Genomic DNA, 57671 nt, shown 5'->3' with positions numbered 1-57671 from the left:
ACCAAGAGCTAGAAAAATCACCGCACTCTCGATCAGATATTTGCTAAGTATGGGAAGAAATTGTCTTTGAGCTAAGACCTCGGAATGTTGATTCTTAAGCACGTGAAAATCACTCACGGAAGAGCCAAGTGTGTTTCCGGCATAGCGCTCGGAAAAGCCAGAAATTGAATCGTGGATTGCTAAATACGACTTCAAACTCAGGGCGGCATCTTTTGTTCCTATTGCCTTAGCTCTTCTGCCAGTCAAGCGATTTAAGAAATATCCAAGGCCGCCGAATGTGAACAAAATAGTTACTCCCAAGCCGAAATCAGCAAATAAGATTCCAGCAAGAAGTATGCCCAGAAGAATCAGGTCAGAAACTATTGTTGAAGCAGTTGCCAAAGTACCTATTGTTAAATTTGTGATTCCCTCACCAAATAAATAGTTGTATTCCTGAGTGGTGCGACGCCTTAGACCAGTGAGATTTTGGTTGAGCACCTTCGCAAACAGTTCGTTCGCGAGAGAGGCTCCTTTCCGGCTGAAAAAAAACATAATTCTTTTGTTTACATATATAGAGGAAATAGTTCGTACTATGAATGCAACACCGGCCACAATTCCTAGAATTGCCACTTGCAGTTGGAACTCGAGGTTATTCAAATTTAAAAATTCCATTAATTGGTTGATCCTGGGGCTTGGCGTAGAAGCACCGAACCCAATCACTGCTAGCGCGCCCACCAAACCAACAGCGGCAACTCCAAGCAAGTCTAGAAAACCTAGGACAATGTTAAGTCCAACAACAATAGCTATTTTCTGTTTATCTCTTCGGGTCAGGATCGTTGAGGCTCGTCTAAGGTCATTGGTCATGAAGTTCATAAGTTACCTCAGTCATCATTTCTTTGGCCTAATGGGATTCTCTCCCAGGAGCTCGGTATCAGATTTCTTGGTGTAATCATAGTTGCATACCAATTAGCTGGAACGCAGACTAGAGAATGGGGGGTCTGTGTCATGTAAGCACCCCACCACCCAAAAGTTGAATTTGAAATTATGTAGCCAGTACCTAATTTGAGTAATTCCAGAATTTGAGCGGATGTAAAGCCTTTTGGGTTAATCTCTTTGAATTCATCCGAGTAAGCCTCGCCCAAATAATCACGTGCTTTTTCAAAGTCGTTTGAAAAAATCCATACTTTAGAATTTGGAGAGCGTGATCGAGCGAGAGTTAAAGAATTAGCAAAATAATCGCGGGTTATAACGTTCAATTCTTCGATATCAAGGAAATCACCAAATCTCATTTGGACAACTAGGGGCCTTTCAATCCTTGAAGCTAATCTAAATGCTTCTATTCCCTCTAAACCTATCTGCAAACTCAATTCACCTCTAAACTGCGAAGGATTTTTTTCAAACCAGCTATAAGAATGAAAGTTCCCAATTAATAAATGAGATTTATGCCTGCTGATCGAAATCTCTGAATAGCCAATTCCTCTCGGAGCTAGAATTTTTGAACCTTTAAAGAATAGATGCCCCACAAGGAGACAGAAGTAAGGAAAAATCTTGATTAAAGCCCGCCGTCTAACTGAATGGTCAGCCCGTATTGAGCTACCTTTTAAAATCAATTCCGCTAATTTTCTTTGTAGCAGGGACCTCTTCGGGCATTCCCAGGTCACATTCTTGGAAAGCATCAGGTCAGCAATCTCGGGTAAACCATTCTTTAACAACCTTGGATTTAGTAGCGAATAATCTAGAATTATTTGAGATTGATCAAATATGACTCTTCCAGCAACATACTGAAAAATTTGATTCCCAAGCCCACCAGAAAGAATGACTCTATTTTCCATGGATTACAACCACAACACTCGGTCGATTGGTCAAGAAGAAGTGCAATATTTGAAATGCTTTTGAGGGATACCTCAGGTTGTAAATCGCTACCTTAAATATGACCATAATTCCCTGGAGGGAAACTTCTCCCCTCAAGGCTTTCCTTATTAATGACATCCACAATTTGTCCACGAAAGCGAGATTGAATCTTTTATCTCTTTCCCCAGCTAACTGCAGAAATATTGCCATCTTCGAGAGGAGGAGAATGTATGGGGCATCGCCTACATGTCTTTTCGTTGCCTGGCTCGCATCACCCACTTGATAGCGGTATACAACTTCATTTATTAATGTAATTCTTCTCAAAAAAAGATTTGCCGATAAAAGAAACATTAGATCTTCGCCCAAATGTATTTCTGGAAATGGATCTTCGCCCAAAATCGACTTCTTAAAGCTCATTCTTGTAAACGCTGGGAAATTTGAGATTTGCAAGTCCAGAGTCTGGTCATTAATTAGAGGAGGGGATTCCACCTCAATAGCGTTCCACTCGGAAGACCTCACAGAAATTTTCCCAATCGCTACTTCGGAATTTTCATATTCGGCAGTTTGTACCATCGTCAGAAATTGTTTGACATAGACAGTATCGTCGGAATCCCAGAAAGCAACCCAAGTGCTCTTGCACTGCTTTAGCCCCGCATTTCTTGCTGCAGCCGCACTTCCATATTTATCTTCTAAATAAATAGAATTAACTGGGCCATAGTCGTGTAATAATGATTTGAGCTCAGGTCCCGTCTTGGAATCGCGCATGTCATGCACAACCACAAGCCCTACTCCTAACTCTTTGCATTGAGAGACGGTGGACTTAAAATCATCTAGCTTGCCGCTCATTTTTGTAACCGGCATTACCGCAGTTAATAACGGGATCAAAGACATTTATTCATCTCTTTTCTCGCGTTCTAGGTTGTAAGGAATCAGTCCGCCGGTGCTAGAGTTTTAACGTGTTGAGAGCGATTCTAGACAATCAATGGAAGAAATGGCAGATAATTCTTGGCTCAGTTTTGATCTTCTTTCATTTAACAGTCTTTGCAATGAGCGCACGGCCCGTACAGGATGACTACTCCCTACTCGCTGATATTTCTGAAAAAGGATTCTTTGGCTACTTAAACCTAGTCTGGGAGACGCATGGTGGGAATTTAACTCCTATGATTTTGAATGCGGGAGCCATATCCTCCGCACTGAATTCATTTAATTTCTTCTCGATTGCTATCTTTTCGGTTTTCACTTTTCTTTTGGTCGGAGTAAGTGCTTGGATTGCTGTGTCTCAAATTCGAATTGACGGATTCGGCTTGCCTGGAACCATCTCGCTATTCTTAATTCTTGGCACTCTGTTCGCTTTTGAAGGAATTTTTAGTCCTGGTTTAATTGGGGCATATTTTTTTTCTAGCGCAAGTGCAGTTCACGTGTGGCCAATAATCTTTGCACTATTCGGAGTTTATCTCACCTCAAAGAAGTCCTCCAATGTGTTTGTGATATTTGTGCTGGGGTTTTTTGCAGGTAACTCCAATATTGCTGAGTCGCTCGCAATCGCAATCGCAACATTCCTGCTGATGGTCTTTCCTAGTAAATTCTCACACGACTACTCATTACTTAAACTCAGATTGCTATTATCTGGAGTGCTAATTGGCGCAATAACAATCATTGCTTCGCCTGGTTTCTGGACCCGGGCAACACAGAATACCGATGATGGGATTCCAAGTTCGTTTCCAGAATTTGTAATTCGATTTTCTAAGTCAGTTTCAATTTTTACCGTGGATCTACTTACACACCCGGCACTCTATATTTTTTTAGCTCTCGGATACCTAGTCAAGAATAAACTCAAATCAGAGGGCCCCATTCTTGTAAAGTGGAACTACGTTGAGATGCTTTTCTTCGCGCTGTTTTTTTCATTAATTTTGGGTGCGACTTTCGCTTATCCTGCCTGGCATCAGTCTTTAGGGCTCTTGATACTTCTTCCATGCGCCTCATTTACTATTGGGTTACGGCTAGGAAACCGAACTAACTTTTTTAAACCTAGTTACGCCTCAAGAATTGTCCAAGTTTCGGTTGTGCTAATGATTGTCTTGATTGCGCGTGCCGACTTTTCAGTTTTGCAGTCCGGTAGAAATTGGTCCAGTTCGAATTTAGCAAATATTTGTGCGCTCAGGGAAGATGCTGATGCTAAATTGAGCAACCCAGAAATACACTATCCCTTCTTTAATCTGGGAGTTGAAGATGTGCAAACCTGGCCCTGGATCCGAGCAACGTACGTGCGTTGGGTCTCTAATGTCAACGCCTCTGACCTAATTGACTGTGAATTGGTAAGTTAGGAGGGTGGGTATTAAAGGAGAGTCAAGCAGTAAATTGCCATCTGTCTCTGTAATAGTTCCATTTTTCAATGAGGAAGATGTTGCATTAAGTTCTTTGCGTAGGATTGATGATGTTTTGTCAAACCTAAAGCACCGATCGGAAATTATCGCTGTGGATGATGGGTCGCGAGATAGCACTTTATCTGTTCTTCTTGATGCAAAATCGGAGATTGGAAAATTAAGAGTTCTTAGTTTTAAGAGAAATTGGGGACACATGGCTGCCCTCTCCTTAGGTTTGAAAAATTCCAAAGGTGATTTAGTTATTTCAATAGATGGTGATCTTCAGGATCCTCCAGAGTACATACCTGAGTTAATCAGAACTTATTTAGAGGCAAATTCCTTTAAGAATGAAATTGATGTTATTCAGACGGTGAGGGCTGATAGATCTTCTGACACTATTTTCAAAAGAAACTCTGCTGCTGTGTATTACTGGGTAATTAGAAAGTTAACTGGTGTAAACGTAACAGCTCACGCGGCTGATTATCGATTGATGAATCGATCATCAGTAGACCTCATAAACTCGATGAATTCTTCAATGAAGGTATTCCGTGTACTCATCCCTTATTTGGGTTTGAAAGTAAAGCTGCTAGAAATTCGTAGAGATTCCAGATATGCGGGGGAATCTAAATATCGATTGAAAGATATGTTTCGCCTTGCAATCGACTCTTTTTTGAGTTTCTCCTCTAAACCATTAAGACTTATATCGGGGGCGGCACTACTGCTTTCGATGCTTCTCACCATTTTGGCGCTACTTTTCTTTTTCTTATGGTTTTCGGGCTCTACCATTCCGGGATGGACTTCCATTGTCCTTTTGGTAACCGCTTTAAATTGTTTCTTAGTCGCAACATTAGGATTGTTGGGAGAGTTTGTAGGACGAATCTACGAACTCGCCCAAGATAGAACTGCCGCTCAGGTTTACAAGGAGTTCTAAGGCCTATGTTTGTGTACTTAAGCCGAAAAACTCTCGAGTGCAGATATCAATCTCTTTGTTGTGTACTTTGATTGGAAGTTTGTTCTAGAAAGTCCAATTCCTTTTTGGCGAAAAATCTCGAAGGAGTTTGGGTACTGGCTCTCTTCCATTTCCATTTTCGTGCTCCACTGGGGGTTATTCATCCATTTCGTCCAATCCCCTGTTTTAAAGAGTGAAAGCGTAGAAATGGGCTCAAAATTGGCATGAAAAGCTGTAATTTTACAGTCCGCTAGGTGCTGGAGTAATTCCGCCTTACTTTTTTCAGAGAAGCCATTTAACTTTAGTACAACCTGTGAAAAGGATGGATCACTCAAACTCGTTGAATTTCCTAAATTGATTTCCATGTTAAGTCCGTTTTCCTTAAGAAATTTATCAAAAACTGCGACATTCTCACGAATGGTATTCAGAATCGATGGGAAATTTCGGACTTGTTCGATCGCAACAGCCGCCGAAAACTCCGAAATTCGGCCGTTCCACGACAGTTCGTTCACATCTCTTATTCCAAATTCTTTGGTCCGCTCACCCCAGTTCCTCATTGCTCTGAGTTCTCGAGCAAGATCTAGGTCATCTGTAACAATAATCCCTCCCTCACCTGCTTGAACAGGCTTGGTTGAGCCAAATGAAAATATTCCGACTTTACCTGTGGTGCCAACTTTCTTTCCGCCAAACTCAGTCCCTAGCGCCAAACAGCAATCCTCAATTAGAACGACTTCAGAATTTCCTCCTAGGTTGGAGAGCGTTTTCAAATCATCTGAATTGCCCCACAAATGGGATGCGATGACCGCTTGTGTGTTCTGTCCAATTTTAGACTTTACCGAGTCTGGGTTTGATAAAAACGTATCCATGTCTGCATCGAAGAATCTAGGGATTACCTGTGAATTTAATGCCGCCATTGGCACAGCTGAGCACGTATCAATTTGCATCAGCACTTCGGATTCTCGCCCCAACCCTAGTGCTCGAATAGACATTTGAATCCCTACTCCACCACCTGATACCGCCACGGCCTCAGAGGAACCTATATATTCCGCAAATTCCTTTTCAAGCTTGAGATGGGCTGGCGTCGGACCATAGGACATATTCCAACTTCCACTACTCAAGACTTCATTAAGTCTCTTTCGTTCTTTTCCTAAAGAAACAGGGAATAACCCCAGTGCAAATTTCAATCGGGCTGGAAGTGTGCGCACAATGACTTTTCGTAGAATGTCAGAGTTTGAAATCAGTTTCCTAATGCTCATTTGCTTTGATATCCATTCTCTTTGCGAACTCCATTACTAAGCTATCTCCCACGTTCATCCAGTCATATCGTAAGATTTTCTGATTATTCCTACCCCGATTGTTCAATTCTCTCTCAAAATCTTTGGTGAGCTTGCGGATAAGTAGCGACAACTCATCTGAATCTGTGGGCTCAAAGAGTTCAAGATCTAAGTGCTCCGCCATCTCGAGATGTGCAGGTATGGAGGACGCGATGCCAATACACCCCGCCGCTATTCCCTCTAAAATCGGTAGACTGCTTGATTCGTAAAGTGAGCATGAAATCACGGCAAAGCTTTCCTTGTATAAATCTGTGAGCTCCTGCTCGGAAACCACACCTTTAAAGACAATTCGATTTGACGGATTTGGAAAGATTTTCTTGAAATCCTGCTGGGCTGCCCCAGTTACAATAATGTTTGGCATATCGTCAACACCAACGCCCTTCATGGCCTTGAATAAAGTCAGATGGTTTTTGTGAGGCCAGGATCTAGCCGGAAAAATTATTTGCCTTTTCTTTTTGCAGTCGTGGTCTTTATACCTTGAAATCTCTACACCTTCAGGAATCACGCAGAAAAGTTCTTGATGATATAGAGAGGGGTAACTCCTTGAAATAGTACTTTCGATAAAACTAGAGCTAACATGAATACTAGAGGCATACTTCAGTGTGATTCGGTTTCTGAAATCTCGATACTTCCGAATCCGACGTGAAAAATTCTCCGGAAAATCCTTTTCCTGAATGTCATGGATGGTCACTACGCTTGGAGTTCTCCCATAATCATAATTAAGGAAAGTTGTAGGCGTATAGACGATGTCTGTCGAGTTCTGATTTAGGACACTTCTTACCCGCATGGATTTGAGGGAAATATGAATATTAGAAAGTCCAAGTCTTTCCAAGATTGCCAATGTTACTTTCAGAAGAAAGTTTGCATTCTTGATAACATAAAAAGATTCACTGGGGATGAGTTTTGCGATTTCTTGGAAAATTTCTCTTGATTGTTCATTTATAAGGACGGAGACATCAGCCTTAGGGTTTTGTGCAAGGGCCTTTGTAACATTCAGAGTGTACGAACGAACCCCTCCTGGATTAGCTGGGTTTAGTTCAGAACAATCAACTAATACTTTTAACACTTGACTCAATGGCCAATAGCCAGTTGAAGGGCATTGACGATCTTTTTTATGTCTCTCTGCCGTAGCTTCGGATATGTAGGGAGACTAATAATTGATTTACTCAACTCGTTAGAGTGAATTAGACTTCCTGAAATTCGGATTTTGTCCACAAGGTACGCAGTGCTTGCGATAGGCGTGAATCCAGGTCTAGATTCAACTCCATCTTTTTTGAGAAGTTCTATTACCTTTGTAATACTCACATTTGAGTTTTCTACTAAAATAGTGAAAAGCCAAGGGGTCGAATCATTACGAAAACTGGTGTCCCATTTTATTGATGAAGCACTAAGGGCTGCGAAATACCACTGAAATATCTTTTGCCTCCTCTTAAGGAGTCTCTCACGCTTACGCCATTGCACGTTAAATACAGCTGCCTGCATATTGGTTATTCTGTAATTAAAGCCTAATTCTGAATGACTAAACTTCTGTTTTGGGTTCTGCGCTTGGTTTTTTAGAATCTTGATGCGTTCAATGGCTTCAGGGTTTCCAATTACGGCGCCACCTTCGCCTGCTGTAAGTACTTTATTTGCGTAGCAGGAAAGCGTGACGAGGTCTGCTCCACCTATCCCATTTTTTGTTACTTGAGCAGGAAAAGATTCAGCACAATCATGAATAATCGCAATATTTCTTGGTAGAGTTTTTCTGAAAACTTCTGAGTTGATTCGCACTCCATAGTTGTCGACAAGTACAACAGCCTTCGTCTTTTGCGTTATAGAGGAGAGTAAACCATTTAAGTCGATATTCCATGAATCTCTTGAAACGTCGACAACGACTGGCTTGGCCCCACAGTACAGAACCGCATTAGCGACTGCAATGTAACTTAAATTCGGAATAACTACTTCGTCTCCAGGGGAAACTCCCAGTGCAAGAAGTGCCAGATGGAGTGCAGTAGTTCCGTTTGAAGTGCTGGTTGTTTGAATCTGCCTGTCTGAGTTCCCAGAGTAGAAATCATTAATATTTTTTTCCATTTGGTGAACCTCGCCACCAAATTGAGTCAGCCACCCTGATCGGACTGCTTTGAAAGCTGCCAAAGCCTCAAAGAAACCGACACTTGGTAGTGAGAGAGGAATTGGTTTAGTCATAAAGCTAATTTATCAGGCGCAGTGCACTTAATCTTGATTATCCAATTATTCTCTGAAACCACCGCTTAATTCTCCTCAGCAGATGGCGCTTGGGAATGAATCCCGAGTAGGCGTTGACTACTTTTTCGTAGTTTCCAGCATCCATCATTACCTTAGTTGGATAAGTCCATGAATTTCTGGTGGATAACATTGGTAAATTTTGAGGAACTAATTCGCTGTGGGTTGCGCCATTGCCGAATCCTTCATTAAGGACCAGATTAAACGGAGGGTAGAGACTCATTTTGCCTTGCAAAAACATGCTTGCTTGCCAGAGAATTGCCCATGAATCGATTTCTTTTCTTGAGTTCAATTCAAGCAACCGCATAAAGTTATAAGTATTTTCAAAATTGAATGCCTTCGTTTTTCCTGATTTTTTGATTTGGGTTATAAGGGCATCAGAATCCCAGCAAATACTTTCCCACCTATCTCGCCAGGTGGCCCAACCCCAGCAATCAGCTCCTTGAATAAAATAGCTTTGATCAGACGTTTGATTAATTAAAGAGAAGCCTTGAACACTTGCTACCAATTTCTCAGATGAGTACTTCTCGAGGCCTATAACCATGAAATCTAAAAACTTGGAATGCAGAACTAGGTCATCTTCAATTACAATCACTGAATCATGGAGTTTGAAAATTGAATCCAGTCCTGCTCTTATTGAATTTGAAAGCCCCAAATTCCTATTATTAAACTTTACTTCGACACTCTTAAATCCCCACACTCCTGATGCAACAGCACAAGACTTCTTTAGGGGCTCTAGATCGGATTCTGTTCGTGGGCCATCGATAAATATGTAAACTGGAAACTCACTTGCTCCCTCATTATTCTCAAGAGAAGATAAACAATTAGACAGCTCTTCGTGTCTTATAAAACCAAACACGGCGATGGGTGGTCTTCCCGTTTTTGTCATATCAGAAAAGTTACTTTCTCTCGGTTTTCAGCAGCGCTTTCTTTAAAGAGTACCTCTGGAATCAACAGAGAGATGGGTGGTGACATTAGGACAATTTATCAGCCTATTTCATTTTAGATGTCTTACTTGAGAATCCCTCGTTTAGTCTTTCTTGGAGGTTGTGAGTCTGGCAAGATTCGGTCCTTACTTTGATCCAATCCTTTGGCAGGCCCAGAATTCTTCCCTTCCTTGTTTAGGGGATTAATCATAAGACTTGAAGTGAAATTGACGATCTGCCATTTTGGAATTGTTTGGACCCCCGAGGGTAAAATTCCCTCAAAACAAAACTAGCGGACAAGTTTTGAAAATTCCTTCTGAGCTTTTATTTGCCAGCCTCGAGGTTCAGAAATTCTCAATTTATCGAACTCAAATGAAGGTGACGGGCGTAGAGCGTCAAGAGCGTCACTTAACAAATTCTTTTCCAATAAAGTTGCCCTGTTTCGAAGAATCGCCCTTGCTACATACTCGCATCGATAGTTTTCCTCTCCTGCTTGCAAGCATTCTCGGATTTCTGAATTCACCCTCTGAATTATCCGTTCAGCTCCGCCTAGTGCGAGGAATACGCTCAATGAATCCTCCTTACTGGAGATTTTCTTGCCCCAAATTGTGTAGACACCTTTCTCGGGGCATTGAAGCTGTTGCGGAACATTAAACTCGTTAGATACTTGGCCCCTCCATCGCAATCCCCAGTTAGTCTTGAATTTTTCACTATTCAAAACGGGCTCATAAATGCAAGACCAGAATCCGTGAACTTCGAAAATATCTGGGGATGTGTAGTCAACTATGTAAGTTTCAACCAATTCTGGGGTGCTTCTTGCGATTCTTGCCAGTAGTGGCTCTCCTATTAAACCCAAGTCCAAATTTACATATTCTTTTGTAAATGACACTTTCCCAATATCGGGATTAGCAACAATGACTTTCGGTTTGGCCTCTCCGACATTAGGGAAATAATCATTGGCCACTGAGCGGATTTTAGAGTCACTGGGATAGATGGAGCAACATAAGTTGCGGGTGTAATCAATCTTGCTCAACAAGATTGCAGAAATTGCCAATACGATAAAGAAGAGTAAAACAAATATTCTTGAGTAACTCCTGGAATACTGTTGAGTTATTAGGATTATTCCCGATAGGACTATCGGGATTAGAAAAATTACAACGATCCTAAAGGCGCTGAGTCGCGCCGGCCCGAATAAAACGTAGTGATTCAAAGGCATCAAGATCATCAACCAGGCGAGCAGGTGATGAAAAATAAAAGTACGGGACTTGCTCAACAGAAGTAAGTTTATCCCCGCGGCAAAGATGAGAGAACCCAGGAATACTAATTTATAAATTCCTGCGTAATCAACCTCTTGTGCTTTTGAGCCGCAAACTAGCAAGAAAAAGAAAGCCAATAGAAATTTTAAGTATCTGGTACGATTCCTAAGACCTTCTGGTTTAATGGAAATAGTCAAAACAATTAGATTTTGAATTAATAGGTAAAGACCCGAAGAAATTGTGAGGGTTTTTCCTAGCGCTGTTGCGGTGTTTGGCAGAAAATGTCCAAAATAAATGAAGCGCCCGATGTGGGTCATAGCCCAGATCGCTAAAATTACTGAAAGGAATTTAAGCCGATTTTTCTTTTCAGTAATTTGGTTGAGGGCAATTAATACTATTACCGGCATTAAGAGCACAAAGAATTCAATTCTGGCAATTCCGAGAAGCCCAATTACTATAGCGGTACTGTATTTCGAGTCAGGTCCCGTAGCAGTGGTACCAATTAATGCAACCAATAACACTGCGCAGAGAATGTTTTCCATCCCTGAGATCAGCCAGCCAAAAGTAGTCCAGGAACTTGCCGCTAAGCTATAGGTTGCTAAATTGATTAAAATTATCTTGGCTCCATCTAGTCTTGAACCAACAAAGAATCGTCTAAGCGTCCAGGTCATAACTAGTGCTAACAAGAATAGGGTAAATGGAATGAACAAATCTAAATATTCTTTGAAATCCAAATGTGGATTTAATTTAAAAACCAGGATTGGAAGAGCAATATTGAGGGGGCTGGAGAACGCTTCCACGCGGCTTCCGTAAGAAAGCCCAATTGTTCCCGAAAGAGCAAAGTTCTTAGCTCCACTTAAATTAATGATCGAATCATCCCGGTACTGCCACCAATTTTGATCTATATTTGAAAGAAGATAACTGGACAATCCCACCCAGATCAAAATGCTTACTAGATATTGGGTATACCTGCCAAGCACTTGACTGCTTTTTCCCATGTTCACCCACGTATTGTATTCAAACCCATTCAACATTCTGAGCAGGAATCACAATATTGATCTGTTCCATGGCCCAAGTTGCCGAATCTATTGGGATTCTGGATGGAAAATCTGGAAATCTATTTTCTGTGTCGACTTTAGTTACTTTTTATCTTCCTTGCTGAAGAGAACATCTTCCTGGAAAGCTTTAATGCTGAACAAATTCCGGTGTTCCAACTGGACTGACCATGCTTTCTCTCTTGCATCGCGACCGGAATTCTTCTGATCTTATAGCCATTCTTTTTTGCAACCAAATAAACAAAAAGGTCAAAAGTAAAATCGTCTGGTGCGAATTCTAATCTCTGCAACAAACTACTTGAAAAAATCGTAGGTTGGCCATTGATATCATTCAAGGGTTTATGGAACATAAATGACATGACGGACGACATGCCAATTGTAAAGATAAGTTGAGAAAATTTGCGGCCGGTTCTCTTTCCTTTATAGAAAAAATCACCAGTAAATCCCTCTTTGAATAACTCGTGCAGAAATCCATCCAAGTTAATTTGCATATCTGCGTGTAGCCAACCAATGTATGGAGCGGTAGCTATCAACAATCCTTGCTTAACGCCATTTCCGTAACCCAAATTTGTTTTAATAGAAAGTGTCCGTATCCGAGTTGAATCAATTTTTTGAAAAAAGATTTCACTTTCGTCAGTCGATCCATTATTGACCAGAATGAATGCAACCGGAAAAGTTTGAGTCGCAAAAGTGCAGATTTCGAGAAGTCCGTTCAATCCCGATGCTTCGTTATAGCAAGGAATAATAAGTTCCAGAATAGGGGCGATTTTTTCGTTATTCAATGTTAGTTTTCCTGACTATATCTTCTTAAATCATCTGGGGTTCCGAAATTTGCGAATTCAGCTTTAAGAGTTAAAAACCTGGCTCCCTCTTCAATCATTTGGTTTATTACCGATGAGATGTAAATCTCTGATTCTCTTCCTACATCGTAGAGTTCAATTCTTTGTTTGGCGCTTTCAAAAAAATTTAAAGCAGTTGAGATGAAGTATGCTCCAATAACTGCATGATTTGAGATCACTTTTTTTTCGATTATTCTCACACATATGGAATCATGATCTCTTTCTAGGTAGCTATACGAAGGAATTTGTGATTCGAAGTAAAGTAAAACACCGTCAAAATCATGAAAAGCTCCTGTATTGACCATCGATTCAAGCTCATCGCAATTGAAGGCGATGTCACAGTCAAGGATTAATAATGGGTCATCCATCTCTAAACGAGGACTTGCCGCCAGGATTGTTTCCGCTGCTCCTCGTGTTCGAGAATCTAGAATCGTTAACTCTAAGTTTGGGTATAGACGATTTAGTTTCTTGTCTAGCTCGTGTAGTTCTTGGTGTTCTTTCAAAATTACAGCGTGTAGTTTTGTGCTATTAAATTTTGCTGTTGATTCGAATGCGTGCACGAACATTGGGATGTTTTTCACAGGGATTAGAGGTTTGAGTGTCTTAATTCCCTCATTTTGAAACCGCAATCCTAAGCCGGCCATCGGCATAACGATTTGGATAGGACTTTGTGATTTGATCAAAACTACCTCATTTCCAAATTAACATGCCATCTATTTAAGAACTCAACCGCCTTTAGATAGTAAATCAAAGTTCTTTCGGGATTTATCCTGATTTGATGAGGGAGCATTCGCAAATAGAGTAATCCAATGTGTAAATCCAAATTTTCATTCTCAGACTCTGTTAGATAGCTCTTGGCCAAATCCCTCACGCTTTCAGCCAACTGTTCATACCTATGTGTTCGTTGGTCAACAAATGTTATTGTAGGCGTGTCGCTTAGCTCGTATCTTGGTTTCTCGTTGGAATGGTTTAGAAATTCATAACCTCCTTCTAAAGATTGAAGTAAGCGCGCAAAATCAAGAACAGGCCCGCGCAATGTATTATCGTCCGAAGGGTCAATTAGAAGAAATTTGTTACTGACTGGATCAATTAAAATGTTGTCAACCGTGAGATCTCCGTGGATATTTTCAGATCTCGTGAAATTTCTCATTGCTCTCTCGATATGTTCCCGGTTTTGCTTGAGAATCACATTCGCGTTGATACGCAATTCTCCATTTATCACAATTTCGGTTTTGTCCCACAATAAAGAGAATTGCCTGTCGCTTGACTTAGCATTTTGAACAGCATCGATGATCCGCTTCTCGAAATAAGTCGCGTAAACACTCTCGTCTGAGTTTTGCACTAGCTCAACGTAGATATGGTCTCTTAAAAAAACATGAATATTTCTCAGTATTTCTTCGCTTTTGGAGAGTGCCTCTAAGTGAATAAAATCGTAAAATGGCACAAAATCATCAGCTAGTTGCATCGAATACCCGTAAACATGTGAATTTCTCAGTTCTTTATACACGGAAACTATCTCTGGGTGTGACTTGAATTTGACTAACCAAAGATATTGCATTTTGAGTTTTTCTTCGTTCAATGAAGAAGTCGATTTCAATACTTCTAGTACGCCACCTTCTTGCTTAACGACACAAGTTAGGGCTTGGCTTCCACCCTTGTATATTTTTAATATTTGAAAATTCTCTTTGAATTCCAACTCGTGCAATTTTCTTAATGTTGGATCCGAGCTAATGTAGTAGTCAACAATGTTTCTTGAGTCAGAGTCGAACATCGAGAATTTCGAAAGCAGTGAGTCTGTTTCATTTTTTACTCTCGTAATTCGTTTGAACCAAATGAGTGATGTAAGGGCAATAACTAGAATTGGTAAATTTAGCACTACCCACGCCACTAAACTCAGTTCGGTGATGTTCTCACTACTTAGGTTCAATCCAATGTTCAAGAAATGACGTTCAAAATTGTGGATGGATTGCTTGGCAAGCGTTAGGTAATCGGTAAATGGAGCAACGATTTGACTAATCTCAAATTGATTATTGAGAATACTTCTGAAACTTATCCAGACACCACCAAAATAAAATGTCCATGAAACTAACGTATATCCCATGTACAGCAAAATACTCCGTGGCGAAGAAACGAACTTCTTGAATCCATACATGGCCACCCAGAGCGAATGTTTAGTTTTCCATTGTAAATCCTCGCTCAAATTTGAAGTGATTGAGGAGATCATTCTCAGGAGTGGCCTCACCATGAGGGAGATTAAGATAAACAGAATAACCGAGAAGCATCCGATTATTAGTGCGATAAAATGTTTTTGGGATTCTGAAGTATTTAGCATTAAAAGGCTTACTAGGGTAATCAGGATCAAATCAATTGTTCTCTCGATAACAACGACTAGCGCAATGTAATAACCTGAAACTTTTGTGACTCGTCTTAGGTAGAGAATTCGCATAACCTCCCCCAATCTGAAGGGGGTAATCATATTTATCGCTGACGAGATGACGTACGCAAAAATATTCAAACTTAACTTAGTCTCGGCGGCTGTCATTAACATTTCTCGAGTTCTTAACCCCCTAAAAATTGTTCCTAAGAAAACTAGACATAAAGCGATTGAGAACATAAATAGACTTTCAACTGTCTCGAAAGACTTTGAATTGTGGAGTGTGAGGCTCTGTGAATTACTTACTATGGCCACTGTCGGTAAAAAGAATGCAGCGGAATATCTGAAGGATTTAGATTTGAATAATTGCAGCATTTGAATCTAGATACCCTCCTGTCATCAATCTCGAAGTTTCCGACCCTAGGATTTCGCTAATTCGCAAGAGTACGCCAGGTCGCGGAATTTGAGACCTTAAAATCTTTGGTTTCGCTAGCAAAAATTCACCCATTTAATTTCATAATTTAGCAAAAGCGTCGATTAAGGTTTCAAATTTAAAATACGAGCATAGGGCAGACCCTTGGAGCAGCAGGAAGGATTCCTTGAACTAAATTTCTCCCTGAACGTTAACCCGAGTAAAGCTTGATTGACCGGCGGTAAAGATTGCTTCAATTGGAATCTGGGTTTCGAACTTAGGATCAATGGAAACCATTCTTTTGTCACAAAAGCTAAATACTCGAACCTGAACATTGTTTTGTCGAGTTTGACCCTGAGAAGTCTGAAGGTACTTTTCATGTGAAAAAGTGGGCTGGAATGAATTTTCATGGAACTTCCAACCTAAAAAATTATTTCTGTTTGAATCTTCACGTAATCAACCAAATAGGAATTGTGGATATTAGTGAAGCACTTTTCATCTCAATGATCATGCAGTTACGCCTTGTAAATTCTTGGGTAGAGGTATCCCCTCAGATAATTTTTCTAGATTCAGCTTCGGGAATAGAATAACAAGCGGTACTCAGTTTATATTCATCCCAGAGGGTTCTGTGTCATTCTGCGGTATACTTAGTGGCGTCCTTTAATAGTTGGGAGTTGAGAGTTGCTGCAAAATCTATACCAGCATAATTATTTGAAGCATGATGCTTTCAGATTCACTGAGCCTGCTTTAACGCTCAACCCGATACTGTTGGATAAATTCAATTCCACTCTAGGGAGCTCTCGGGAGAAAATAACAAGTGCTCGATTTCGTGAATCTAAGAATCTCCTTAAGGAGATTGTTCACGAGTTGTCATCTCAATGCCCTGAAGATGAGTTTTTAGCTCTCTTTCTTTTTGAGTTGTTTGACCAAGTTGAAACTTATCTTGATGATGAATTTTCCTTTAGAGCTCGAGTGGTGGGAAGTCAATTTAGCGATGAGTTAGGAGCAGCATTGGGGAGTGAGGCTTATTACTACGGTCGTCTTGACGAGAGAACCCTTAGCCAGCTTTCCAATCTGATACTGCATGATGTAGAGATATTCAGAAATCGTGCTGCAGCGGGCCAAATGAAGAGAAGTGATTTGAGTGTTAATGACGGTGAAACGGTTTCCAAGATTTCATCTATTCTAAATAGTGAGTTTAAGAAAAACGGAACTTTTCATCGAATTTCGAATTATGTTGGAATAAGGTATTCGTACGTCGGAGTTTCTTTGGAGTTGAGCGTCTCTGGATCTACTTGGTGGAAGAACGCTATCGAAGGGGTTGCTACTCCAAAAACCATGTATGCCCATCTCGACGAATCAATCTTTGCGCCTAAAGCAATTGTTTATCTCTCGGATGTTACAGAAGGTAACGGTCCGACTTGCAGTTACCCTCATATTTATGATCAGCTTGAGAACAATACGTTACAAGATATCATCGGGAGAGTTATAGGATCTGTTGGGAATAATCCGACTTCAAAACTTCATGATTATTACTCAAAAAGTTATCATCAATCTATGAGCTCAAGAAACTTCAGGAAACATTTCATGAAACTTCCAGAAACTCTTAGATTTAATTCGCATTTCGGATGGGATATTCTTGCGGGAAGCGAGTTCGAATCTCAAATTGCCGAAAGGGAAGAAGTACTCCTTGGGCCAGCGGGTACTTTCGTGGTCTTTGATGGCTCCAGATTGCTTCACCGGGGAGGTTTGATTGAGGCCGGCGAGAGGATAGTCCTCCAAGTTGTTTTTTGGCCTAAACCTACATTCATTGAGAAGATAGAGAGGATTTTGAAAAGGGTCAACAGGCTTGTTCAAAGGAGTACAAATTAACAGAATCCGCTCAATGGGCTCTAGGTTTTATTCGCTCATAATCTTCAGAAACCCTAGATTAATAAGGTTTTGGAAATCTGTTAATCCCCGTGGATTATTTGTTGATATCGGGGCATCTTATTTTTATAATCAGAATTGGATTCTTGCAACACGAATAGCAGGCAGCACACTTTACCTAATTGATCCAAACGAAAAAAACCTTGAATATGCGGAAGGGGACAAGGTGGCTGCAGAAGTAGTCGTCTATCCCACGGCCTTAAGCGCAACTGGTGGCGTGAAGGACCTATTCATTACAAACGTTGATAGTGGTTCAACTATGTTTGAGCCCTTCGTCTCCCCAAATCTTGCTCCCCGAATTTCTGAGGATGTTTATGACTATTTCTTCCCATTTACAAAAGTAAGAATTGAGACTAACCGCCTCGGTGATTTGATTCGGGAAGAAGATTTTGACCGGCCTATCGTACTCAAGATTGATGCCCAGGGCGCAGAACATGAAATCCTTCTTGGCGCATCTGACTTGCTTGCAAAGAAAAAAATTGTAGCGATTGAGCTCGAAGCCTCACTTTTAAGCTATCCGTTCTCCGCTGGTGGAACAAAGCTATCGGCCGTACAGCAGTACTTGGAAAGTTTTGGGTATGAACTTGTTGCACTCAAACCTATTTACTCGCATGGACCTAAAAGACCTAGGAGAATTGAAAACTTTGGATATCTAAATGAATGCGATGCCCTCTTCGTGCTTAACCACAAGGATCTTCACTCTTGCGACTTTGAGTTTCAAAAGGTTGCCTTTTTTGTATTGTGCATGTATGGACAATTTGGAGATGCGCTGGCACTGCTGCGATTCAACAACTCGGCAATCACTAAACGTCTGAAGTTAAAGCCAGGCTTCTTGCGTATTTTAAAACTTCATAAAAATTATTTCTGAGCTCATGCATCGACTATCTCGAAGAGTCGAAGAATTCCTTTCCAATCCGAATAGGTGATTGTTCTGGACAGTTGAAGTCGTAGATAAAAAACGGGAAATAGGCGTGAGAGGATTCCAGAAATTTTCGACTTAGTCAGTAGGGTTCCAACTACCTTCTCGTCCAACAGGGATGATCCAATTCGAATACTTTTCTTGAAGTTTGAAAAGCAGTACCAGCTTGTGGCATTTCTTGTGTGGGCATCGTTCAAATCTGAATTACCAGAAAGTGCAGTTCTTAAATTCGTGAAATACTCATCCACACTATCTCCTGAGTAATGAGTCTGAGCCGGGTATCCAGTCAAGTTGCAATCATATGTAACAGTTGGCTTTCCTCGGATCTGCCAATCTAATCCTACGGAAGACCATCCAGTGGTCAGGACACTGACTGATTTGAAATGATTTTCTAATGGAAACTTTAATGCAGGTGCATCAACTACAACATTGCGTGGCAAGTTTTGAAGGATTTTAACTCGACGCTCAGAGGTCAACGCCGTAACACTTTCCCTCTTATTGGGATATTCTCTCGGGTGGGGTCGCACTATCAGATAGGTATCTTCCATCTTTGAGACTTCTTCAATTAATCTCTCTATCCAATCCTCTTGTGTTTGAAAGACCTTACTGTTAGCCATGCTTTCAGGTATGAGGTTTGAGACCTTCGCTGCAAACACCTCATCAGTACTATTCATTACAGCTAGGATAATTTTGCACCCAGGTGGTATCAAGAATGTATCTTCTGTCGTCAACTTAGACGCCGGCTGTGAATAAGTCCACGGCGACTGACCTGTTCGAATGAATCTTTGTTCTCTCTTTAAACGCCTTAAATCCTTCCGTGTTGGAAAATAACTACCCTCGGACCATTCCTTTCGAAAAGGGCTCACAAGTTTATTGTCGTTCCAACTCCAACTCCTTACGAATTGTCTCATTTCTCCCAAAACTCCAGTGAAAGAAACAGAATAGACCGGGATTCCCATAAGTTCGGCAGCCTTTGCAAAACTTGCCGGTACCCCATACTGCGGATTAAACAGAATTACTTTGTCAGGGCGGTGGCATTCGAAAAAATTAAGGGCAGCGAGAAAAGTTTTTAAGGAATTGCGTGTGTAACTCTGCACTTTTGCTTGCTGTGCTGTTGTAAATTGCAGATCGATTTTCTTAAACTCGAGGACTAGTTCATACAAAGATATACGACCAAGAGGAACTCTCAGATACTCAAAATCTATTGGGTTTGAGTTGACCAAATCTCGGGCTTTTTCGTATTCAATTATTGATTCTTTGGTAAAAAATTCACCTAAACTATAGTTATCAAAATCCTCAACACCCCCTCGTTGAACCGCCCGATGACATGCAATGCAACTTTTTGATGTTGAGTTTAACTCATTAGAATTATCGCCTAGATAACTTGAAGATGTACAGGAATTTTCAAAAAAACTGTCACATGTGATTAGTTGAACGTCATGATTCGTTTTTGTCTGAATAATGTCAGCAATTCTCAATTCAGCAAAAAAATGTGGAAGGATCGCACTGTTTGGCATAAAGAGACATATTTTCATTTGGTCTCCTTTGTTCCGATTGGATTGATAAACTTTTATTTTCGAGGGTGTCATATTCTACGCATTTTTACCAAGCATGCGCGATAAAAATATGGGGTAAACTAGTAATTGAATTAAAGTCCGTAATGGGTGATTTGCTTCATCCCAAATAGTTTCCAAGCTTCTTCGTAGCCCACGTCAAGTTGGCTCAGTTCCCTGAAGCTCAATGAAATTACAGTTTAATGGGAGGATTGCTTGGCCGCCCTGCCAATTTCCCACCTTACCGAGGTAATAGCTCCTGGCATCGTGATAAGAATCTTAAAGATCTTGAGTTCTTGACTTGAAATTCTTTTCGTTAAACCTTTCGGGAAATCTTCGAATTCCCCGTAACTATGACTGGGCGATATCTTGCAAGAAATTCAAGAACTGCGTTTCACTGGGATAGGGGCCTTTGCGAGACCACGTCAAATGGCTTCCAATCTCTGCTTGATTAAAGTGATATTGCGTGAATCCCTGATACCCAGCCTTTCTGATGAGAAGGCGCTTCAGGAGCCTTGAATCCAACTGGATTGTCGAGTGATTCTCGTACTGAGGACTTTCCGATAACGTGCTTTGGCCTAGACCAAAATTGATTGTTTTGCTAACACCTTCTGTCATTATAGTGATAGAGGAAATAGACCCTGATCCTCCCTCCTCTACGTAAGCATCAAACTCATTCTTCACTCTTTGAAGCGCCCGATTGAGTGAAACTTTTGCCCCTGGCCAATCTTCCTCAAACTTTTGGTATGGAAACAATACTTTCTTAATTTTCTCTAAATACGCTTCTTGAATTGATGCAGGTGGTTCTCGCCACTCTTCACTTAGTGAGCTTTGGGTTAGATTGAATTCACCAAAAGGAAGCATTGAGACAGGTGTTGTCACACCCGAATCAGCAATACAGCTTAAAACTTGACTTAGCGGTATGACAGACCTGTACTCGTTGAGTTCTGTCAAACTTCCACCCAAAACATATTGCCCCGCATACGGCATCGTAAATTTCGCATTCAGACGTCCGGCTGTTTCAATAAGTCGACCGACAAATGTCTGCCCCATTTCCCTTGCATTTTCCAGTTTTTCCAATTTGTTCAAGTCCGCAAAACACTGTGGAAACGGTCCTGCCCCGCCGAAATGTCCCAATAGAAGATCAACTTCCCCGACAACGGGCCATAGTCTTTGGGCACTTTGCACAGCTAGAGCGTCGTTTGCATTAAGGATTCTTTGCCCATCGGCTTCAAACAGTGCCACCGAATCATTAGCACTCTGCTTCCTTGGTGATGAGACGCATGAAATTGAGGCTCCACACATCTGTGGGTTGCAGTAATCGGCAACAAACATCCTAATGCTGAAATCTTTAAACTGTACAGATTTGTTATTAGGGATTTCGATTAAGTTATTGGGGGTTACTCCGCAATTTAGTACGGCTCTTCTTAACCACTTATTTGAATACTCCGGGATCAGTACTTTGACAACTGCGTTATTGCGAATAATTGCAGCTAGTAACTTCCTGTCAAAGTGATCAGCATGAAAGTGTGAGATATAAATTGCATCCCAATTTTTCGAGACCAAGAAGTCAAATTCAAATCCTTCAAGCGGGGGCCAATGGTACCAAGAGCCAATAAAAGCGCCATCTGTCATCCAGGGATCACACAGTATGCTGTTTCCAGAATCGGAAAAAATTCCTACGGTTGCACTTCGGTACCACTGTATTTTCACCACACGATTGTGCATGACTAGCCCGTGGATTGCAATTAATGAATTCTGCGTCTCTTTTTGAATGACCAGAGTTGCTGTAATCAGGCCAAATCAAGTGGGGCATGGACCAAAGTTTCCTATTTGGGGGAAAGAGACTATTTCTTGGATGCCTTAAAAAGAAGCTCGGCGCATTTCCAATCTTCTTCGGTATCAATATCTTGGCAGCGCCATCGTGGGACGGTAAATGCCTTCGAATTGAAAAGCAGTTTATCTTGCCGTAGCCAAGTATCTGATTTTCCCCAATACCACTGCCCTGCATCATGGTAAGTTTCTTCAAGGTCCTGACTTCTTGTTAATGCATTTTGGGGATTAATCATATTAACCCAGCCGTCCGTCACCGTTACTGCTCGTTGAATTGGATATGGATAGGAACATACTGCATTTACATATGAAACTTGCGGATTCGCGCGAAGAATTTCAAGCCCGCTTTTTAGGTCAGAGATCTCCAGAAATGGATTGATTGGATAAATACAACACACTTCCAGCAAATTGGTATTGTGGTCCTTCAAATAACTCTCAACAGCGTGAGCCACTACTGGAACAGTAGGGGTAATGTCATCAGCTAAATTACTTGGTCTTTTGATTACGATCGTCGCACCAAACTCTCGTGAGATGCCTTCAATCTCTTCATTATCAGTGGTGACTATAACTTCGGAAAATATTTGAGATTCTCTGGCCGCAGTAATTGCATACGAAATCGCTGGTAGCCCAGAGAAATCACGAATATTTTTTCTTGGGATTCTCTTGCTCCCCCCGCGCGCAGGTATTACTGCAATTGGTAAATTCATACGGCCTCACTTGCTAAAAATTGATTCTTAATTTCATTCCTCATCTTAAGGGATTCATTTAACCAATTTCCATGTCTGTACACATAACGCCTCGCATTTCTTTGAATTTTACGGATTGTTCTTTTTCTTAATCCTAGAATATTCAATAAGCCCTCGTAAATGTCTTCACTTTTGTCTTTTTCAAAGGTAAAACCATTAACTCCCACCTTAATAACTTGTAAGTTAGCTGGGTGATTAGACACCAATACTATTTTCTGGCATGCCATTGCTTCCAATAGAGATACAGAAGTTCCATCGCTCTTAGTTCCAGACACATAAATATCTACTGAGTTAAGTTTTCTTACCATCTCAGTAGGGCTCAGAAAATTCATAAACTCAATTTTTCCCGAGGTTAAGAGTTCATCAAATTCTCTGAGCGTCTCAAGTTGATCATCTGGAGGTTGCAAGAAATAGCCATGAAAGGCTATTCCATCTTGGTGTAGTGCGTTAAGTGCCTTCAGTACTAATTGGTTTTGATGAATTGCCGTCCAATTTCGGTTACATAAAATCCGAGGCGGGCTTTGAATTTTCTGAGCTCTGCCATGAAACACTGATAAGTCACTTCCATACTTGAAATTAGTAATGTTGCATGAAACTTCATACTTCCTATTCATTTCACTTTGTACATAATCATTGTCAACATTGACCAAGGTGGAATTCTTAATATTTGACTGAATTACAGCGAATTCTTCTGAATGGGGTCCGACTTCGTTAATCTCTACGGCCATACACAATCCGTATGCGAATTTATAGTTGATTTCACTCCAAGGGATTTTTAGATCGAGTGAGGAGAAAACCAAAAAATCGTAATCCGTCTCGGAATAAGACTTGGCGATTCTTCTACTAGAGTTGAAGTCTAGGAGAGTATCAACAGTGAAATCTTCAGTTAGTGCCTTAACAATGCGTAGATCGTGTGGATTACTCGTCCCTGAAAGATACAAAATTTTAATCATCTATTTTGTCAAAAGTTATTAGTTCGTCCGCTTTAACTTGCTCTCGAATTTTTTTCCCTAAAACCAAACTTGCATCCATCGGACTAATCCCGGTTTCCGGGATTGGCCGTAGGGCAATCAAATCCCCTTGCGAGATAACATGGCCCCGTGGTAGGTCGCTAACGAATCTAAGAGCCCTCCGCTGGACTATTTGAGCCTCAAGCTCGTTATCTTCAACCTTTTTTGATCCATCACCAAGTGATTTCTCAAGAATGCGCGTGTTGCCCACCATCGATTTCCAATCATGAGGATCTAGAGAAAATCCATGATCTGGGCCAGGCCTTGATTTATCGTCGGTAAAATGTTTCTCAATAAATCTTGCACCTAGTGTCACTGCGCCTAGGACCGAAATATGCCCAGGGGTGTGATCTGAAAGCCCTAATCCACACGTTGGGAAAATCTCCTTGTACTGTGAAATCACCTCAAGGTTGAGATACTTAAAATTGTCCTCAGAACCTGTGTAGTTTGTATTGCATTGCATAATCACAATCTGAGAAGAATTCTGGGACAAAATTTCTACGGCAAGCTTCACATCTTCAAGAGAACTCGCGCCAGTTGCCAAGAGAACAGGTAATCCTGTCGCAGCGATTTTATTTAGAGACTCGAGGTAAGTGATATCACCTGAACCTATTTTGAACACCGGCATTTTTGTCCTGAAGTAATCAATATAATCAAGATCGTAAGGAGCAGTAAAGTAGTCGATCCCAAACTCCACACAAGTGCTGATTAACTCCTCAGTCCATTCCAAAGGAAGTTCCGCCTCTTTATATACTTCAACTACATCTTTAGTCCACTTGCTTTGGTGGGTAAGTTTCTTTCCAAGCTCCTGGAAACCCTTCGAGGATACAATTGTTTCAGCACGAAAGTTTTGGAATTTAGCAGCGTTTGCTCCTGATTCCGCCGCAAGTTTGATCAGCGCCTTAGCCCTATCTAGTGAACCATCATGGTTAGCCGCAATATCCGCAATAAAATATGTGGCTTTCGGGAAAAGGTCGAAGTTAGAGTTGGTGAATTTCACGTTAATGTAATCCTTCTCTTTTGAATAGTTTCAACTAATTGACTGCTGAGTGGTGGTAAAGATATCCCAAGATTGATCAGCTTCTTGATTGACATACTTAAATCCAAACTTCTAGCTGGGCCCGTGGGCGTTTGGGTGAAAAGACAAGGTTCTACAAGCCCCGAAGTGCCCAAAACTAAGTTCTCAATCATGATTCCAAAATCAAGCTTTGAAATACGTTCAGAGCCGCACACATGATAAATTCCTTGTGCTTCTGCCATGATTAAATCCAAAATCGTGCGGGATAGGGTATTAACGGAGATCGGAGTAAAGAATATGTTTGAGAAACCTATGATTTTCTTTCTATCAATCAGATTATCGTAAAAATAATCAAAAAGTGAGTTGTTTTTGGGACTACTTCCAAAGAAGTTCACACGACATATAAGGCTGCGCCCGTCTAATTCCGATACGTTTACCTCGCCTTGCAGTTTACTTTTACCATATACAGATTTAGGGTTTGGAGAATCATTTTCTTCGACAAAACTCTTACTGCCATCAAAAATCGCATCGGTCGAGATATACACAAACTTGGATTTTGTTCCTTGAATCTTTTGACATAGGAGCTTTGGAATTTCTGAATTCACCCAAAACGCATACTCCGGATCTACTTCGCAATCCTCAAGATTTGCGAGGGCGGCGCAATACACAATTACATCAAACCCATCAAGGTTAAGCGCTTGGATATCAATTTCACTTCGAAACTTTTCTGAGATTCCCGTAACTGATAATTTGTTTGAATCTCCTGCGCTGGCAACGCGCATCAAGTGACTTCCTAGGAAGCCCCTACTTCCTAAAACGAGTAGCTTCATGCCCCAATTTCTTCAATGTACTTTTTTAGATCCACTTCAGACATCCATAGGTTGTTAGTATTCGACGCATAGGCATGTTCATCCTCAATAAAAATACCTGCAGGAATGCTGAAATTATATTCCGTGACGGTTGGGAGAACAACTAAACGTTCGGGGGATACTTGAATAGTCCTCCTAATGTCCTCCTGTGAAATCATTTCCTCATGTAACTTCTCTCCGGGGCGGATTCCAACTTCAACCAATTCACTCTCGCCACTGATGGCCTTGGCTAAATCCACAATTCTAATGCTTGGAATTCGAGGCACGTATAACTCTCCGCCTTGCATAATCCCAAACGAGTCCAAGACAAAATTGGAAGCCATATTTAAACTAATCAGAAATCTGGTCATCCGAAAATCTGTAATCGGTAAAGGTTTTTTCTTGTCAGACAAATCTCGAAAGAGTGGGATTACAGATCCGCGGCTCCCCATTACATTTCCGTATCGAACTACACTAAATGCAGTTCCGTATCCTTGGCTATAATTGTTTGCCGCTATAAACAACTTGTCTGCTGTGAGCTTCGTGGCTCCGTAAAGGTTAATCGGCGAAGAAGCCTTATCTGTTGAGAGCGCTACGACCTTTTTTACTCCGCAATCAATCGCAGCTTCAATCACGTTCTGGCTACCAAGAACGTTCGTCTTAATAAACTCCATAGGGTTGTACTCACCTGTGTCCACTTGCTTGAGTGCTGCCGCGTGAATCACAAAATCAACGCCATGCATTGCACGCTTCATTCGCTCAAGATCTCGAATATCACCTAGAAACCAGCGTAGACGTGGGTTGTCACCAAAAAGTGCTTTTAGTTGAAGTTGCTTTAATTCATCTCTTGAGTAAATCGCGATGCGGCGGGCGCTTGATTCAGTTAATAACTTGGCAATTAGGCTTTTTCCTAGTGAGCCTGTTCCACCCGTAATAAGTATTGAGCTATTATCAAAGTAGTCCATGGTTGCCTCTAATTCATTGGTCTTAGTCCCAATACTACTCCAATTCATGATGGATGAGGTGGGTACCGGATTAAATGGCTTCAAGCAATTAATAGAACTTTGCCAAATTTAAATGGATTTAATCAACTTTTCCTCATGAAGAGATTTGTCCTGCAACTAGGCAATATTGACAGTTTAACTGGAACTTTTAATGGAGATAGCGGTTTGTCAAAAACAATCTCACCCAGAGTTCATTAATCCAGAATAACAACACCGCTTGGAGTTGCAAGATGTACCGAAATTATTCCTGACTGGTCGTCATTTGATGATGGATCAACCCATTCAATATTAACATCTCCGAGTGAAGCAAGAATGTCTTCTTTGAACCAAGAGTCGGCAAGCTGATCTTTATCTGCAATTACAATCTTCTCAATTTCAGCCAACGGTGTTCCATCTTGTGATGGATGATCAGCAGATAGCCATTGAATAAAGAATGGGAATTCGCGAGTATCCGCAATCTCTTTAACGCCAATCTGCTTCCACTTTAAATCTGTTCCATTGGGGCGGGTGCGATGTGCTTCAACTGCGTCGCGGCCGAACTTTGAAGCTATCGGTGCAATGTCCTTTGTACTAAATACCCAGGTGAACCAACCGCCACCTTCGTTGGCTTTCTTTGATACTGCCTTACCCCAAGGAGTTTGTTCTGTTGCTGGGTGATCAAGAGGACATACAACTTCTATGTATTGACCGTTCTTAAGTGAAGCTGTGAAGTTACGCGTACCAAAGCGTGGGTGGATACCACCATCTACAAATGTGCTACCTAGGCGTGAACCTAGTCTTTGCACAGTGTCAGCTAGTTGGTCGTGGGAAGTCACATAAGAAACATGATCTAAGCGCATGGGGGAATTCTGCACCATGGCAGGGGGTGCAAATGACCACTTCCTAGCCAGGTCAGTTGGCATCCACAGGTGTTCCTCTCCTGCTCGTTAGCTGTCAGCAAGAGGAGAAAGACTGAAGCCATGGCCTCAAGTTGTGGTGTGTTGACATTTCTGTACTACAGAAATACACTTTAAGAATGTGCTTATGAAAAAGATAGTGCGCTTCTCCCAATCTGCGCGCAAGCACAAGATTGGTAGAGCTCATGCTCTCTATGTCATAAACCTTTATGACTTTCAGGTCGATCCTGAAGACTTTAATAAGCGAAGCTGGGTGGGGGTTGATTCAAGGGGTCGTGAACTTGAAATCACAGGAATTGACTTAGGAGATTACTTTTTAGTAATTCATGTAATGCCGACTAGAAGGGTGAAGAACTATGGCAAAGAAGGAGAGTAAGAAACTCATTTACACATCGGGCGGTTCTATCAATCTCGATCAAGAAAAGGTTCTTTATAAAGGGAAAAGGCTAACCGAGGCGCGCGCAGCAAAACTGGGTGAAGAGACCGCCAAGAAGTTTAGAGGTCGCCCATCACTTTCAAATAAGAAAGAAGAGTCTCCTATCGTTCAATTCAGGGTTACTAAAGCTAAAAAGATTGCAATTAAGAAGAGAGCAAAAGCTGAGAAGATTTCTGAATCAGAACTCCTCAGGCGCGCAGTTGATTTGGTGCTCGCTACAAAATAAAGGTTAACTGCAAGTCGTGCGTGATGGGGTTTTACTCTCTAAATAGAAATCATCCACCTGTCCATCAACGCACTTATTATCCTGCCCTTGCCCCGTGTGACCCTCCCCTGACAACGAGATAAGAACGGAATTCGTCAGGATCCGGTGCAACCCCTGCGCCCATTCATAAGGCGTGGCTGGGTCACCTGTCGTGCCAATGATGACAATCGGGTTGGCAGTCTTTGTGGGCACAACCTCTGTGGCTTGAGGTGTGTCAAAGTACTGACAGACCAGCCCGCCATAGGCGAGGTAGGGACCAAAGAGTGGTGCTTGCTCTGCAAATACCATTGCATCTTCTTTCATTTGTTTAACACTGCGTGCATCTGTGAAATCTAAACAATCTATAATCGCACCTGAGTCAAATTCATTGGCAGTGTAGTTGCCATCTTGCGTGCGCCCCGTGTATTCATCGGCTAACGCTAAGAATTTATCGCCTTTGCCGTTCATTACATCTCTAATCGCTATGCGCAGTTTTGGCCACCCGGTTGCGCTGTCATAGAGCGCTGCTGCAACGCCCAGCAGAACTAGCGACTCGGAGAGTCTCTTATTTGGTTTTTTGGCCACTTGGCTCAAAATTTTCTTCATCTCATCTATCGCGGCGCTTTTCTCTTTCGGTAACGGACACTTACTCCTTGTGTTGCAATCTGCAGCGAAGGCTGCAAATGCTTTATCAAAAGCAACTGCTTGTGTGAGCCCCTGCCGGAAATTAGAGATAGTGGGATCTACTGCGCCATCTAGCACCATGTGCCCCACGTTCTCTGGAAAGAATTGGGCATAGAGGGTGCCAAGGAAGGTGCCATAGGACTTACCCATGTAGTTCAGTTGTTTATCACCTACTGCTTCTCGCAAGATATCCATATCGCGGGCGGCATTTGCTGTGCTAAATGAGGTCAGGTGCTTGTTTTTCTCTTCGCACTGTTGAATAAACTTCTTTGATTCAATCAAGATTTGTGCGAACTCTTGCTCGTTATCTGGCTTTGAATCAGAGGCGTAGTTGGCATCTAACTCATTATCGCTCAAACAAACGATGGGCTCGCTGCGCCCGACCCCACGCGGGTCAAAGCCCACAATGTCATAGGCATTAAGTATTGTCGGGCTAAAGAGATATTCGGCTGCGTATGCGTAGTCCACACCTGAACCACCTGGGCCGCCGGGATTAACAATCAGGCTGCCAGTCTTTTTCTCACCCGTTGTTGGGTATTTCAGGACCGAGATGTTAAAGGTGCCGGTCCTTAACTCTGTGTAGTCAATGGGTACAAGAAGATCTGCACATTGGTAGTTTTCATAACAACTTTGCCATTGCAGCTGTTGGGCATAGTAGGCAGCAAGATTCGTGGGTATCTCTGGTCTTGATTGAATATAGGAAACTGTTGAAAAGAGTGCGAGGGCAAAAACTGTGATAGCTGCTGTGATTTTTCCTGTGCGAGTTGATAGGGCTTTACCTGGATTTGTGGAGAAAGTCTGCATCTACGCTCTTGCCAGTCGGCACATCAGAGCTTCGCAGGTAACTAATGGGGCGGCATTATGTGCAAGGTTGGTGCGTGCTTCCATGATGGCGGTGATCTTGTTTATGGTTGAGTGTGCTGGTGATTTAGCGGCGTAGCTCTCTACTGCCTCTCGCATATCAGTGTTAATCATTGATTCTGTATTACCTGATTGCACCATCATCACATCGCGATAGAAGGTGGCGATATCAAGAAGTGCGCCATCGATGGAGTCGCGCACCATCCTTGTTGATCTCGACTTCTGTTCCTTCTCCAACTCTTTTACCGCCTTGGCCCCACCTGTTGCCATGCCACGACCAGTTGCACCTTTTCCATAAGCCTCTTGCAGCTTTTCAATCTCTTTCTCATCTCGTTCATCACTAGAAGTGTTTGCCTCTGCTGTTGCTAGGTCGACCAGTGTTTGCGCCGCAGCAAATGCTGCAGCCAATGAACCAAGTTGAAGTGGTAAGGCCATGATGCGAGCGCGGTTACCGCGCACGCTTTCATTGGTTGCTAAATACCGAGCCCGTCCAATATGCCCTTGACTTACCCGTGCCGCGAAATCTGCCATCGCTGGTGCAATCTTGTCTCTTGCGACAAGCACGTTGGTAACAGCTTGGAGTGATGGCGTGCGCAGTTGCAGGTGGCGACAACGAGAGCGGATGGTGGGCAAGAGATCATGCAGAGTAGGAGCACAGAGCAACCAGACTGTTCTCGTGCCAGGCTCTTCAACCGCCTTAAGCAGCGCGTTGGCAGCTGATTCAGTGAGTCTGTCAGCATCTTCCATGACAACTACTCGCCAGCCGCCCATGGAAGGCGCCCAGGCAACGCGGGTAAGAAGCTCGCGCACTTCTTCTACCTTGATCGACAGTCCTTCAGTGCGAATGATTTCAACATCGGGGTGACCGTGGGTCTTTGCTGCATTGCAATCAGAGCAGGTGCCACAACCGTCCTTTGAACAAATCAGTGCTTGCGCAAAAGCAACCGCGGCACTTGATCGACCAGATCCTGGGGGTCCGGTAAAGAGCCAAGCGTGTGTCATCTCTTGTGATTCTTCACCTGTGCGGCTTGCCGCAACTGCTGCTTCTAGAATTTCAATGATGTGTTCTTGACCTACTAGGTCATCAAAGACAGAGCTCACTTACTTCTTTATCCGATGCGTGACAGCATTCGTCGCAAAACGAACTGGGCGCAGTAAACGATTTTGTTGCGGGCCAGCTGCGTTGCGCTTGAGCGCTGGAAGCTCTGCTACTCGTTCAATGATTTGTTTGTGGATCTCCTCCACTGACTGGGTGCCATCAACTACGAAGTAGCGCTCTGGGTCCATCATGGCGATTTGCAAGAACTCTTGGCGCACGCGTTCGTGGAATTCTTTTGGCTCTGCCTCTAACCGATCTAGTGATTGCAGGCGAGCTAGCCCAACTTCTGCAGGCAAGTCGATCAGGATTGTCAGTGTTGGATACAAGCTTTCTGTCGCCCATCTAGAGATGCGCGCTACCTCACCTGGAATAAGAACTCTTCCTGCTCCTTGGTAGGCAGCCGATGAATCAAAGTAGCGATCTGAGATAACAACTTCACCGCGATCAAGTGCTGGGCGAATAACAGAGTAAACATGGTGGGCGCGATCTGCGGCATAGAGCAGCGCCTCTGCTCGTGGGCTGATTGCTCCAGTTTCGTGGCCGAGCAAGATGGTGCGCAGATCTTTTCCGAGTGTGGTGCCACCGGGTTCTCTTGTAAGAAGCACGGTCTCAGCTTCTTGTTCTAACCACTTAGCAAGTAACTTGGATTGGGTTGACTTGCCGGTGCCTTCACCCCCTTCAAAGGCGATGAAGATGCTCTGGGTTTGGGCGCCAGTGATGGCGCCAAGTTCTCCTTGCAACGCTGCGACGATATCGGACCAGAGCGATACTTGTGGGCGGTCTTTCATCTGGCGGTAGGAGATGTAACCAATCAGTGCTGCGATAAGACCTGCGAGCAACATAGTGATCTGGGCGCCGTTGTAGTCAAGGGTGGTGTTCTGGAATTCATACCTGTGTTCACCAATGGTGGCGGCGATGATTGGCGCGGTGGCAAGAACTGCTACCAAGGTAATGCGAATCAGTGATTGCACAAAGGCGAAGGTGCGACCTCGAACATCATCGTGTACTTCCATGCCGAGCATGGTGAAGCCGGTGACCCAGGTGATGCCGCTAAAGGCACCGAGGAAGATCACGATGATGACAGAAAGTGTGAGATTTGAAATCAGTGCCAGCAACACAAGGAAGAAGCCGGCGGTGGAAAGAGAAGCGCCAAATAAGCGACGGCGAGAGAACTGGGCGAATATCTTTGGACCAAATGCAATACCGATGGCAAGGCCAGTGAAAACCGCACCGAAGAGCACACCATATGCGGCATCGCCGCCGCCAAGGTCTCCTACGAATGTACGAGCAAGGCCAATGACGGCGCCTGCTGCTGAGAAGGCGCCAATCATGCCAATGATGAGCCCACGAATAATCTTTGATTGCGAGACAGCCTTCCAACCTTGTAGAAGTGATTGGCCGATGTTCTGCTCGGCATCTTTTTTAGAGGCGGCGCCTTTTGGAATCTCTTTTAGACCACGGATTGTGTAGGCGGCAAAGAGGAAGGAGAGAGCGTTGAAGTAGAGGGCGATATCTACTGAGTTAGTTGGTAGCAGTGGGCTAATCGTTGCAAGGGCACCTGAGACCAAGGTAAGAAGTGTGAAGAGAATTGCAGCAATGGGTGCGGTGCCATAGGCAGCTAGGAGTGAGACCTGATTAGCATTTTCTAACTTATCGCGTGGGACAAGATTAGGTACTGATGCTTCCTTTGCTGGTGACCAGAAGAGCGTTAGACATTCAACCAAGATCATGGCGGCATAGAGCCAGAAGTAGGTGTGCACGATTGGGATAGAGATATAGAGGGCGGCGCGCAGGATGTCGATGACAACCATCAAGCGGCGGCGATCAAAGCGATCTGCAAATACTCCAGCAATGGGACCAAGAAATACTGCGGGTAACAATCGCGCAATAAAGACACCAGCGATAGCAAAGTTTGCGGTGGCATAAGAACCGCCAGAAAGTTGTGCGGCCAGGGCAGTAGTTGCTAGCAGACCAAGCCAATCACCTAAGGAAGAGAAGACCATCGCCTTCCAGAGTTTGCGAAATGCCGGGATAGCAAGGACGCTGCGGGTGGCATCCTGCTTTGGAGCAGCAGGTGTGGGCAGGCTAGCTGGCATGAGGGAAGTCTATCGGGCGCATCAGATAAGGACTTTAGAGCCTAGAACAGACTGCGGATGCTCTCTTCTAGTGAGTACTTAGAACTAAAGCCCATCGCACTTTTTGCTAGCGTTACATCAGCACATAAGAACGCTGGATCTCCTGCTCGGCGCGGACTCTTAATTACTTCAGTCTCAGTCTTATTCGTTGCTTGCAGAACTAAATCAATGATCTCGCGCACAGATGCCCCGCGCCCCGTGCCGATGTTCATCGCTGGTGGCAGTGGGGTTGTGGCATCGGCTGCCGCTAAATGTGCGCGGGCAATATCTCGAACATCGACATAATCGCGAACACAGGTGCCATCGGCGGTGGGGTAGTCGGTGCCGAAGATCTCTGGAGCTTGGCCTTTATTTAATTTGCCTAGAACAATGGGAACTAAGTTCTCGACCGAGTTATCGAGTAGCTCTTGTGCTGCTGTACCCACCACGTTAAAGAAACGCAGTGATGTTCCATGGTTACCGGGTGTATTAATAAAAGCGGTCACCTTTGATTCTGCTTGATACTTTGAATCTCCATAAGGAGAGATGGGTGCCTTCGGGCCATCTTCTTTGCATGGATCCATGGTGTCTGGACTGCCATAGACGGCCGCCGTAGATGAGAAGATAAATTTCTTCACTCCATTGCGCTTTGCTATTTCGATTAATTCATTAGTTGCTTCTAGGTTTACTTGGAAATACTCATCTGGTTTTTCCATTGATTCACCGACAGCTTTTAGGGCCGCGGTGTGAATGATGCCATCGATCTTGTATTCGCGGATTAAGCTTTCAATCTCGTTGTAATCACGGATATCGCACTTGATAAAGGGAATCTCCAGGCTATGTTTTGCCCGCAGGAAGGTGATGCGGGATTCCAGGCCTTGATAGAGCGAATCAATGATGACTACAGATTTATCATTGCAGATGAGTTCATCTGCGATATGGGCGCCAATATAGCCAGCGCCACCTGTGAGCAGCCATCTCTCGGGGGTCATTACGGAAGTGTATCGGCGCAGCTAAAAACTCCTATTAATGGGGGTAAATAGCTGGGGCTGTGGATAATGTAGCACTTTTACTTTTTGTGCTACATTTAGCCATGGCCACATCAGCGAAAAAAAGTGCAACCCGTGCAGTGAAGAAGGCACCTTCAAAAGCTAAAAAATCTTCTCTCTTTGAAGATATGCTCACAAAGAAATTGTCTGTCGGTGTCCGAGAACTCCGTCAAGAAGCCTCAAAAGTACTTGGTCTTGTAAAGAGCGGTGAAATTGTCATCGTTACCGAATGGGGAAAACCAGTTGCAGAGATTCGCGCTATTAAACCGACATCACTTCAAGATCTCATTGATGCCGGGCTCATAACTCCAGCAAAGGCTAAATTTGATCCAAAGGTTTTCGAGCCACTACCAAACCCCGATGGAAGAAGTCTCTTAGCAGAGTTTCTCAAAGAGCGTGAAGAAGCACGCTATTGAGTTGGTATGTTGATAGCTCGGTAATTCTCGCCTCGGTTTTCGAAGAACCAAACAGTATTGAGTTATCTAGTGTGTTAAAGGACCATCCTGTTACCTCTCGACTTTCCAGTGTTGAGGTGCTTCGGGCTGTTACTAAGTTCAACGATTTGCTATTACCTCGTGCTCAGCAGTTGTTAACTCAATTTTCCTTTGTTGATATCAGCAATACAATTCTTAACCGCGCTGAAAGTTATTCCAGTGAGATTACCGTGAAAGCCGCAGATGCAATTCATCTGGCAACAGCTGAAACTATTTCACCATTAATTGACGGAGTGATCACTCTGGATAAGCAAATGGTGACAAATGCGCAGAAATTAAAGTTGACTCTCTATTAATCCACCTCGGATTAATTAACTATTAGCCTTACCGCTCGCCTTCTTAGCCGCCTTCTTCTTTGTTGCAGCTTTCTTCACTGTGTTCTTGGTGAGCGTTGGCGCAGTTGCACCTGGCTTTGCTTTTACTGCTTTCTTCCGTGACTTCTTTGGAGATGGGCCATTTTCTGCCTCCCACGCACGGCGTCCGGCCAGTAGTTCTAGGCCACGCTCAAGTGTCATCGCTTCCAGGGTGTCACCACGACGTAGCGTTGCATTGGTCTCGCCATCGGTGACATACATACCAAAGCGACCATCTTTAATGATGACTTGTTTTTCACTGCCCGGATCAACACCGAGTTCTTTTAGTGGCGGCTTTGCCACACCACGTCGTCGCTCTTTTGGCTTTGAATAAATCTCAAGTGCTTCATCTAGGTTGATTGAAAAGAGTTGATCCTCAGATGTCAGTGTGCGCGAATCGGCGCCAGCTTTGAGATATGGGCCATAGCGACCGTTCTGAACCGTGATTTCATCGCCAGCGCTATTAGTTCCCAGCACGCGCGGCAGTGAAAGTAGTTGCAAGGCATCATCCAGTGTGATGGTGTCTAGATTCATTGTTGATAAAAGCGATGCCGTCTTTGGCTTTGGTGCATCTTTCTTTTTGCGCTTCTTCTTCGGTTCACCTTTGTCGATAAGTTCTACCGGCTCCGCCGGAAAGATTTCAGTGATGTATGGACCGAAGCGACCCGATTTTGCAACTACTTCAAAGTTTGTCTTAGGGTCAACACCTAACTCGCGTTCACCTGATGGAGCGGCAAGTAACTCAATTGCTTTCGCAAGTGTGAGCTCATCTGGTGCTAAACCTTCTGGAATATTGGCCAGCTTGCGATCTTGATCAGGTAGGTTCTCTTGCAGATAAGGGCCAAAGCGCCCCACCCGAATTTCAATAGTGTCAGATAGATTCATGGTGTTTGTCGCTCGGGCGTCAATCACACCGAGATCAAGTGCTAACTCATTAAGTCCTGGCTCACCATTGACGCCGTAGTAGAAATCACGGAGCCAATCAACGCGGCCCGCTTCCCCTGCTGCAATCTTGTCGAGATCTTCTTCCATTGATGCGGTGAAGTCATAATCCACCAGCTTCGTAAAGTGAGCCTCTAATAGGCCTGTGACTGAAAATGCTAAGAAGGTTGGCACAAGTGCGCGCCCACGCTTTGAGACATAGCCGCGGTCTTGAATCGTTTGAATGATGGAGGCAAATGTTGATGGCCGGCCAATACCAAGCTCTTCCAACTTCTTCACAAGAGTTGGCTCGGTATAACGCGCTGGTGGCTTTGTGTCGTGGCCTTCACAAGAGTATTCCTCGACTTTGACCGACTGGCCCACTGTCATTGCAGGCAGGCGGCGATCTTCAGATTCTTCATCTTTACTTTCATCAGTTGCAATATCGTCATAGGCAGCGAGGAATCCAGCAAAGGTAATAACAGAGCCGTTGGCGCGAAAGATGGTTGCCTTCTTATCGGCTGTCGTTGCATCAAAATCAACCCGCATCTGCATCTTCTTAGCATCAGCCATTTGCGATGCCACAGTGCGCTTCCAAATCAAGTCATAGAGTGCGAACTCATCACGTGATAGCTCTGGTGCTAACTCACCTGGTGTCTTAAAGACATCACCTGCCGGTCTAATTGCTTCGTGGGCCTCTTGTGCATTCTTTGTCTTTCCTTGATACACACGAGCAGTCTCGAAAACATGGTCTTTGCCATAAAGCGAAGCAGCTGAGGCGCGGGCAGCTTTGATTGCTTGGTCAGATAAATTGATGGAATCGGTACGCATATAGGTGATGTAGCCGTTTTCATAGAGGCGCTGTGCAATACGCATCGTAATTTGCGCGCCCCACCCAAGACGTGAACCCGCATCTTGTTGCATAGTCGATGTAGTAAATGGCGGCTTAGGACGTTCAGTACGCGGACTCTCTTCCATCGACTTCACAGTCAGTGGTGTGCTCTTAAGGCTCTCGGTGAGTGCAGTTGCCTGTTTTTCATCCAATAACAAAATATCTTTTAGGGACTTTTCTTTTACCGCGCCATCTGCCCCAAAGTCACTGGTGGCAGCTACTTTCTTGCCATCTACCGAAAGTAGCCGCGCGGTAAAGCCAAGATCAGTTTTGGCATTGAGATCCCACCAAGAGGAGGAAATGAATGCCATTCGTTCGCGTTCTTTCTCCACAATCAACTTGGTGGCAACAGATTGCACGCGCCCAGCTGAAATACGTGGCATCACTTTCTTCCAAAGCACTGGTGAAAGCCGATATCCAAAAAGCCTGTCTAGCACGCGCCTTGTTTCTTGGGCATCAATTAAGTTGTAATCAAGATCGCGGGTGTTAACGACGGCAGCCTTAATCGCCTCTTCGGTAATTTCATTAAAGACCATCCGCTTAATCGGAATCTTTGGTTGCAGAACTTCTACTAAGTGCCAAGCAATCGCTTCACCTTCGCGGTCTTCATCCGTTGCCAGCAGGATCTCATCTGCCTCTTTCATCAACTCTTTAAGTTCGGCAACCTTCGCCTTCTTATCAGGGTTGATGACATATAAAGGTGCGAAATCATTTTCAATATCGACGCCCTCTTTCGACCAAGCTAACTTCTTTACTTCTTTAGGAATATCAGCAGCTCGCTGCGGCAAGTCGCGGATATGACCGACGCTAGCCTCGACGATGTAACCATCGCCGAGGTAGCCGCCAATCTTGCGCGCTTTTGCCGGTGATTCAACAATCACCAGCTTCTTAAAGACTTTAGCCATGCGTGTAGGGGAAGTTACTCGCTCTTAGTATTCGATAGTTGTCGATTGACGACGATTACGAATCAGCGCTCCAATAATGATCGCTGTTGCAACGAGTGCAATCACTAGCGACATCGATGATTGCGCCGGAAGTGCGAAGCTGACAATTGCTGGAGTAATTAACAAGCCAACCAGGTTCATCACCTTAATTAGTGGGTTAATAGCAGGACCCGCGGTGTCCTTAAATGGATCTCCCACGGTGTCTCCGACAACAGTTGCAGCATGTGCCTCTGTGCCCTTGCCACCGTAGTGACCATCTTCAACCATCTTCTTTGCGTTATCCCATGCACCACCTGAGTTAGATAGGAAGACTGCCATTAGCGTTCCAGTGCCGATTGCACCAGCTAGGTAGGCACCGAGTGCACCAACGCCAAGACCGAATCCCACTGCGATTGGCGCCATGACTGCTAGCAGACCTGGTGTTACCAATTCACGAAGTGAGTCGCGAGTACAGATATCAACCACACGACCATATTCCGGCTTTTCAGTGCCGTTCATGATTCCTGGGTGCATCTTGAATTGATTACGAACTTCAACAACAACGGCACTTGCCGCGCGTGATACCGCATTCACCGCTAGTCCTGAGAAGAGGAAGACAACTGCGGCTCCAATAATCAAACCAACGAGGTTTCGAGGCGATGCAATATCAAGGATGCCTTGGTATTCAAGTGCAACATCTGCGCCCTCACCCACTGCCTTAATGACAGCTTCCTTAATGGCATCGGTAAATGCGCCAAAGAGCGCCGTTGCAGCTAATACTGCGGTTGCAATTGCGATTCCCTTTGTGATTGCCTTGGTTGTATTTCCGACTGCATCCAGTGAGGTAAGAATCTGTGCACCTTCACCCTTAACATCACCTGACATTTCAGCGATGCCTTGTGCATTATCTGAGATAGGTCCGAAGGTATCCATTGCAACGATGACACCCACTGTCGTGAGCAGTCCGGTTCCTGCTAGTGCGATAGCAAAGAGTGAGAGAACAACAGATCCGCCGCCGAGTAAGAAGGCGCCGAAGACTGCGGATGCAATCAGAATTGCAGAGTAGACAGCTGATTCAAAACCAACTGAGATACCAGCCAGAATTACTGTGGCCGCACCTGTTTGTGAGGAAGCTGCCACATCATTTACTGGGCGCTTGCCGGTCTCAGTAAAGAAGCCGGTAAGTACTTGAATTGCAGCAGCAAGGACGATTCCGATAATAACTGCGCCAAAAGCCAGCACGCGTGGATTGATATTGCCTGCCTCTTCTAGCACCGTAGGTGAGAAGTTAGTAAGCAAGTTGAACTTACCTGGCAAGTACGTAAATGTTGCAAGGCCGGTGAGGCCAGCAGAGATAATCGCTGACATGAAAAATGAGCGATTAATAGCTGTCATTGCTGACTTATCGGTTGAACGCAAGCGAGTTGCGAAGATTCCGATTACCGCTGTGACGATACCGATTGCCGGAACGATGAGCGGATAGATCAGACCTTCGTTACCGAAAGCTGCCTTACCCAAGATCAACGCTGCAACCAGTGTTACCGCATATGACTCGAACAAGTCTGCTGCCATACCAGCGCAGTCACCGACGTTATCGCCCACGTTATCTGCAATTGTTGCCGCATTTCGTGGGTCATCTTCTGGAATACCTTTTTCAACCTTACCGACGAGGTCTGCTCCCACATCAGCTGCCTTAGTAAAGATTCCGCCACCCACGCGCATAAACATCGCGAGCATCGCAGCACCAAAACCAAATCCTTCAAGAACAACAGGTGCGTTCTCGCGGAATAAAATAACAACGAGTGCGGCTCCTACTAGGCCTAGACCTACCGTTGTCATACCAACAACGCCACCTGTGCGGAAAGCAATCTGAACAGCCTTGGTGCCATCTTTCTGACGAGCAGCTTCAGCAACGCGCACGTTGGCGCGAACTGCCAGCCACATACCGTTATAACCAACCAAAGCTGAGAAGCCAGCGCCAACAAGGAAGAAGATGGAGCGACCAACGCGAATAGCAGTTGTGTCGGCGGGTAATGCGAAGAGTAGGAAGAAAACAATTCCTACAAAATAAGAAAGGGTGCGGAACTGGCGGGCTAGATATGCCGCCGCTCCTTCTTGAACAGCTTCAGCGATCTCGCGCATCTTCTCAGTGCCATCGTTGGCTGCAAGTACTTGCTGGCGCAACGCATAGGCGATACCAAGGGCAGCAAGTGCCACCGCCAAAACGATGTAAGTGATATTTAGGTTAGTCCCTGTTACTTGGACATTACTTAGAGCAGCAGAAGCTCTCATGGGTTCTCCTCCGTTGGAGAGTCAGGGCGCCCCATTCGAGGGCAAGGCGCGCAGATTGCCCGAGTGTACATATACATATCTATTACGGGGAAAACTCCCGCGTGGATCGAGGTATTGATTTTTGCAGTTTTTTGCATAGCCTTTAACTCTTATGTCGGGCATCGTCGAAATCGCGAAGAAGGCTGGGGTCTCACCGGCCACTGTCTCGCGCGCTCTGCGGGGAATCCATCATGTCAACGAGAAGACCCGTAAGAAGATTGTTGATGCAGCTCGCGATTTAGATTATCCGGTCCGCCCAGATTTATTGCCGCGTGGGCAAAACGAGAAGACAAATACGATCGGTGTGATCGCGCCCTTTATTTCGCGTTGGTATTTCTCACAATCAATTTCTGGAGTTGAACAGGCGCTACGTGAAGCAGGTCTTGATCTGCTGCTCTATAACTTTGCCCAGGTTGATGCGCGTGAACGTGTGATGATGCAGAAGAAGTTGGTCGATAAGGTCGATGGGTTGATTGTGATTTCTCTTCCGCCTAGCGAGAAAGAATTCGAGCGTTTATTGAGTCTCGGTATTCCAGTTTCGTTGCTGGGGGTAGCCAGCGAGCTCTGTTCATCGGTTTCGATTGATGACGTGCTGGGCGGCAGAATTGCAACCCAGCACCTGGTTGATATGGGCCATCGCGATATTGCGATTATGACTGGGCAGAAAGAACCAGCCTTCGACTTTAGAGTGGCTAACCAACGCTTGCAGGGATTTATGGAGGTCTTGCAGGCGAACGACCTTGAATTCAACCCAAGAAATGAACTGTATTCAGATTTCACTAGTACAACCTCTGAGATTGCGATGGAGGAATTCTTAACCCGTAAGAAGTTACCCACAGCGATCTTCTGTGAATCAGATGAGATGGCCTTTGGTGTGTTTCAGGCGCTGCGCAAGAAAGGTATGCGCGTACCTGAAGATATTTCAATTGTGGGTTATGACGGACATGATTTCGGTGTCACGCTCGGGCTGACAACAGTTGCGCAGCCCGTGCGCTTCTTAGGCCAGCTTGCAGCATCGCAAGTGATGGCGTTGATTGAAAAACCAGAGTCTGTCGTAAGGCAGATGGTTGTGCCGATTGAACTAGTGCAGCGCCAATCGGTATTGAAGATTAACTAATTACTTGACCGTGCGCTTTACTTGATGGCACCCTGCGAAATACCTGAAATGAACTGCCTTTGCAGGATCAAATAGAAGATCACGATTGGGATAACAGCGAGTGCAAGTCCGGCCATCGCTTGTCCGTATTCAATTGAATACTGCCCAAAGAAGAGATAGGTAGATAACGGCAGCGTCTGTGTCTCTCTTGTGAGCACAAGACGCGGCAATAAGAAGTCATTCCAGATCCAAAGAGCGTTAATAATGGCAACCGTTGCGGTGATAGGTCGCATCATTGGGAAGATAATTTTCCAGAATGCCTCCATATCTGAAGCGCCATCAATAGATGCTGCCTCATCAATCTCGGTAGGGATTGTGGAGATAAAACCGTGATATAAAAATGTAGACAGTGCGACGCCGAAACCAATATAGAAAAAGACAAGGGAGGCGCGATTATTCCAGGAAACAAATGGAGCAAAGAGCGCCATGAATGGAATCATCAAAGCTTGGAAGGGAACAATCATTGAAGCAACAAGCCCCAAGAAGATGTACTTTGATGACTTTGTCTTGGTGCGCGCTAAGTAGTAGGCAAGCATAGAAGAGAAGACAATCAATAATGAGACGCTAAAGACCGTGATGATGAGTGAGTTGGTAAGTGAGCGGAAAAATTCCATCTTGGTGAGGGCTTGCTGAAAGTTATCCCAAGTAATAGGCGCTGGGAAAGACAATGGGTTTTCTAAAATGTCATACTTCAACTTTACTGAGTTAACAAAGACCAAGAAAAATGGGAAGAAATAGGCGAAGGCGAGAGTAATGCCGACTGCGAATGTGGCTCGCTTACCCCAACGTGTGCGAGTCTTCATCGTTGGACCTCGTATCTCTTTGAGATCGTTACTTGGACAAGAGCTGCCAGGGCAACTACTAAGAACATAATGACCGCTTTAGCTTGGCCAGTACCGAAATCACCTTCAGCGAAAGCGTCTTCAAAGATGTGGAGTGAAATCAGCTCAGTTGTGCGAAATGGTCCACCGCCGGTGAGTGCCACGTTGACGTCGTAGGCCATAAAGCCACTTCGCAGCGTTAAGAAGAGCGCGATGGTAAAGGCTTGTGCCATCAGTGGAATCTTGATGGAAAAGAGCGCGCGCAGTGGAGATGCGCCATCGATTTCAGAGGCTTCAATGAGATCTTTTTCGATTGAGATGAGCCCTGTAATGTAAACAATCATCATGTAACCAGATGATTGCCAGATGGTGACGATGATTAGCGCCCAGAATGCCTTGTTTGTATCTTGTAGCCAGGATTCTTTAAAGGGCTCCCAATCATATTTCTCAGCAATTGCAACGAGCGCACTATTGAAGATAAATTGCCAAATAACACCGAGGATAACGCCACCGATGAGGTTTGGTACAAAGAAGAAGGTGCGCAGGAGATTTTTACTTCGGAGCTTTGAGGTAACAATGAGTGCCAACCCAAACGCAACCGCATTGACCAAAACAAGTGATACCACAACGAATAGCGCGGTGAATTTTAGGGTTGACCAGAATCTTGGATCTGCAAATGATTCTGTGTAATTAGTAAATCCAACTAATTTGGTGGTTTTGAAACCATCCCAATCTGTAAAGGAGTAATAGAAACCATTTACAAAGGGCACTACGAGAACGATGATGAAGATTGCAAGTGGAAGGCCAGCAAATTTCAAAAATTTCTTTATTGATCTTGCTCGAGTCACTCGAATCCCCCTTCCTAAGTGAAATCATCCCGGGGCAAGTTTCCTCGCCCCGGGATGATTCTATTTACTTCTTTTCAGACGTTAAAGTGGTTGAAGCTAAATTAAGCAGCTTCTCCACGCCAAGTCTTTGGCTTGCCCTTCCATGCAGCTTCAATCGCCTTAGCAAGGTCAGCTGCGCTGATCTTGTCGGTGAAGTACTGCTGCATAGATACCTTTCCAACTTCCTCTTGGAGGCCAGCTGGGTAGTAAGAGTTCATCCAGTCAAGAGTCTTACCTGCTGAAGCAAATTTTGAAATTTCCTTCGCCATGTAAGTCTTTGGCTCGATCTTGAAGCCCTTGTAAACAGGGATGAAGTTCATGCCGCCTTCTTCAACTGGACCAGCTACACGCTTCTGTCCTGCAGGAGATGTGTAGAGCCAGGTTAGGAAGTCGAGTGCACCCTTTTGCTGCCACTTTGTTGACTGCTGTGCATCGATCATGAAGTAGCCAGGAACACCGACAGGAATTGAATCGTTTCCGTAATCCTTAGCGTTGTTGCTGATTGGAAGAGGCATAAGACCAAAATCATCGCCCTTTGAGGCTGTGATCAAGTTTGGCTCTGTCCAGTTACCTTGGAACATGAATCCGAAGTCGCCTCCTGCAAGGTTGGCGATTGAAGCGTCATATTCGGTATCTGTGAGATTTACCTTGCCTGCGTTGTACTTCTTAAGAAGATCCATGGTCGCTACCCAGTTCTTGAAGGTAGCGTTATCTGCAAGGTTTGCTTTTCCAGCTACAAGAGCATCCAAGCCTGCAAGGCGAGCTTCTTTTGTCTTTCCTACATTGGTGTGGAAGATATTTGTGAAGTGTGCACCAAGTGACCACCAGATAGCTGAGAAGTGAAGTGGCTTCTTACCGGCAGCTTCGATCTTCTTGAATGCAGCTTCGAGGTCTGCGCGAGTTGCAATCTTCGATGGGTCTACGCCAGCCTTATCAAGAACCTTCTTGTTGTAAAGAAGTCCGAAAGCTTCAGCTGTTGATGGAACACCAACTTGACGTCCGTTGACGTTACCTGATGCAAGCAGGCTCTTAGAGACAAGACGTGCAAGAGGTGTTAACTTGAGATCCAAAACTTTGTCGGCCATATCTGGAATCTCTTGAAGTGTGTACATGATTGTTGGTGCGTTCTTGGCTGCATACATTGGTGTCACGTTCTGAAGGAATGTGAGCTTGCGATCGCCAGGAACTGACTTAACTGTGTAGCAATTTTGTGACTTATTGTAATCAGCAACTGCTGCAAGGAACTGATCCTGAATTTCAGGCTTGATTGTTCCGAGCATTGTTACTGTCGCTTTTCTTGGGCATGTGTTTGCAGATGCTGATGGTGTAGCAACCGCAATCAATGACAAAGAAAGCGTTGAAGCTAGAGCGAGTGCTCCGAGTTTCATTGACTTCTTCATATGAAGTGTTTCCTTTCGACGGTTAGCCGGCGTCCTAGGTTGGCCGACTGTGGGAAAACGATAAAGCCAGATGCGAAGGGTTTGAGAGGTTGGGCAATAACGCTCCTACAACGCTTTTTTGCGGATTTTTGCAGTTTACGCGTGGGTGGTTTGCAGTCCTGCGGCCTTGAGGTTATTTGCGCCAGCAAGGGGCTGGACTGCGGTTAGGGCGGTCTCAACGAAGACCAAGTTCGTCAGGACGATTGCCCCACCAACTGCAAAGACTTCAACTGAACCGCGATCGACAATTACGCGAATATCAATCTCGCCTTTTTCGATTGCAATCTCTTGCAGCGTCGGTGCAGCTAGATCGCCCCATGCACGCGATGTATCTACATATAACTTTTGGTTGCGCACTCCGATTTCAACATATCGTTCATTGTTTTCACAGATGCGAATTGCGCCATCTGATGTTGTAAATGAAACTTCAGGAAAACCGTTGGGATGGTTAATTGGAGTTTGAATAATGCGATCGCCGTGTAGTGAAAGTTCGCGCGGTAACGTCATGGCCCCTCGCCAAGGTTGGGTAGGAAAGGTGTGGGCGTATTCCCAATTGCTCATCCAGCCGAGAAATATTCTGCGATCTTGCGGTGCGTTGTTAAATGTGATGCCAGCATAATTATCGCGGCCATAGTCAAGCCATCTTGTTTTCACATCATCTGCGATAAATTCTTTTCCATTCCACTGTCCAAGAAAGTATTGCGTTCCAGATCCAACCTGATAACCACCTGGGTTGAGTGAAACGATAAGAACCCATTTATCCCCTAGTTGAAATAGGTCTGGGCACTCCCAACATCCACCGACTTCTGCAGTTGGGCCAAAATCGCTGAGGTGTTTCCACTCTTTGAGGTTATGTGAAGTGAAGAAAGAAATCTGGTGCAGATCTGGTCGTGCAATTGTCATCAGCCATTGGTCATTTATCCACTGCACTTTAGGGTCGCGAAAATCTGGGGAGCTAATGTCAAGAACTGGATTTCCTTCATATTTGGTAAATGTTCTACCGTTATCAAGACTGAAGGCTAAGCATTGAGATTGCTTGCTTTTGTCATTCTTATGCTCGGTGTAGATCGCAACCATTGCCGGGTTTTCTACGCTTCCAAAGCCTGTTGAATTTGTGTAATCAATAACTGTACTTCCGGAAAATATCCCGGTCTCTTCTGTGCAGGTAATAGCCACAGGTAGCTCTTGCCATGAAAATAAATCAGGGCTTACTGCATGGCCCCACGACATATTTCCCCACACATTCTCTGTTGGGTTATGTTGAAAGAAGAGGTGGTATTCGCCTTTGTAGTAAATAAGTCCGTTGGGGTCATTCATCCAATTTTTTTCAGGGGCGAAGTGAAATTGCGGACGATATTTTTCATCACCGAGCGCGCCAGAAGGATGCGTAATCACGGCCGTTACCTTACCCTCGGACTCATGGAATTCCTGACAAACCTTTTGGACGCCAATTCTGTGGTTGCCACTTTAGGGTTGATTGGGGTGCTTGGCATTATTTTTATGGAGACCGGGCTTTTAATTGGTTTAGTCTTTCCCGGCGGTGAGGTTGTCTTTCTAGCAGGTATTGCTGCTTCTGGCGCAGGTGCCGATATTTTGGGAGACGCTAAATTATCCACACCGTTGTTGTTTATTCTCGCACCAATAGCTGCAATAACTGGTGGTGAGGTTGGTTATTGGTTTGGCCGGACCTACGGCAGAAAATTCTTCGATCGTCCAGATAGTCGTTTCTTTAACCAAAAGATGGTGCAAACTGTTGAAAAGTGGTTAAGAAAGTATGGCCCTCGGAAAGCTTTGGTTTTCGGACGTTTTATTCCTTTTGGAAGAACTCTTATTAACCCGGTCTGCGGTGTTGTGCAATTAGATAGAAAAACATTCTCAACCTGGAACGCTATCGGTGGAATTATCTGGACAGAGGTTGCAATTGGGGTTGGTTATCTCTTAGGTGATGTTTTAGGTAACTCGGCAAATTATTATCTTTATAGTGTCGCTGGCCTAATCGTGTTGATTTCACTAGTGCCGATGGCTATTGAAATCTTTAGAGAGTGGCAATCTAAGCGGTATATGAAGTAACTACAGGCCTAAATCTTGTAGCGAATAAGCTGCGTAGTACTTATACCCTGCATCCAAAATCTTCTGTTTAGCCCCACGTTCCACAATGACAGCAACTCCCACAACGATCGCACCCGCTTCTACCAGTGCTTCAACGGCGGTGAGAACTGAGCCGCCTGTCGTTGAAGTATCTTCCACAGCCAGAACTTTCTTTCCCTTTACATCTGGTCCTTCAATGCGTCGTTGTAGGCCATGTGCTTTCTCGGCCTTGCGAACTACAAAAGAATCAATGTTTTTACCGTTACGCGCTGCCACATGCATCATCGCTGTTGCAACCGGGTCGGCGCCAAGTGTGAGGCCACCTACTGCTTCGTAATCTAAATCTTTCGTTAGCTCCAACATCACTTCACCCACAAGCGGGGCTGCCACATGATCGAGTGTGACGCGGCGAAGGTCTACGTAGTAATCAGCTTCGATACCGGAAGACAAGATCACTTTGCCGTGGACAACAGCTTTGTTGAGGATTTGTTCCCGGAGAATACCCTTAGAATTCATGTTTGAACCTTACCGCTTCAGTACTTCATTGTTAACGTGGTCTCGTGAACTTAGACCGATTAGAGACTTCTCGGTTAGTGCACCGGTTTGGTTTTGGGCCACGTGTTGGTGAATTCACTACTTACTTGAAGCAGGGTGTCCCAGCGACACGTGACTCGCTCTTAACAGTTCCCAGTGCGGATTTTGGATTAGCGTCAATCACGCTTCCAACTTTTACGGATCTGGGTAAACGGCCTGAGCCAAATAATACAGAAATAATCCCCTTTATTGTTGGGATGAAAACCCAGACAGAAAACCTTATTTCTTGGTGGATGGATCGGATGGCCCTTGGTGATAACGGGCTCACGGAGCGAATGACTTGGTTTTGGCACGGCCATTGGGCCACTTCGATTTCGAAGATAAACCATCCGCTGCCTATGTATAAACAGAATGAGACTTTTCGAAAATATGCTTTAGGTAACTTTGCTGAGATGTCGCGGGCAATGCTCACTGACGGTGCCTTGCAATATTGGTTAGATGGTCAAGAGAGCACCTTCAAGTCGCCTAACGAAAACCTTGGCCGTGAATTCATGGAGCTATTTACTCTTGGCGTAAACCGATATTCCGAAGATGATGTTAAAGCTATAGCGCGCTCATTGACTGGATATCAAGTCGCAAACAGTTCTGGCACCGTTACCTTCAACCTCAAGCGGCATGATTCAAAGGCAGTGACTTTGTTGGGGACCACAAAGCATTTTACTGGCGAAGAAGTCTCAGATTTTCTAGTAGCAAGAGATGACTGTGCTCGTTTCATCTCGGAAAGGCTTTGGTATCGCTTCATATCAAGCACAGAAGCGATGCCAAATAATTTCGTTGGGATCCAATCATTTGCTGATCGGGAAATTTCCAGCGTGGTAGCAGCCGTAGCAAACGATTCTGCGATGCGAGATCCTAAAAATGCAATGGTTAAATCCCCAGTGGATTGGTTTATCTCCGCCGCGCGAGCTCTGGAACTGACTCCATCTAAGTTAAAAACTTCTGCTCAGTTGAAGAATTATTTAAATAAGTTAGGGCAGATTCCGTTATACCCACCAAGTGTTGGCGGGTGGCCTGCTGGGGAGGCTTGGTTATCTTCAGCATCTGCCCAATATCGGATTGCTTTTGCTACATGGTTGGTAAAGCAGAGCCAATTAAGAGGATTGTTAGAGATTCCAGTTGAACGTCGAGTTCTATCCAGTGCCGACTGGTTGGGTGTTGCGCAATGGAGCCCGAGAACTCAAAGCGCTCTACGTAACTCATTAAGTGACCCGATGGAATTTGCCGTCTTGGCGCTGTGTAGCCCCGAGTATGTAGTGAATGCCTAGGAGGATGACATGGACACAATAACCCGTAGAAAATTCCTGAGGTTAACCGCCGGCACTGTGGCTGTTGGTGCTAGCGCTTCGCTACTGAGTGTTGATGAAATTGCCCAAGCAGCAATAAGTCGACCACTCGCCGCAGGCACCCCAATTCTTGTAATGGTCACGCTCTACGGTGGAAATGATGGGTTAAACACAGTAATTCCTTATACAGATCCAATCTACTTTTCATCTCGTCCCGAAATTTCATATAGCCCAGAAACGATGTTGCCATTGGATGCAGAGTTGGCCCTGAATCCTGCAATGAAAAATCTTAAAATTTTGTGGGACCAGAAAAAAGTCGCAATCATTCGTGGAGTTGGTTACCCAAATCCTGATCGCTCTCACTTTTCATCCATGGCAAAGTGGCAGAGTGCCTCACCTACTAATCAGATCAATACCGGGTGGCTTGGCAGGTGGATTGATGGTCAGGCAGAAGATTCAATGCTTGCAATCTCGCTAGGTTCTGTGTTGCCCCCGTTATTTGCAGGGGCTAAAAGATCTGGTTCGGTATTACCTCTCGGTGGACTACTCATTCCTAAGGGTTCAATTGGTAAAAATTGTTTGAAACTAGCTAGTAAGTCAAGGACTGATTCTCCACTCATGGCTGCGGCTGCTACCTCTATGCGCAATCTTTTCTCGGTCTCGTCAACTATTCAGCCTATTTTGAAAGCACCTGCTCCTTCCATTCCTGATTTGCCTACAGTTAATGGCGGGAATGCCGGGGGCGATAGCGATCTCGCACAACAGTTAGATGTGGTCTCTAAATTGATTTCGGCCGGAGCTCCAACAAGAGTGTGGTCAGTTTCGTTAGGTGGGTTTGACACACACGCTAATGAGGCGAACGCACAAGCAGAACTCTTGGGGGTTGTTTCTGATTCAATTTCGCGCTTCTTTACCCAGCTGAAGTCCACCACTCGAGCTAGTGATGTAACAGTGGTGGTTTACAGTGAATTTGGGCGTCGCGTGGTTGGAAACGGATCCCAAGGAACAGACCATGGAACATCAGGGCCAATGTTTATCATTGGCGACCGAGTGACAGGTGGATTTTATGGAGACCAACCTTCATTAAAAAATCTCATCAAAGGCGATTTGGCTGTGACGACCGACTTTCGAGATGTTTATGCGACACTGCTTGAAGGTGTATTGAAATCACCGGTGGAACCGGTTTTAGGAAAGTGGGCTGGACGAACTAAATTCTTGAACGCTTAATTCTCTTCTTTGTAAATGATGACATCGCTCTTATTACGTGTTGCCAACCTTTTTGGTGGATTCTCCACCAGCAGTGCATCTACTTCAATGCGCAGCTTTGCAACCTCCATCGCCATACTTGCAACGGCAGTCTCTAACTCAATAATTCGCTTGATGCCTGCGTGATTAATTCCTTCACCGACAAGACGGCCCACCATGCGAAGGGATGCAATATCGCGAAGTGAGTAGCGGCGGTTGCGTCCTACTGTGCGATCTGGTGAGACCAAACCTAAACGGTCGTATTGACGAAGTGTTTGTGGGTGCAGCCCGGAAAGTTCTGCTGCAACTGAAATTACATAAAGTCCAGCATCATCATCTGGATGATCTTCTTGTGGCAAATCTTTTGTCATAGCTTTGCCTTAGATATAAATTCGGCGCGCACATCTTCGTGTGCAGTTGCTGCGGCAAATGCTTTGATTGCCTCTTGCGCCTTACCTTCTGTCTTTCGAGGCACTTGCACCTCGATAGTGACAAGTAGGTCACCAGTAATTGCGCCCTTCTTAATTCCGCGCCCCTTTACCCGCAAGACCCGACCTGTGGGTGTTCCGGCTGCTAATCGCACAGTGACATCATCTCCGGCAAGTGTGGGAACTTTAATATCAGCACCCAGTGCGGCTTCGGCAAAAGTTACAGGGAGTGTGAGAACTAAGTTTTCGCCTTTGCGAGAAAAGATTGGGTGAGGCTTAACTTGTAGTTGAATAAAGAGATCTCCAGGGCCTGCTTCACCTGGTGCGCCTTTTCCTTTTACGCGAATCTTGGCGCCATCATTTACTCCGGCAGGAACGCGAGCCGAAATGTTCTGTGGCCCATTGCCATCGGTGTTGAGTTTGAGATCAAGGGTTGTGCCAAATACTGACTCTTTAAATGTAATAGCTGACTCTGTTTGTAGATCAGAGCCTTTGCGCGGCCCGCGTCGGCCGCCGCCGCCAAAGAGATTAGCGAAGATATCTTGTGGGTTACCGCCGCCAAAGATGTCATTGAAGTCTCCACCTTGGAAGTTTTGTCCACCGGTAGGTGCTCTAAATCCACCGCGTTCAAACATGGAACGTGCTTCGTCATACTCTGCGCGTTTTTTTGAATCAGAGAGAATGTCATAGGCCTCAGAGACAGCCTTGAACTTCTCTTCTAGCGTAACATTTCCTTGATTTTTATCAGGGTGTAGGTCGCGTGCTAAGGAGCGGTATTTTTTCTTAATTTCATCGGCGCTAGCTTTTTTATCGACGCCAAGGACCTGGTAGAAATCCTTCTCATAGAGATCCTTGGCAGCCATAACTAATTAGTTTTCTGGGTCAGTCACTGCAACGCGTGCCGGGCGCAAGATGCGTTCTTTGAACTTATAACCTGGTTGCAAAATCTTTGATGCAGTAGGAACGCTGACTTCAGGTGATGTGTCGTGTAATAAAGCTTCGTGAATTTGTGGATCGAAAGCTTCACCTTCAGTGCCGTATTTTTCCAACCCAATGCGGTTGGTAATTGCAGTTAACTGATCTGCCACCGCCTTAAAGCCGCCGGTGAGTTCATTGTGCTCACTTGCGCGGTCAACATCGTCTAAAATTGCAAGAAGTTCGGTGAGAACAGAACCAATTGCTAGTTCATGGGCCAGGGTGCGATCGCGCTCTACCCGCTTTCGGTAGTTGGCATACTCTGCTTGAAGTCGTTGTAAATCAGCTGTGAGAGCTGCAACCGGGTCTGTTTCGAGAACCGGCGCAGCCTCCTCTACAACTTCTTCTACAACAGGTGTTGTTTCTTCAACAACTTCCTCTGTCGTTTCTGACATTAGTTAGCTTCTTCGGCATCAATAACTTCAGCGTCTTCAACATGATCTTCCGACCCTGCTGATGCGCCATCAGCTTGAGCTCCTGCATTTGCATACATGAGCGCACCGAGTGCTTGTGAGATTGTCGAAACTTTCTCAGTATTTGACTTAATTGATTCGAAGTTGGCACCGCCAAGAGAAGTCTTAAGTTCAGCAAGTGCCTCATCTAGTTCCGTCTTCTTTGTTGCAGTTTCACCTTCGGTGAACTTATCTGCGTTCTCTGTTAAGAACTTCTCGGTCTGATAGACAAGTGAGTCTCCGGTGTTGCGGATCTCTGCCTCTTCACGACGCTGCTTATCTTCATTAGCGTGTGCTTCAGCATCTGCCATCATCTGTGCAATCTCGTCCTTAGAAAGAGCAGAGCCACCTGTGATGGTCATACCTTGCTCTTTGCCGGTTGCGAGATCTTTTGCAGATACATGAACGATTCCGTTGGCATCGATATCAAATGTCACTTCAACTTGTGGAACTCCACGAGGTGCTGGTGCGATTCCGGTGAGCTCGAACATGCCTAGCTTCTTGTTATAAGCAGCCATTTCGCGTTCGCCTTGGTAGGCCTGAATCTGAACAGCGGGCTGATTGTCATCAGCTGTGGTGAAGATTTCACTGCGCTTGGTAGGAATAGTTGTGTTGCGCTCGATGAGTTTTGTCATCACGCCACCCTTTGTTTCGATACCAAGTGAAAGTGGTGTCACATCAAGGAGAAGCACATCTTTTACTTCACCCTTAAGTACTCCAGCTTGAAGGGATGCGCCCACTGCGACTACTTCATCGGGGTTTACGCCCTTATTTGGCTCTTTTCCGCCGGTGAGCTCGCGTACCAAATCAACCACTGCTGGCATACGAGTTGACCCACCAACAAGTACCACTGATTGAATGTTTGCAATAGGAATTCCAGCATCCTTAAGGACAGCTTGGAATGGCTTCTTGCAGCGCTCAAGTAGGTCTGCGGTAAGTGTTTGGAATTGTGCGCGGGTAATTGTTTCATCGAGGAACAGTGGGTTCTTCTCAGAGTCAACGGTGATGTATGGCAAGTTGATAGTTGCTGATTGGGAAGATGAAAGTTCAATCTTCGCCTTTTCAGCAGCTTCACGAATACGTTGCATCGCCATCTTATCTTTTGTGAGATCGATGCCGTTTGCAGAACCGAATGTCTTCACAAGGTGATCAACGAGTGCTTGATCCCAATCATCTCCACCAAGGTTGTTATCGCCATTAGTCGCTTTTACTTCAACAACACCGTCGCCGATTTCAAGAAGTGAAACGTCGAATGTTCCGCCACCAAGGTCAAATACCAAAATGGTTTGTTCTTTATCTGCCTTATCTAAACCATAGGCAAGTGCGGCAGCTGTTGGCTCATTGATAATGCGAAGCACGTTAAGGCCGGCGATTTCGCCAGCTTCTTTTGTTGCTTGACGTTGCGCGTCGTTGAAGTAGGCCGGAACGGTAATAACAGCATCTGTGACAGTTTCACCGAGATAAGCCTCTGCATCGCGCTTTAGTTTTTGTAGAACGCGTGCTGAAATTTCTTGTGATGTGTACTTCTTGCCATCGATATCGATTGACCAGTTAGTACCCATGTGACGCTTAACGGAACGGATTGTGCGTTCAACGTTTGTCACTGATTGACGCTTAGCTACTTCACCAACAAGAACTTCGCCATTTTTTGCAAAGGCGACGATCGATGGTGTGGTGCGAGCGCCTTCTGCGTTGGCAATAACTGTTGGCTCTCCGCCTTCAAGTACTGATACGCAGCTATTTGTAGTTCCAAGGTCGATTCCGACTGCTCTAGCCATGGTCTTGCTCCTTCTTTAATTTCGTTATTTCCACTCGAGCCAGGGTGGGTCGAGGTTTGTAACCTGAGTCGATTCTACGCAAAGAGTTGAGTCGAGTCGACTCAGGTTTCAAGGGGTATAACTGGAAGGAGCGGGGGTTTATTCCCTGGGGCTAGCCATAGGTGTCGCGGGGACCGCGGCCATTGGAGATCGTGCGTAGGCCGCGCTTCCAGCTAGGGGCAGTTGGACCGATGAAATCCAGTGATTCCACAAGGGCGCCCGGGGCGCTAGACCTGATGGTCTCAAGCAGAGAGGGCCCTACAAGGTTTAGTTGGGTTGCCCAAGCAGTTGATGAGCACTGCACGAGCAGGCGGCCATCTAGAAGTGAAAGTGGGGTGGTGTGTTGGGCAATGTCGGCGCCAACTACTTGGGCCCAGGTGGCAAAGAGGGTTCCTTCAGCTAGCCCGGAATTCCAATCGCGTTCTTCGATAAGTTCGCTCAACACATTAGAAATTAGAGTTGGATCTCCGGGGGTGTTTGAGCGCTGCTCGACAATTTTCTTCTTTTTAACAAATCCGGTTTTATAGCTTCGAAAGAGATCTACTGCAAAATCTCGTTTGCTTTGGGGTTTTTCACTCACTTGGTAACAACCCCCGGCTTCACATAGAACTTCTCAGATAGTAGTTCGGCTGGTAGGTCTGATTCAACAGCTGCTGTGATAAATGTTTGCTCAGCCATCTGTGTCACCGATGTGAGTTGTTGGCGGCGGGTGGTGTCTAGCTCGGCGAAGATGTCATCGAGGATAAGTACGGGCTCTGCTCCCTCTGACTTAAGTAAGTTATAGGCACCAATACGAAGTGAGATTGCCATCGACCACGATTCGCCGTGGCTGGCATAACCTTTTGCTGGGAAATCACCGAGTTGTAGATGTAGGTCATCACGGTGTGGACCAATTAGGGAAACACCACGATCTTGTTCTTGTCGTGCTACTTCTATCTGTCGCTCCGTCAACATTTCTGCGTTGTGGGCAATATCTGCCGATAAATTATCTGTCGATGATTTGTATGAAATTGAAGCCGGTTTCACTTCATTGAGGTTTTCATAATTTGCCGCCACATAAGGGTTTAGGTCATCTACTAATTTGATGCGCTCTGCCGATAACTGTGCGCCATAGGAAATAAGTTGTTCCGTCCATGGGATGAGTGAGCTCTCTGGCGCCCTGGTTTTTAGCAGTGTGTTTCGTTGTTTGACCACTCGCTCATAATCAGAGATCACACCTGCTAAGCGCGGTGATTGTGTAATAAGTAATTTATCCAGGAAATCACGGCGGTGGGTGGGGTCCCCTCGCACTAAATCTAAATCTTCTGGGGAGAAGTAAATAATTTGTAGTGCGCCTAATATCTCGCGTTGTGATTTAACTGGATTGCCGTTAATTCTTGCGCGGTTTGTTTTTGTCGCGTTGATCTCAAGGTCGACTTGCAGTGTGCGACCCTGACTTTCAATTTCAGCACGGATGATTGCTTGGTCTGCGCCGAGTGAGATCAGTGGTTGATTGTTAGCAACGCGGTGGGATGAAAGGTAGGCAAGATAGATCAAACTCTCAGCAATATTTGTTTTACCGCTGCCGTTATTGCCGACAAAAGTAATAGGGCCTGCTGGAAATTCAAGTTCAAGATGTGGGTATGAACGAAAATTTGTCAGCGCTAGCTTGGTGACGCGCATTGTTGTTTTTACTTTATGAGGCGTAGCGCATTGGCATTAAGAGATAGCGGTAATTATCAATAGATGCACCATTTGGTTCGGTGCGCCCGGTGAGAATCGCTGGTTTATTTGAACCAGTAAATGAGATCTGCACAAAAGGTGTGCCAACTGCTTGGAGCCCGTCTGCTAGAAAGACCGGGTTAAAAGCAATAGAAATAGGTTCACCGTTGAGCAGCACATCAATTGTCTCTGTTGCTTGCGCTTCTTCGCCCGCGCCAGCTTCAAGTGATACTCCGCCATCTTTAAACTCAAGGCGTAGTGGAACTGTTTTATCAGTTACTAGCGCAACTCGGCGGACTGAATCTAAAAATGGCGCCACCTCAACAACAGCTGTGGTTGTCATCTCTGTTGGCAGTAAGTGGCGGTATGGAGGAAATGTTCCATCTAACATTCTTGATGTCATTGTTTTACCATCGCCAGAAAATCCAGCCAGGCGATCATTCGATGTTGCTGGTGCAAAAGAGAGTGATACGTTTTTTGTTCCAACAAGTGATTTAGCGGCATCAGCTAAAGTGCGAGCGCGCATGAGAGCTGTTGTTGAAACACCGGGTGTAGCCGGGCTCCAATTAAACTCACGCACCGCTAGACGGTAGCGATCTGTTGCAGCTAGCGTGATGGTGTCTTCATTTATTTCAACATGGACACCGGTTAATGTTGGTAGTGAATCATCGCGCCCGGCTGCTATTGCAACTTGTGCTACCGCTGTTGCGAAAGTGTCACTTGCCACACTGCCGGTTGTTTCAGGAAGTTCTGGAAGGTTTGGATATTCAGAGAGTGAAAGTGTGGGGAGGGTGAATTTAGCCGCGCCTGATGTCACAAGCACTCGGGTGCCGTCTAATGTAATAGTTATTGGTTTATTAGGAAGTGATCTACAAATTTCTGCTAGTAGTTTTCCTGGAACAAGTACCGCGCCTTTATTAGCGATGTCGGCTGCGAAGTGTGCTTTGCTCGATGTTTCTAAATCAGAGCCGGAGAGAAAGACCTCATCGCCGGTTGCATCAATTTTGATTCCAAGGAGTTCGGTTTTAATTGGGCGGGTGGAGAGCGAACGAGAAACCCAGTTCACCCCATCAGTTAAAGAATTTTGATCCACTGTAAATTTCACGCCGTAGCCCTCGCACTCATCAGATTGGTTGTATGTAGTGAACTAACTCTAATTTGGGGATGGTCCGCTTGGAAACGGGATTTATATATATAAAGGTAGTAGTAGTAACCGCAGAGCAAAACTGTGGGTAAGAGGTAAAACCCCAGGTCAGAGCCTAGATTTAACCCCACAATGGTGTGGAAAACCCCAGTAAAGCTGTGGGTGAATAGGTGAATAAACGCTAGATCCATATCAACACCCCTACACCTTCTCTAGTAGTACCTGCTTTACACACATATTTACCCTACATATCCACAGTTATCCACACTTTATCCACACCTTGGGGGTAAAGAGGGTGAAAACGGACAATTAGCGCCTAACCCCTACCTACTTCGTCTGCTGCTTGATTCTCGTCGTTAACTCATTTACCTGGTTATAGATCGAGCGGCGCTCGGCCATCAACTCTCGGATCTTTCGGTCGGCGTGCATCACTGTTGTGTGATCGCGCCCGCCAAAAGTCTGCCCGATTTTAGGTAGCGATAACTCGGTCAACTCACGGCATAGATACATCGCAATCTGGCGAGCGTTAACTAATGCGCGAGAACGAGAAGTGCCACAGAGATCATCGAGGGTAAGGCTGAAGTAGGCCGCAGTCTGAGCCATGATCGTTGGGGCTGTTATCTCAGCTGCAACATTGGTGGGGATTAAATCCTTTAACACAATTTCAGCAAGGCCCATATCAACTGGCTGGCGGTTTAGCGATGCAAAAGCGGTAACGCGAATCAAAGCACCTTCAAGCTCGCGGATATTGGTAGAGATTTTACTTGCGATAAATTCAAGAACATCATCCGGGGCGTTTAACTTATCTTGGGCAGCTTTTTTACGGAGAATCGCAATACGGGTTTCAAGTTCAGGCGGTTGAATATCTGTAATCAAACCCCACTCAAATCGTGAACGCAGGCGATCTTCCAAAGTTGTTAACTGCTTAGGTGGGCGATCTGATGAAATAACAATCTGCTTATTAGCGTTATATAAAGTATTAAAGGTATGGAAGAACTCTTCCTGAGTACGCTCTTTATTTTCTAAAAACTGAATATCATCAACCAGCAAAATATCTAGGTCGCGGTAGCGGCGCTGGAAAGCGGTAGCTTTATCATCGCGGATAGAGTTAATAAAGTCATTGGTGAACTCTTCCGAAGAGACGTAGCGAACGCGCACATTGCCATAAAGCTCTTTGGCATAGGCACCAATAGCGTGTAGTAAGTGAGTCTTTCCAAGACCAGATTCCCCATAGATAAAGAGCGGGTTATAAGCCTTAGCTGGTGCCTCAGCCACCGCCACCGCTGCAGCATGGGCAAAGCGGTTGGAAGAGCCGATAACAAATGTTTCAAAGATATAGCGCGCATTTAATTGTGATAACTCATCTGATTTAGGAACATCAGAGATGTCGCGGCCCATACCTGAACGAGAGGGGATTACCTCAACAGCAACAGCAGGAGCGGGCAGATCGGCCAGCTCGATCGTTTCATCGACCATCACTGCAATATTTGCTTTCTCGCCAAGTTCGGCGGTGAGCACTTCATTGATCACATTGCGAAGACGGGATTCAAGTACATCTTTTGCAAAAGCGTTCGGGGCGGCAACCAGGAGACTGGTCGCCCCACCCTCTTTTTGTAGAAGGCCTAAAGGTTTGGTCATCGCCAAGAATGCTCGGTGTTGAGGTTCACCCACCGAAACATGCTCGACCACGCGGCCCCATAACTGGGAGAGTTCGAGATCTACAACTGCCATCTACCAACCCCCAGGCTTATCCACAATGTTATCCACAGGCTGTGGTCTAAAGGTGAGGTTTAGCCTCAAATTAGACCGATTTCGACGGAAACCTGTGGAGAACCCGCAAAGTAGACCTCATTGGAGGAAATAGCAAGCGGTTATCCACAATTATCAGAGCGCAGAAGGGGCAGA

Annotated in this window: 50 protein-coding genes (1 of these 50 running past the window's edge); 12 read left to right on the top strand and 38 right to left on the bottom strand. The window is 44.8% G+C overall.

The window, feature by feature from the left end; translation table 11 throughout:
* The 3 genes in view from A1sIIB76_RS00250 to A1sIIB76_RS00240 are tightly spaced (at most 8 nt apart) and all read right to left on the bottom strand, a layout consistent with a single transcriptional unit that may run on beyond the window.
* Nucleotides 1-852, bottom strand: partial view of an ATP-binding cassette domain-containing protein gene (locus A1sIIB76_RS00250; RefSeq protein WP_095696679.1) — the 5' end (the start) only. It extends 963 nt beyond the left edge of the window; only the first 852 of its 1815 coding nucleotides appear in the window; the start codon lies at nucleotides 850-852; its stop codon lies off the left edge, out of view.
* Between the two features lie 8 nt (nucleotides 853-860).
* On the bottom strand, nucleotides 861-1811 hold the full coding sequence (locus tag A1sIIB76_RS00245) for an alpha-1,2-fucosyltransferase (RefSeq protein WP_095696678.1): 951 nt from the start codon (nucleotides 1809-1811) through the stop codon (nucleotides 861-863).
* On the bottom strand, nucleotides 1801-2721 hold the full coding sequence (locus A1sIIB76_RS00240) for a glycosyltransferase family 2 protein (RefSeq protein ID WP_095696677.1): 921 nt from the start codon (nucleotides 2719-2721) through the stop codon (nucleotides 1801-1803). The genes A1sIIB76_RS00245 and A1sIIB76_RS00240 overlap by 11 nt, the downstream gene beginning before the upstream one ends.
* Before the next feature lie 65 nt (nucleotides 2722-2786).
* Here A1sIIB76_RS00240 and A1sIIB76_RS00235 point away from each other — a divergent pair, with 65 nt between their 5' ends.
* Both A1sIIB76_RS00235 and A1sIIB76_RS00230 read left to right on the top strand, forming a co-directional pair.
* Nucleotides 2787-4154 carry a hypothetical protein gene (locus A1sIIB76_RS00235; RefSeq protein WP_095696676.1) on the top strand — a complete coding sequence of 456 codons (1368 nt, stop codon included), beginning with the start codon at nucleotides 2787-2789 and terminating at the stop codon, nucleotides 4152-4154.
* A gap of 4 nt (nucleotides 4155-4158) precedes the next feature.
* The gene (locus A1sIIB76_RS00230) at nucleotides 4159-5124 is read left to right on the top strand and encodes a glycosyltransferase family 2 protein (RefSeq protein ID WP_095696675.1); all 966 of its coding nucleotides are present in this window, start codon (nucleotides 4159-4161) and stop codon (nucleotides 5122-5124) included.
* A gap of 17 nt (nucleotides 5125-5141) precedes the next feature.
* On the opposite strand, the gene A1sIIB76_RS00225 is transcribed toward A1sIIB76_RS00230, so the two are convergent.
* The 8 genes from A1sIIB76_RS00225 to A1sIIB76_RS00190 form a co-directional block, all read right to left on the bottom strand.
* Nucleotides 5142-6326 carry a DegT/DnrJ/EryC1/StrS family aminotransferase gene (locus A1sIIB76_RS00225; protein WP_190286241.1) on the bottom strand — a complete coding sequence of 395 codons (1185 nt, stop codon included), beginning with the start codon at nucleotides 6324-6326 and terminating at the stop codon, nucleotides 5142-5144.
* 61 nt (nucleotides 6327-6387) lie between these two features.
* On the bottom strand, nucleotides 6388-7542 hold the full coding sequence (locus A1sIIB76_RS00220) for a glycosyltransferase (protein WP_095696673.1): 1155 nt from the start codon (nucleotides 7540-7542) through the stop codon (nucleotides 6388-6390).
* A gap of 5 nt (nucleotides 7543-7547) precedes the next feature.
* A complete protein-coding gene (locus A1sIIB76_RS00215; protein ID WP_095696672.1) occupies nucleotides 7548-8660 on the bottom strand; it encodes a DegT/DnrJ/EryC1/StrS family aminotransferase in 1113 nt (370 codons plus the stop codon).
* 37 nt (nucleotides 8661-8697) lie between these two features.
* On the bottom strand, nucleotides 8698-9606 hold the full coding sequence (locus A1sIIB76_RS00210) for a glycosyltransferase family protein (protein WP_095696671.1): 909 nt from the start codon (nucleotides 9604-9606) through the stop codon (nucleotides 8698-8700).
* Between the two features lie 326 nt (nucleotides 9607-9932).
* Complete coding sequence (locus tag A1sIIB76_RS00205) at nucleotides 9933-11903, bottom strand: hypothetical protein (RefSeq protein ID WP_125918773.1); 1971 nt, start codon at nucleotides 11901-11903, stop codon at nucleotides 9933-9935.
* Between the two features lie 131 nt (nucleotides 11904-12034).
* Entirely contained in the window at nucleotides 12035-12736 is a 702-nt protein-coding gene (locus A1sIIB76_RS00200) for a glycosyltransferase family 2 protein (RefSeq protein WP_095696669.1), read from the bottom strand.
* 2 nt (nucleotides 12737-12738) lie between these two features.
* Nucleotides 12739-13443 (bottom strand): sugar phosphate nucleotidyltransferase, encoded by a 705-nt coding sequence (locus A1sIIB76_RS00195; protein ID WP_223298770.1) that lies wholly within the window; start codon nucleotides 13441-13443, stop codon nucleotides 12739-12741.
* Nucleotides 13444-13478: 35 nt separating this feature from the next.
* Nucleotides 13479-15407 carry a lysylphosphatidylglycerol synthase transmembrane domain-containing protein gene (locus A1sIIB76_RS00190; RefSeq protein WP_190286240.1) on the bottom strand — a complete coding sequence of 643 codons (1929 nt, stop codon included), beginning with the start codon at nucleotides 15405-15407 and terminating at the stop codon, nucleotides 13479-13481.
* Nucleotides 15408-16290: 883 nt separating this feature from the next.
* Here A1sIIB76_RS00190 and A1sIIB76_RS00185 point away from each other — a divergent pair.
* Both A1sIIB76_RS00185 and A1sIIB76_RS00180 read left to right on the top strand, forming a co-directional pair.
* Complete coding sequence (locus A1sIIB76_RS00185; protein ID WP_125918771.1) at nucleotides 16291-17451, top strand: hypothetical protein; 1161 nt, start codon at nucleotides 16291-16293, stop codon at nucleotides 17449-17451.
* A 13-nt stretch (nucleotides 17452-17464) separates the two neighbouring features.
* Nucleotides 17465-18376, top strand: a complete 912-nt coding sequence (locus tag A1sIIB76_RS00180; RefSeq protein WP_095696665.1) for an FkbM family methyltransferase — start codon at nucleotides 17465-17467, stop codon at nucleotides 18374-18376.
* A gap of 2 nt (nucleotides 18377-18378) precedes the next feature.
* On the opposite strand, the gene A1sIIB76_RS00175 is transcribed toward A1sIIB76_RS00180, so the two are convergent.
* From A1sIIB76_RS00175 to A1sIIB76_RS00140, 8 genes are all read right to left on the bottom strand, one after another.
* A complete protein-coding gene (locus A1sIIB76_RS00175; protein ID WP_095696664.1) occupies nucleotides 18379-19962 on the bottom strand; it encodes a hypothetical protein in 1584 nt (527 codons plus the stop codon).
* Nucleotides 19963-20331: 369 nt separating this feature from the next.
* Nucleotides 20332-21708, bottom strand: a complete 1377-nt coding sequence (locus A1sIIB76_RS00170; protein ID WP_095696663.1) for an MBL fold metallo-hydrolase — start codon at nucleotides 21706-21708, stop codon at nucleotides 20332-20334.
* 119 nt (nucleotides 21709-21827) lie between these two features.
* Nucleotides 21828-22520: a pseudaminic acid cytidylyltransferase gene (gene pseF / locus A1sIIB76_RS00165; protein WP_095696662.1), complete on the bottom strand. Its 693-nt coding sequence runs from the start codon at nucleotides 22518-22520 to the stop codon at nucleotides 21828-21830.
* Nucleotides 22517-23287 carry a glycosyltransferase gene (locus tag A1sIIB76_RS00160; RefSeq protein WP_190286238.1) on the bottom strand — a complete coding sequence of 257 codons (771 nt, stop codon included), beginning with the start codon at nucleotides 23285-23287 and terminating at the stop codon, nucleotides 22517-22519. The genes pseF and A1sIIB76_RS00160 overlap by 4 nt, the downstream gene beginning before the upstream one ends.
* 217 nt (nucleotides 23288-23504) lie before the next feature.
* Nucleotides 23505-24569, bottom strand: a complete 1065-nt coding sequence (locus A1sIIB76_RS00155) for an N-acetylneuraminate synthase family protein (protein WP_095696660.1) — start codon at nucleotides 24567-24569, stop codon at nucleotides 23505-23507.
* The gene (locus A1sIIB76_RS00150) at nucleotides 24566-25417 is read right to left on the bottom strand and encodes an SDR family oxidoreductase (RefSeq protein WP_095696659.1); all 852 of its coding nucleotides are present in this window, start codon (nucleotides 25415-25417) and stop codon (nucleotides 24566-24568) included. Before A1sIIB76_RS00150 ends, A1sIIB76_RS00155 begins: the two co-directional genes overlap by 4 nt.
* Complete coding sequence (gene pseB, locus A1sIIB76_RS00145) at nucleotides 25414-26400, bottom strand: UDP-N-acetylglucosamine 4,6-dehydratase (inverting) (protein ID WP_095696658.1); 987 nt, start codon at nucleotides 26398-26400, stop codon at nucleotides 25414-25416. The genes A1sIIB76_RS00150 and pseB overlap by 4 nt, the downstream gene beginning before the upstream one ends.
* A gap of 233 nt (nucleotides 26401-26633) precedes the next feature.
* The gene (locus A1sIIB76_RS00140) at nucleotides 26634-27278 is read right to left on the bottom strand and encodes a VOC family protein (RefSeq protein WP_095697335.1); all 645 of its coding nucleotides are present in this window, start codon (nucleotides 27276-27278) and stop codon (nucleotides 26634-26636) included.
* A gap of 184 nt (nucleotides 27279-27462) precedes the next feature.
* On the opposite strand from A1sIIB76_RS00140, the gene A1sIIB76_RS00135 reads away from it, so the two are divergent.
* Nucleotides 27463-27711: a hypothetical protein gene (locus A1sIIB76_RS00135; RefSeq protein ID WP_095696657.1), complete on the top strand. Its 249-nt coding sequence runs from the start codon at nucleotides 27463-27465 to the stop codon at nucleotides 27709-27711.
* Nucleotides 27692-27997, top strand: coding sequence for a hypothetical protein (locus A1sIIB76_RS00130; protein ID WP_095696656.1), 306 nt, complete (start codon nucleotides 27692-27694; stop codon nucleotides 27995-27997). Before A1sIIB76_RS00135 ends, A1sIIB76_RS00130 begins: the two co-directional genes overlap by 20 nt.
* A 3-nt stretch (nucleotides 27998-28000) precedes the next feature.
* Here A1sIIB76_RS00130 and A1sIIB76_RS00125 read toward each other — a convergent pair whose 3' ends face one another.
* The 4 genes from A1sIIB76_RS00125 to galE are packed head-to-tail and all read right to left on the bottom strand — an operon-like array spanning nucleotide 28001 to nucleotide 33765.
* Nucleotides 28001-29503 carry an alpha/beta hydrolase gene (locus A1sIIB76_RS00125; RefSeq protein WP_095696655.1) on the bottom strand — a complete coding sequence of 501 codons (1503 nt, stop codon included), beginning with the start codon at nucleotides 29501-29503 and terminating at the stop codon, nucleotides 28001-28003.
* Entirely contained in the window at nucleotides 29504-30661 is a 1158-nt protein-coding gene (locus A1sIIB76_RS00120; RefSeq protein WP_095696654.1) for a DNA polymerase III subunit delta', read from the bottom strand.
* A complete protein-coding gene (gene tmk / locus A1sIIB76_RS00115) occupies nucleotides 30662-32755 on the bottom strand; it encodes a dTMP kinase (protein WP_095696653.1) in 2094 nt (697 codons plus the stop codon).
* 41 nt (nucleotides 32756-32796) lie between these two features.
* On the bottom strand, nucleotides 32797-33765 hold the full coding sequence (galE, locus tag A1sIIB76_RS00110) for a UDP-glucose 4-epimerase GalE (protein ID WP_095696652.1): 969 nt from the start codon (nucleotides 33763-33765) through the stop codon (nucleotides 32797-32799).
* Between the two features lie 101 nt (nucleotides 33766-33866).
* On the opposite strand from galE, the gene A1sIIB76_RS00105 reads away from it, so the two are divergent.
* The gene (locus A1sIIB76_RS00105; RefSeq protein ID WP_125918770.1) at nucleotides 33867-34238 is read left to right on the top strand and encodes a type II toxin-antitoxin system Phd/YefM family antitoxin; all 372 of its coding nucleotides are present in this window, start codon (nucleotides 33867-33869) and stop codon (nucleotides 34236-34238) included.
* Nucleotides 34235-34612 carry a type II toxin-antitoxin system VapC family toxin gene (locus A1sIIB76_RS00100; protein WP_095696650.1) on the top strand — a complete coding sequence of 126 codons (378 nt, stop codon included), beginning with the start codon at nucleotides 34235-34237 and terminating at the stop codon, nucleotides 34610-34612. The genes A1sIIB76_RS00105 and A1sIIB76_RS00100 overlap by 4 nt, the downstream gene beginning before the upstream one ends.
* A 15-nt stretch (nucleotides 34613-34627) precedes the next feature.
* On the opposite strand, the gene topA is transcribed toward A1sIIB76_RS00100, so the two are convergent.
* Nucleotides 34628-37387, bottom strand: a complete 2760-nt coding sequence (gene topA / locus A1sIIB76_RS00095) for a type I DNA topoisomerase (protein ID WP_095696649.1) — start codon at nucleotides 37385-37387, stop codon at nucleotides 34628-34630.
* A 24-nt stretch (nucleotides 37388-37411) separates the two neighbouring features.
* Complete coding sequence (locus tag A1sIIB76_RS00090; RefSeq protein WP_095696648.1) at nucleotides 37412-39697, bottom strand: sodium-translocating pyrophosphatase; 2286 nt, start codon at nucleotides 39695-39697, stop codon at nucleotides 37412-37414.
* 151 nt (nucleotides 39698-39848) lie between these two features.
* Here A1sIIB76_RS00090 and A1sIIB76_RS00085 point away from each other — a divergent pair, with 151 nt between their 5' ends.
* Nucleotides 39849-40853, top strand: coding sequence for a LacI family DNA-binding transcriptional regulator (locus A1sIIB76_RS00085; RefSeq protein ID WP_095696647.1), 1005 nt, complete (start codon nucleotides 39849-39851; stop codon nucleotides 40851-40853).
* 17 nt (nucleotides 40854-40870) lie between these two features.
* Here the strand turns inward: A1sIIB76_RS00085 and A1sIIB76_RS00080 are convergent, their stop codons facing one another.
* The 4 genes from A1sIIB76_RS00080 to A1sIIB76_RS00065 all read right to left on the bottom strand — a co-directional run bounded on the left by A1sIIB76_RS00080 (nucleotide 40871) and on the right by A1sIIB76_RS00065 (nucleotide 45434).
* Complete coding sequence (locus A1sIIB76_RS00080; RefSeq protein WP_095674228.1) at nucleotides 40871-41695, bottom strand: carbohydrate ABC transporter permease; 825 nt, start codon at nucleotides 41693-41695, stop codon at nucleotides 40871-40873.
* A complete protein-coding gene (locus A1sIIB76_RS00075; protein ID WP_223298769.1) occupies nucleotides 41692-42561 on the bottom strand; it encodes a carbohydrate ABC transporter permease in 870 nt (289 codons plus the stop codon). The genes A1sIIB76_RS00080 and A1sIIB76_RS00075 overlap by 4 nt, the downstream gene beginning before the upstream one ends.
* 101 nt (nucleotides 42562-42662) lie before the next feature.
* Nucleotides 42663-44000 (bottom strand): ABC transporter substrate-binding protein, encoded by a 1338-nt coding sequence (locus tag A1sIIB76_RS00070; protein WP_095696645.1) that lies wholly within the window; start codon nucleotides 43998-44000, stop codon nucleotides 42663-42665.
* A 135-nt stretch (nucleotides 44001-44135) separates the two neighbouring features.
* A complete protein-coding gene (locus tag A1sIIB76_RS00065; RefSeq protein ID WP_095696644.1) occupies nucleotides 44136-45434 on the bottom strand; it encodes a glycoside hydrolase family 32 protein in 1299 nt (432 codons plus the stop codon).
* 24 nt (nucleotides 45435-45458) lie between these two features.
* Here A1sIIB76_RS00065 and A1sIIB76_RS00060 point away from each other — a divergent pair, with 24 nt between their 5' ends.
* Nucleotides 45459-46109 carry a DedA family protein gene (locus A1sIIB76_RS00060; protein WP_223298768.1) on the top strand — a complete coding sequence of 217 codons (651 nt, stop codon included), beginning with the start codon at nucleotides 45459-45461 and terminating at the stop codon, nucleotides 46107-46109.
* On the opposite strand, the gene pyrE is transcribed toward A1sIIB76_RS00060, so the two are convergent.
* On the bottom strand, nucleotides 46110-46643 hold the full coding sequence (gene pyrE, locus A1sIIB76_RS00055) for an orotate phosphoribosyltransferase (protein ID WP_095674223.1): 534 nt from the start codon (nucleotides 46641-46643) through the stop codon (nucleotides 46110-46112). It lies immediately after the preceding gene.
* A 44-nt stretch (nucleotides 46644-46687) separates the two neighbouring features.
* Between pyrE and A1sIIB76_RS00050 the strand changes: the two genes are divergently transcribed.
* Both A1sIIB76_RS00050 and A1sIIB76_RS00045 read left to right on the top strand, forming a co-directional pair.
* Nucleotides 46688-47986, top strand: a complete 1299-nt coding sequence (locus A1sIIB76_RS00050; RefSeq protein ID WP_095696642.1) for a DUF1800 domain-containing protein — start codon at nucleotides 46688-46690, stop codon at nucleotides 47984-47986.
* 9 nt (nucleotides 47987-47995) lie between these two features.
* The gene (locus A1sIIB76_RS00045; protein ID WP_095696641.1) at nucleotides 47996-49231 is read left to right on the top strand and encodes a DUF1501 domain-containing protein; all 1236 of its coding nucleotides are present in this window, start codon (nucleotides 47996-47998) and stop codon (nucleotides 49229-49231) included.
* Here A1sIIB76_RS00045 and A1sIIB76_RS00040 read toward each other — a convergent pair.
* The 8 genes from A1sIIB76_RS00040 to dnaA all read right to left on the bottom strand — a co-directional run bounded on the left by A1sIIB76_RS00040 (nucleotide 49228) and on the right by dnaA (nucleotide 57497).
* Nucleotides 49228-49620, bottom strand: coding sequence for a heat shock protein transcriptional repressor HspR (locus A1sIIB76_RS00040; RefSeq protein WP_190286237.1), 393 nt, complete (start codon nucleotides 49618-49620; stop codon nucleotides 49228-49230). The two genes, A1sIIB76_RS00045 and A1sIIB76_RS00040, sit on opposite strands and share 4 nt — an antisense overlap.
* Nucleotides 49617-50540 carry a DnaJ C-terminal domain-containing protein gene (locus A1sIIB76_RS00035; RefSeq protein ID WP_095696640.1) on the bottom strand — a complete coding sequence of 308 codons (924 nt, stop codon included), beginning with the start codon at nucleotides 50538-50540 and terminating at the stop codon, nucleotides 49617-49619. The genes A1sIIB76_RS00040 and A1sIIB76_RS00035 overlap by 4 nt, the downstream gene beginning before the upstream one ends.
* Nucleotides 50541-50546: 6 nt before the next feature.
* Complete coding sequence (gene grpE / locus A1sIIB76_RS00030) at nucleotides 50547-51047, bottom strand: nucleotide exchange factor GrpE (RefSeq protein WP_095696639.1); 501 nt, start codon at nucleotides 51045-51047, stop codon at nucleotides 50547-50549.
* Nucleotides 51047-52882 (bottom strand): molecular chaperone DnaK, encoded by a 1836-nt coding sequence (dnaK, locus tag A1sIIB76_RS00025; protein WP_095696638.1) that lies wholly within the window; start codon nucleotides 52880-52882, stop codon nucleotides 51047-51049. Before dnaK ends, grpE begins: the two co-directional genes overlap by 1 nt.
* A gap of 151 nt (nucleotides 52883-53033) precedes the next feature.
* Nucleotides 53034-53501 carry a DciA family protein gene (locus A1sIIB76_RS00020; protein WP_095696637.1) on the bottom strand — a complete coding sequence of 156 codons (468 nt, stop codon included), beginning with the start codon at nucleotides 53499-53501 and terminating at the stop codon, nucleotides 53034-53036.
* Nucleotides 53498-54583, bottom strand: coding sequence for a DNA replication/repair protein RecF (gene recF / locus A1sIIB76_RS00015; RefSeq protein ID WP_095696636.1), 1086 nt, complete (start codon nucleotides 54581-54583; stop codon nucleotides 53498-53500). Before recF ends, A1sIIB76_RS00020 begins: the two co-directional genes overlap by 4 nt.
* A gap of 13 nt (nucleotides 54584-54596) precedes the next feature.
* A complete protein-coding gene (gene dnaN, locus A1sIIB76_RS00010; RefSeq protein ID WP_095696635.1) occupies nucleotides 54597-55727 on the bottom strand; it encodes a DNA polymerase III subunit beta in 1131 nt (376 codons plus the stop codon).
* Between the two features lie 366 nt (nucleotides 55728-56093).
* A complete protein-coding gene (dnaA, locus tag A1sIIB76_RS00005) occupies nucleotides 56094-57497 on the bottom strand; it encodes a chromosomal replication initiator protein DnaA (protein WP_095696634.1) in 1404 nt (467 codons plus the stop codon).
* Between the last annotated feature and the right edge of the window lie 174 nt (nucleotides 57498-57671).

This window comes from Candidatus Planktophila versatilis (genome assembly GCF_002288265.1).
In the GTDB taxonomy this organism is placed as follows: domain Bacteria; phylum Actinomycetota; class Actinomycetes; order Nanopelagicales; family Nanopelagicaceae; genus Planktophila; species Planktophila versatilis.
This window is presented reverse-complemented; position numbering and strand designations above follow the sequence as displayed.

Coding starts and splice junctions, on each gene's coding strand:
- A1sIIB76_RS00245 (WP_095696678.1), bottom strand. CDS start 1,811: ATGGAAAATAGAGTCATTCTTTCTGGTGGGCTTGGGAATCAAATTTTT.
- A1sIIB76_RS00240 (WP_095696677.1), bottom strand. CDS start 2,721: ATGTCTTTGATCCCGTTATTAACTGCGGTAATGCCGGTTACAAAAATG.
- A1sIIB76_RS00215 (WP_095696672.1), bottom strand. CDS start 8,660: ATGACTAAACCAATTCCTCTCTCACTACCAAGTGTCGGTTTCTTTGAG.
- A1sIIB76_RS00210 (WP_095696671.1), bottom strand. CDS start 9,606: ATGACAAAAACGGGAAGACCACCCATCGCCGTGTTTGGTTTTATAAGA.
- A1sIIB76_RS00195 (WP_223298770.1), bottom strand. CDS start 13,443: ATGCCGATGGCCGGCTTAGGATTGCGGTTTCAAAATGAGGGAATTAAG.
- A1sIIB76_RS00190 (WP_190286240.1), bottom strand. CDS start 15,407: ATGTTCTCAATCGCTTTATGTCTAGTTTTCTTAGGAACAATTTTTAGG.
- A1sIIB76_RS00180 (WP_095696665.1), top strand. CDS start 17,465: ATGGGCTCTAGGTTTTATTCGCTCATAATCTTCAGAAACCCTAGATTA.
- A1sIIB76_RS00175 (WP_095696664.1), bottom strand. CDS start 19,962: ATGAAAATATGTCTCTTTATGCCAAACAGTGCGATCCTTCCACATTTT.
- A1sIIB76_RS00170 (WP_095696663.1), bottom strand. CDS start 21,708: ATGCACAATCGTGTGGTGAAAATACAGTGGTACCGAAGTGCAACCGTA.
- pseF (WP_095696662.1), bottom strand. CDS start 22,520: ATGAATTTACCAATTGCAGTAATACCTGCGCGCGGGGGGAGCAAGAGA.
- A1sIIB76_RS00160 (WP_190286238.1), bottom strand. CDS start 23,287: ATGGCCGTAGAGATTAACGAAGTCGGACCCCATTCAGAAGAATTCGCT.
- A1sIIB76_RS00150 (WP_095696659.1), bottom strand. CDS start 25,417: ATGAAGCTACTCGTTTTAGGAAGTAGGGGCTTCCTAGGAAGTCACTTG.
- pseB (WP_095696658.1), bottom strand. CDS start 26,400: ATGGACTACTTTGATAATAGCTCAATACTTATTACGGGTGGAACAGGC.
- A1sIIB76_RS00140 (WP_095697335.1), bottom strand. CDS start 27,278: ATGCGCTTAGATCATGTTTCTTATGTGACTTCCCACGACCAACTAGCT.
- A1sIIB76_RS00135 (WP_095696657.1), top strand. CDS start 27,463: ATGAAAAAGATAGTGCGCTTCTCCCAATCTGCGCGCAAGCACAAGATT.
- A1sIIB76_RS00130 (WP_095696656.1), top strand. CDS start 27,692: ATGGCAAAGAAGGAGAGTAAGAAACTCATTTACACATCGGGCGGTTCT.
- A1sIIB76_RS00125 (WP_095696655.1), bottom strand. CDS start 29,503: ATGCAGACTTTCTCCACAAATCCAGGTAAAGCCCTATCAACTCGCACA.
- tmk (WP_095696653.1), bottom strand. CDS start 32,755: ATGCCAGCTAGCCTGCCCACACCTGCTGCTCCAAAGCAGGATGCCACC.
- galE (WP_095696652.1), bottom strand. CDS start 33,765: ATGACCCCCGAGAGATGGCTGCTCACAGGTGGCGCTGGCTATATTGGC.
- A1sIIB76_RS00105 (WP_125918770.1), top strand. CDS start 33,867: ATGGCCACATCAGCGAAAAAAAGTGCAACCCGTGCAGTGAAGAAGGCA.
- topA (WP_095696649.1), bottom strand. CDS start 37,387: ATGGCTAAAGTCTTTAAGAAGCTGGTGATTGTTGAATCACCGGCAAAA.
- A1sIIB76_RS00090 (WP_095696648.1), bottom strand. CDS start 39,697: ATGAGAGCTTCTGCTGCTCTAAGTAATGTCCAAGTAACAGGGACTAAC.
- A1sIIB76_RS00085 (WP_095696647.1), top strand. CDS start 39,849: ATGTCGGGCATCGTCGAAATCGCGAAGAAGGCTGGGGTCTCACCGGCC.
- A1sIIB76_RS00080 (WP_095674228.1), bottom strand. CDS start 41,695: ATGAAGACTCGCACACGTTGGGGTAAGCGAGCCACATTCGCAGTCGGC.
- A1sIIB76_RS00070 (WP_095696645.1), bottom strand. CDS start 44,000: ATGAAGAAGTCAATGAAACTCGGAGCACTCGCTCTAGCTTCAACGCTT.
- A1sIIB76_RS00060 (WP_223298768.1), top strand. CDS start 45,459: ATGGAATTCCTGACAAACCTTTTGGACGCCAATTCTGTGGTTGCCACT.
- pyrE (WP_095674223.1), bottom strand. CDS start 46,643: ATGAATTCTAAGGGTATTCTCCGGGAACAAATCCTCAACAAAGCTGTT.
- A1sIIB76_RS00045 (WP_095696641.1), top strand. CDS start 47,996: ATGGACACAATAACCCGTAGAAAATTCCTGAGGTTAACCGCCGGCACT.
- A1sIIB76_RS00040 (WP_190286237.1), bottom strand. CDS start 49,620: ATGACAAAAGATTTGCCACAAGAAGATCATCCAGATGATGATGCTGGA.
- A1sIIB76_RS00035 (WP_095696640.1), bottom strand. CDS start 50,540: ATGGCTGCCAAGGATCTCTATGAGAAGGATTTCTACCAGGTCCTTGGC.
- grpE (WP_095696639.1), bottom strand. CDS start 51,047: ATGTCAGAAACGACAGAGGAAGTTGTTGAAGAAACAACACCTGTTGTA.
- dnaK (WP_095696638.1), bottom strand. CDS start 52,882: ATGGCTAGAGCAGTCGGAATCGACCTTGGAACTACAAATAGCTGCGTA.
- recF (WP_095696636.1), bottom strand. CDS start 54,583: ATGCGCGTCACCAAGCTAGCGCTGACAAATTTTCGTTCATACCCACAT.
- dnaA (WP_095696634.1), bottom strand. CDS start 57,497: ATGGCAGTTGTAGATCTCGAACTCTCCCAGTTATGGGGCCGCGTGGTC.